The sequence below is a fragment of the Bradyrhizobium sp. CW1 genome, assembly GCF_023100665.1.
GTDB lineage: Bacteria > Pseudomonadota > Alphaproteobacteria > Rhizobiales > Xanthobacteraceae > Bradyrhizobium > Bradyrhizobium canariense_D.
Genome location: NZ_CP064684.1, coordinates 996,765 through 1,053,260 on the forward strand (window position 1 = coordinate 996,765; position 56,496 = coordinate 1,053,260).

At 63.8% G+C, this 56,496-nt stretch carries 50 protein-coding genes and 1 pseudogene (2 of these 51 running past the window's edge); 24 read left to right on the forward strand and 27 right to left on the reverse strand.

Features of this window, described 5'->3' with window-relative positions:
- Nucleotides 1–535 carry the 5' portion of an SDR family NAD(P)-dependent oxidoreductase gene (locus IVB54_RS04720; RefSeq protein WP_018453373.1) on the reverse strand. The gene continues 311 nt to the left of window position 1, outside the view, so only the first 535 of its 846 coding nucleotides appear in the window; it begins with the start codon at nucleotides 533–535; its stop codon lies beyond the left edge, outside the window.
- Nucleotides 536–729: 194 nt separating this feature from the next.
- Between IVB54_RS04720 and IVB54_RS04725 the strand changes: the two genes are divergently transcribed.
- The 4 genes from IVB54_RS04725 (at nucleotide 730) to IVB54_RS04740 (ending at nucleotide 5,961) form a co-directional block, all read left to right on the forward strand.
- On the forward strand, nucleotides 730–2,226 hold the full coding sequence (locus IVB54_RS04725) for an aldehyde dehydrogenase family protein (protein ID WP_247777086.1): 1,497 nt from the start codon (nucleotides 730–732) through the stop codon (nucleotides 2,224–2,226).
- A gap of 119 nt (nucleotides 2,227–2,345) precedes the next feature.
- Nucleotides 2,346–3,473 carry an alkene reductase gene (locus tag IVB54_RS04730; protein WP_026232520.1) on the forward strand — a complete coding sequence of 376 codons (1,128 nt, stop codon included), beginning with the start codon at nucleotides 2,346–2,348 and terminating at the stop codon, nucleotides 3,471–3,473.
- A 217-nt stretch (nucleotides 3,474–3,690) separates the two neighbouring features.
- Complete coding sequence (locus IVB54_RS04735) at nucleotides 3,691–4,194, forward strand: GFA family protein (protein ID WP_018453376.1); 504 nt, start codon at nucleotides 3,691–3,693, stop codon at nucleotides 4,192–4,194.
- Nucleotides 4,195–4,299: 105 nt separating this feature from the next.
- Nucleotides 4,300–5,961 carry a thiamine pyrophosphate-binding protein gene (locus tag IVB54_RS04740; RefSeq protein WP_018453377.1) on the forward strand — a complete coding sequence of 554 codons (1,662 nt, stop codon included), beginning with the start codon at nucleotides 4,300–4,302 and terminating at the stop codon, nucleotides 5,959–5,961.
- A 160-nt stretch (nucleotides 5,962–6,121) separates the two neighbouring features.
- Here the strand turns inward: IVB54_RS04740 and IVB54_RS04745 are convergent, their stop codons facing one another.
- Complete coding sequence (locus IVB54_RS04745) at nucleotides 6,122–7,501, reverse strand: LLM class flavin-dependent oxidoreductase (RefSeq protein WP_018453378.1); 1,380 nt, start codon at nucleotides 7,499–7,501, stop codon at nucleotides 6,122–6,124.
- Nucleotides 7,502–7,742: 241 nt separating this feature from the next.
- Between IVB54_RS04745 and IVB54_RS04750 the strand changes: the two genes are divergently transcribed.
- From IVB54_RS04750 to IVB54_RS04775, 6 genes are all read left to right on the forward strand, one after another.
- The gene (locus tag IVB54_RS04750) at nucleotides 7,743–9,152 is read left to right on the forward strand and encodes a M20 family metallopeptidase (protein WP_018453379.1); all 1,410 of its coding nucleotides are present in this window, start codon (nucleotides 7,743–7,745) and stop codon (nucleotides 9,150–9,152) included.
- Between the two features lie 99 nt (nucleotides 9,153–9,251).
- Nucleotides 9,252–10,163: an amino acid ABC transporter substrate-binding protein gene (locus IVB54_RS04755; protein ID WP_026232521.1), complete on the forward strand. Its 912-nt coding sequence runs from the start codon at nucleotides 9,252–9,254 to the stop codon at nucleotides 10,161–10,163.
- A 115-nt stretch (nucleotides 10,164–10,278) separates the two neighbouring features.
- A complete protein-coding gene (locus IVB54_RS04760) occupies nucleotides 10,279–11,010 on the forward strand; it encodes an amino acid ABC transporter permease (protein ID WP_026232522.1) in 732 nt (243 codons plus the stop codon).
- Nucleotides 11,011–11,014: 4 nt separating this feature from the next.
- Nucleotides 11,015–11,707 (forward strand): ABC transporter permease subunit, encoded by a 693-nt coding sequence (locus IVB54_RS04765; RefSeq protein ID WP_018453382.1) that lies wholly within the window; start codon nucleotides 11,015–11,017, stop codon nucleotides 11,705–11,707.
- A gap of 8 nt (nucleotides 11,708–11,715) precedes the next feature.
- On the forward strand, nucleotides 11,716–12,447 hold the full coding sequence (locus IVB54_RS04770; protein ID WP_018453383.1) for an amino acid ABC transporter ATP-binding protein: 732 nt from the start codon (nucleotides 11,716–11,718) through the stop codon (nucleotides 12,445–12,447).
- Between the two features lie 122 nt (nucleotides 12,448–12,569).
- Nucleotides 12,570–13,430, forward strand: a complete 861-nt coding sequence (locus tag IVB54_RS04775) for a D-amino-acid transaminase (RefSeq protein ID WP_018453384.1) — start codon at nucleotides 12,570–12,572, stop codon at nucleotides 13,428–13,430.
- A 158-nt stretch (nucleotides 13,431–13,588) separates the two neighbouring features.
- On the opposite strand, the gene IVB54_RS04780 is transcribed toward IVB54_RS04775, so the two are convergent.
- The 3 genes from IVB54_RS04780 to IVB54_RS04790 all read right to left on the reverse strand — a co-directional run bounded on the left by IVB54_RS04780 (nucleotide 13,589) and on the right by IVB54_RS04790 (nucleotide 16,992).
- Nucleotides 13,589–14,050 (reverse strand): carboxymuconolactone decarboxylase family protein, encoded by a 462-nt coding sequence (locus IVB54_RS04780; RefSeq protein WP_026232523.1) that lies wholly within the window; start codon nucleotides 14,048–14,050, stop codon nucleotides 13,589–13,591.
- A 29-nt stretch (nucleotides 14,051–14,079) separates the two neighbouring features.
- Nucleotides 14,080–15,693 (reverse strand): MDR family MFS transporter, encoded by a 1,614-nt coding sequence (locus tag IVB54_RS04785; protein ID WP_018453386.1) that lies wholly within the window; start codon nucleotides 15,691–15,693, stop codon nucleotides 14,080–14,082.
- Nucleotides 15,694–15,810: 117 nt separating this feature from the next.
- The gene (locus tag IVB54_RS04790) at nucleotides 15,811–16,992 is read right to left on the reverse strand and encodes an HlyD family secretion protein (protein WP_247299327.1); all 1,182 of its coding nucleotides are present in this window, start codon (nucleotides 16,990–16,992) and stop codon (nucleotides 15,811–15,813) included.
- A 275-nt stretch (nucleotides 16,993–17,267) separates the two neighbouring features.
- Here IVB54_RS04790 and IVB54_RS04795 point away from each other — a divergent pair, with 275 nt between their 5' ends.
- A complete protein-coding gene (locus IVB54_RS04795; RefSeq protein WP_018453388.1) occupies nucleotides 17,268–18,179 on the forward strand; it encodes a LysR family transcriptional regulator in 912 nt (303 codons plus the stop codon).
- On the opposite strand, the gene iaaH is transcribed toward IVB54_RS04795, so the two are convergent.
- Both iaaH and IVB54_RS04805 read right to left on the reverse strand, forming a co-directional pair.
- Complete coding sequence (iaaH, locus tag IVB54_RS04800; RefSeq protein ID WP_018453389.1) at nucleotides 18,174–19,598, reverse strand: indoleacetamide hydrolase; 1,425 nt, start codon at nucleotides 19,596–19,598, stop codon at nucleotides 18,174–18,176. The genes IVB54_RS04795 and iaaH overlap by 6 nt on opposite strands.
- 75 nt (nucleotides 19,599–19,673) lie before the next feature.
- The gene (locus tag IVB54_RS04805) at nucleotides 19,674–23,123 is read right to left on the reverse strand and encodes an indolepyruvate ferredoxin oxidoreductase family protein (protein ID WP_018453390.1); all 3,450 of its coding nucleotides are present in this window, start codon (nucleotides 23,121–23,123) and stop codon (nucleotides 19,674–19,676) included.
- A gap of 153 nt (nucleotides 23,124–23,276) precedes the next feature.
- Between IVB54_RS04805 and IVB54_RS04810 the strand changes: the two genes are divergently transcribed.
- Nucleotides 23,277–23,732: an Lrp/AsnC family transcriptional regulator gene (locus IVB54_RS04810; RefSeq protein WP_018453391.1), complete on the forward strand. Its 456-nt coding sequence runs from the start codon at nucleotides 23,277–23,279 to the stop codon at nucleotides 23,730–23,732.
- A 103-nt stretch (nucleotides 23,733–23,835) separates the two neighbouring features.
- Here IVB54_RS04810 and IVB54_RS04815 read toward each other — a convergent pair whose 3' ends face one another.
- The 4 genes from IVB54_RS04815 to IVB54_RS04830 form a co-directional block, all read right to left on the reverse strand.
- A complete protein-coding gene (locus tag IVB54_RS04815; protein ID WP_018453392.1) occupies nucleotides 23,836–24,621 on the reverse strand; it encodes a fumarylacetoacetate hydrolase family protein in 786 nt (261 codons plus the stop codon).
- A 15-nt stretch (nucleotides 24,622–24,636) separates the two neighbouring features.
- Complete coding sequence (locus IVB54_RS04820) at nucleotides 24,637–26,004, reverse strand: LLM class flavin-dependent oxidoreductase (protein ID WP_018453393.1); 1,368 nt, start codon at nucleotides 26,002–26,004, stop codon at nucleotides 24,637–24,639.
- 36 nt (nucleotides 26,005–26,040) lie between these two features.
- Nucleotides 26,041–27,093 carry an Ldh family oxidoreductase gene (locus tag IVB54_RS04825; RefSeq protein WP_018453394.1) on the reverse strand — a complete coding sequence of 351 codons (1,053 nt, stop codon included), beginning with the start codon at nucleotides 27,091–27,093 and terminating at the stop codon, nucleotides 26,041–26,043.
- Between the two features lie 72 nt (nucleotides 27,094–27,165).
- On the reverse strand, nucleotides 27,166–27,342 hold the full coding sequence (locus tag IVB54_RS04830; RefSeq protein WP_157642888.1) for a hypothetical protein: 177 nt from the start codon (nucleotides 27,340–27,342) through the stop codon (nucleotides 27,166–27,168).
- 46 nt (nucleotides 27,343–27,388) lie between these two features.
- On the opposite strand from IVB54_RS04830, the gene IVB54_RS04835 reads away from it, so the two are divergent.
- Nucleotides 27,389–31,504, forward strand: coding sequence for a GAF domain-containing protein (locus IVB54_RS04835; protein ID WP_018453395.1), 4,116 nt, complete (start codon nucleotides 27,389–27,391; stop codon nucleotides 31,502–31,504).
- On the opposite strand, the gene IVB54_RS04840 is transcribed toward IVB54_RS04835, so the two are convergent.
- From IVB54_RS04840 to IVB54_RS04855, 4 genes are all read right to left on the reverse strand, one after another.
- Nucleotides 31,478–31,819 carry a hypothetical protein gene (locus IVB54_RS04840; protein WP_018453396.1) on the reverse strand — a complete coding sequence of 114 codons (342 nt, stop codon included), beginning with the start codon at nucleotides 31,817–31,819 and terminating at the stop codon, nucleotides 31,478–31,480. The two genes, IVB54_RS04835 and IVB54_RS04840, sit on opposite strands and share 27 nt — an antisense overlap.
- 283 nt (nucleotides 31,820–32,102) lie before the next feature.
- A complete protein-coding gene (locus tag IVB54_RS04845; protein WP_018453397.1) occupies nucleotides 32,103–32,912 on the reverse strand; it encodes a WecB/TagA/CpsF family glycosyltransferase in 810 nt (269 codons plus the stop codon).
- Nucleotides 32,905–35,274, reverse strand: a complete 2,370-nt coding sequence (locus IVB54_RS04850; protein WP_018453398.1) for an exopolysaccharide transport family protein — start codon at nucleotides 35,272–35,274, stop codon at nucleotides 32,905–32,907. The genes IVB54_RS04845 and IVB54_RS04850 overlap by 8 nt, the downstream gene beginning before the upstream one ends.
- A 291-nt stretch (nucleotides 35,275–35,565) precedes the next feature.
- Nucleotides 35,566–36,366: a methyltransferase gene (locus IVB54_RS04855; RefSeq protein WP_018453399.1), complete on the reverse strand. Its 801-nt coding sequence runs from the start codon at nucleotides 36,364–36,366 to the stop codon at nucleotides 35,566–35,568.
- 394 nt (nucleotides 36,367–36,760) lie between these two features.
- Here IVB54_RS04855 and IVB54_RS04860 point away from each other — a divergent pair, with 394 nt between their 5' ends.
- Nucleotides 36,761–37,789, forward strand: a complete 1,029-nt coding sequence (locus IVB54_RS04860) for a glycosyltransferase (protein WP_018453400.1) — start codon at nucleotides 36,761–36,763, stop codon at nucleotides 37,787–37,789.
- Between the two features lie 15 nt (nucleotides 37,790–37,804).
- Here the strand turns inward: IVB54_RS04860 and IVB54_RS04865 are convergent, their stop codons facing one another.
- Nucleotides 37,805–38,791, reverse strand: a complete 987-nt coding sequence (locus IVB54_RS04865) for a glycosyltransferase (protein WP_018453401.1) — start codon at nucleotides 38,789–38,791, stop codon at nucleotides 37,805–37,807.
- A gap of 246 nt (nucleotides 38,792–39,037) precedes the next feature.
- Here IVB54_RS04865 and IVB54_RS04870 point away from each other — a divergent pair, with 246 nt between their 5' ends.
- The 4 genes from IVB54_RS04870 to IVB54_RS04885 all read left to right on the forward strand — a co-directional run bounded on the left by IVB54_RS04870 (nucleotide 39,038) and on the right by IVB54_RS04885 (nucleotide 43,718).
- Entirely contained in the window at nucleotides 39,038–40,105 is a 1,068-nt protein-coding gene (locus IVB54_RS04870) for a glycosyltransferase (RefSeq protein WP_018453402.1), read from the forward strand.
- 41 nt (nucleotides 40,106–40,146) lie between these two features.
- Nucleotides 40,147–41,547 carry an O-antigen ligase gene (locus tag IVB54_RS04875; RefSeq protein WP_247777087.1) on the forward strand — a complete coding sequence of 467 codons (1,401 nt, stop codon included), beginning with the start codon at nucleotides 40,147–40,149 and terminating at the stop codon, nucleotides 41,545–41,547.
- 65 nt (nucleotides 41,548–41,612) lie between these two features.
- Complete coding sequence (locus tag IVB54_RS04880) at nucleotides 41,613–42,758, forward strand: GNAT family N-acetyltransferase (RefSeq protein ID WP_247299339.1); 1,146 nt, start codon at nucleotides 41,613–41,615, stop codon at nucleotides 42,756–42,758.
- A gap of 75 nt (nucleotides 42,759–42,833) precedes the next feature.
- Complete coding sequence (locus IVB54_RS04885) at nucleotides 42,834–43,718, forward strand: class I SAM-dependent methyltransferase (RefSeq protein ID WP_085350128.1); 885 nt, start codon at nucleotides 42,834–42,836, stop codon at nucleotides 43,716–43,718.
- Nucleotides 43,719–43,887: 169 nt separating this feature from the next.
- Here the strand turns inward: IVB54_RS04885 and IVB54_RS04890 are convergent.
- The 5 genes and pseudogenes from IVB54_RS04890 to IVB54_RS04910 form a co-directional block, all read right to left on the reverse strand.
- Nucleotides 43,888–45,107: pseudogene (locus tag IVB54_RS04890) on the reverse strand (IS701 family transposase).
- A gap of 52 nt (nucleotides 45,108–45,159) precedes the next feature.
- A complete protein-coding gene (locus IVB54_RS04895; protein WP_157642889.1) occupies nucleotides 45,160–45,387 on the reverse strand; it encodes a hypothetical protein in 228 nt (75 codons plus the stop codon).
- A gap of 31 nt (nucleotides 45,388–45,418) precedes the next feature.
- A complete protein-coding gene (gene wrbA, locus IVB54_RS04900) occupies nucleotides 45,419–46,018 on the reverse strand; it encodes an NAD(P)H:quinone oxidoreductase (protein ID WP_247360946.1) in 600 nt (199 codons plus the stop codon).
- 135 nt (nucleotides 46,019–46,153) lie between these two features.
- On the reverse strand, nucleotides 46,154–46,852 hold the full coding sequence (locus tag IVB54_RS04905) for a pirin family protein (protein ID WP_018453407.1): 699 nt from the start codon (nucleotides 46,850–46,852) through the stop codon (nucleotides 46,154–46,156).
- 36 nt (nucleotides 46,853–46,888) lie between these two features.
- Entirely contained in the window at nucleotides 46,889–47,641 is a 753-nt protein-coding gene (locus IVB54_RS04910; RefSeq protein WP_018453408.1) for an SDR family oxidoreductase, read from the reverse strand.
- Nucleotides 47,642–47,758: 117 nt separating this feature from the next.
- Here IVB54_RS04910 and IVB54_RS04915 point away from each other — a divergent pair, with 117 nt between their 5' ends.
- On the forward strand, nucleotides 47,759–48,694 hold the full coding sequence (locus IVB54_RS04915) for a LysR family transcriptional regulator (RefSeq protein WP_085350126.1): 936 nt from the start codon (nucleotides 47,759–47,761) through the stop codon (nucleotides 48,692–48,694).
- Nucleotides 48,695–48,823: 129 nt separating this feature from the next.
- Here IVB54_RS04915 and IVB54_RS04920 read toward each other — a convergent pair whose 3' ends face one another.
- Nucleotides 48,824–49,081 carry a hypothetical protein gene (locus IVB54_RS04920; protein WP_026232525.1) on the reverse strand — a complete coding sequence of 86 codons (258 nt, stop codon included), beginning with the start codon at nucleotides 49,079–49,081 and terminating at the stop codon, nucleotides 48,824–48,826.
- A gap of 154 nt (nucleotides 49,082–49,235) precedes the next feature.
- On the opposite strand from IVB54_RS04920, the gene IVB54_RS04925 reads away from it, so the two are divergent.
- Together IVB54_RS04925 and IVB54_RS04930 are read left to right on the forward strand one after the other, a co-directional pair.
- Nucleotides 49,236–50,219, forward strand: coding sequence for a tripartite tricarboxylate transporter substrate binding protein (locus tag IVB54_RS04925; protein WP_018453411.1), 984 nt, complete (start codon nucleotides 49,236–49,238; stop codon nucleotides 50,217–50,219).
- A gap of 95 nt (nucleotides 50,220–50,314) precedes the next feature.
- Nucleotides 50,315–50,671, forward strand: coding sequence for a hypothetical protein (locus IVB54_RS04930; RefSeq protein WP_018453412.1), 357 nt, complete (start codon nucleotides 50,315–50,317; stop codon nucleotides 50,669–50,671).
- Between the two features lie 68 nt (nucleotides 50,672–50,739).
- Here the strand turns inward: IVB54_RS04930 and IVB54_RS04935 are convergent, their stop codons facing one another.
- From IVB54_RS04935 to IVB54_RS04950, 4 genes are all read right to left on the reverse strand, one after another.
- Nucleotides 50,740–51,579, reverse strand: a complete 840-nt coding sequence (locus IVB54_RS04935; protein WP_018453413.1) for an adenylate/guanylate cyclase domain-containing protein — start codon at nucleotides 51,577–51,579, stop codon at nucleotides 50,740–50,742.
- Between the two features lie 55 nt (nucleotides 51,580–51,634).
- Nucleotides 51,635–52,102: a YbaK/EbsC family protein gene (locus tag IVB54_RS04940; protein ID WP_247777088.1), complete on the reverse strand. Its 468-nt coding sequence runs from the start codon at nucleotides 52,100–52,102 to the stop codon at nucleotides 51,635–51,637.
- Between the two features lie 21 nt (nucleotides 52,103–52,123).
- Nucleotides 52,124–52,873: a haloacid dehalogenase type II gene (locus tag IVB54_RS04945; RefSeq protein ID WP_018453415.1), complete on the reverse strand. Its 750-nt coding sequence runs from the start codon at nucleotides 52,871–52,873 to the stop codon at nucleotides 52,124–52,126.
- 92 nt (nucleotides 52,874–52,965) lie between these two features.
- Complete coding sequence (locus tag IVB54_RS04950) at nucleotides 52,966–53,976, reverse strand: NAD(P)-dependent alcohol dehydrogenase (protein WP_026232526.1); 1,011 nt, start codon at nucleotides 53,974–53,976, stop codon at nucleotides 52,966–52,968.
- 84 nt (nucleotides 53,977–54,060) lie between these two features.
- On the opposite strand from IVB54_RS04950, the gene IVB54_RS04955 reads away from it, so the two are divergent.
- The gene (locus tag IVB54_RS04955; protein WP_018453417.1) at nucleotides 54,061–54,408 is read left to right on the forward strand and encodes a MerR family transcriptional regulator; all 348 of its coding nucleotides are present in this window, start codon (nucleotides 54,061–54,063) and stop codon (nucleotides 54,406–54,408) included.
- Between the two features lie 112 nt (nucleotides 54,409–54,520).
- Here IVB54_RS04955 and IVB54_RS04960 read toward each other — a convergent pair whose 3' ends face one another.
- On the reverse strand, nucleotides 54,521–55,405 hold the full coding sequence (locus tag IVB54_RS04960) for an amidohydrolase family protein (RefSeq protein WP_247299343.1): 885 nt from the start codon (nucleotides 55,403–55,405) through the stop codon (nucleotides 54,521–54,523).
- A 322-nt stretch (nucleotides 55,406–55,727) separates the two neighbouring features.
- On the opposite strand from IVB54_RS04960, the gene ykgO reads away from it, so the two are divergent.
- A complete protein-coding gene (gene ykgO / locus IVB54_RS04965) occupies nucleotides 55,728–55,853 on the forward strand; it encodes a type B 50S ribosomal protein L36 (protein WP_006611362.1) in 126 nt (41 codons plus the stop codon).
- A gap of 117 nt (nucleotides 55,854–55,970) precedes the next feature.
- Nucleotides 55,971–56,496: the 5' portion of a tetratricopeptide repeat protein gene (locus IVB54_RS04970; protein ID WP_026232527.1), read on the forward strand. 113 nt of this gene lie beyond the right edge of the window; only the first 526 of its 639 coding nucleotides appear in the window; its start codon is at nucleotides 55,971–55,973; the stop codon falls past the right edge of the window.

Sequence of the window (56,496 nt, forward strand, 5' to 3'; positions counted from 1 at the left end):
GCAGCTCGTGCTGGAGCGCTTCCGTAAAAGCTTTCACGCCTGCCTTGGAGACGTTGTAGGCGGGATCGCCGGGCGGGGTGGTGATGCCCTGCTTCGACCCGGTGTTGATGATGAGCCCCGCGCTGCCGCGCGCGATCATGTTGGGCGCGAAGGTGCGCGAGCCGTTGATGATGCCCCACATGTTGACGCCGATGATGCGCTGCCAGTTGTTGGGTTCGCCGAACAGCGTGCTGCCGGGCTGGATGCCCGCATTGTTCATGAGGATGTCGGTGCCGCCGAAGCGCTCGTGGACGGCGCGCTCCAGTTCCATCACGCTCTCGGCCTTGCTGACGTCAATCGCGAAGGTCATCACATGTGCGGCGGACGTGAGGGATGAGAGTCTTGTCGCGGCGTCCGCCAGCCGCGCCTGATCCACATCGGCGATACACACCTTCACGCCGTTTCGCGCGAAGGCTGCGGCGGCGGCGAATCCGATGCCGGACGCGCCACCGGTGATCACGGCAACATTGTCTTTGATGATCGCGGGATGTGGCATGGATCGGTCTCCGGGGAGGGGCTCGGTCGTGCTATAACATGGCACTCGCGCGACCCCGCACAAGTCGGCATGGGAGGTGTTCGTTCCGCGCCGACTCTACGCCTCTACTTTACGCCTGTCCGGCATCGCAGTATTCTATCGATCAACGATCCCACCCAGATCGAACCAATCAATCATTGACAGGGAGTTCAGCCATGGCTGTGTCGCAGGCTATTCCGATCACGCGCCATCCATTCGCCAACGGATCCTACAAGCAGATGCTGATCGACGGGAAGTGGGTCGATGCTGCCTCAGGCAAGCGCTTCGAGACCCACAACCCCGCGACCGGCGAACTGCTCGCAACAGTGGCCGAGGGCGACAAGGAAGATATCGATCGCGCAGTTGCTGCCGCTCGCCGCGCCTTCGAAGGGCCCTGGAGCAAGGTCAAGCCGTTCGAGCGGCAGAATCTGCTCCTGAAGCTTGCCGACTTCGTCGAGAAGAATTTCGACGAATTGTCGCAGCTCGACACGCTCGACATGGGCGCGCCGCTCAGCCGTACCCGTGCCTATCGCCTGCGCGCCGTCGGCATGCTGCGCTATTATGCCGGCCAGACCACCGCGATCCATGGCGAGACCATCGAGAACTCGCTGCCCGGCGAAATCTTCTCCTACACGCTGAAGGAGCCGATCGGCGTCGTCGGCGCCATCATTCCCTGGAATGGTCCGCTGACTGCGACGATCTGGAAGATCGGTCCGGCGATCGCGACCGGCTGCACCGTCGTGCTCAAACCGGCCGAAGAAGCGCCGCTGACCTCGCTGCGCATCGCCGAGCTGGCGATGGAAGCGGGCGTTCCGCCCGGCGTCATCAACGTCGTGCCTGGCTATGGCGAGACTGCGGGCGCGGCGCTTGCCGCACACCACGACGTCGACAAGGTTGCCTTCACCGGCTCGCATGTCACGGGCCAGTCGATCATCCGCGCCTCGGCCGGCAACCTCAAGCGCGTCTCGCTCGAGCTCGGCGGCAAGTCGCCGGACATCGTGTTCGCGGATGCCGATCTCGATGCGGCCGTGCCGGGCGCTGCGATGGCGGTGTTCGCCAATTCGGGACAGATCTGCAGCGCCGGCACCCGGCTTTTCGTCGAGCAGTCGATCTATGAGGAGTTCGTCGGCCGCGTGGCCGAGTTCGGCAAGAAACTGCAGGTCGGCAACGGCCTCGATCCCAACACCCAGATCGGACCGCTGGTGTCCGAGCAACAGCTCGAGCGCGTCACCAGCTATCTCGACATCGGCCAAAAGGAAGGCGCGCGGGCGCTTGCCGGCGGTGGCCGCGTCACCGAAGGCGCGCTTGCAAAAGGCTTCTTCGTCTCGCCGACAGTGTTCGCGGGCGTCCAGGACAATATGCGCATCGCGCAGGAGGAGATCTTTGGTCCCGTCATTTCGGCGATCGCGTTCAAGGACATGGACGAGCTGGTCAAGCGCGCCAACGCCACCACGTTCGGTCTCGGCTCGGGCCTGTGGACGCGGGACGTCAGCAAGGCGCATGCGGTCGCGAAGAGGCTCCGTGCCGGTTCGGTGTGGGTGAACTGCTACCAGGCGATGGACCCGGCCGTGCCCTTCGGCGGCTACAAGATGAGCGGCTACGGCCGCGAATCCGGCAAGCAGCACGTCGAGGAATATCTCAACGTGAAGGCGGTGTGGATCAAGACGGCGTAACACTGGTCTTTCCCGCGTTCCGCGGGAGGGAATATCTGCTTTTGCAGGGGCGGCGCCTTCTCTCGGTAGCCGCCCCTCGCTATATGATGCGCATCCTTCCTTCGCCATTCGAGGCCAGCATGAAATTCGAGGCGTTGTTTCAACCGTTGCAGGTCGGTCCGTACACGCTCGCGCATCGCGTCGCGATGGCGCCGTTGACGCGCATGAGGGCCGAGCGCGAGAGCTTTTCGCCGCGGCCGCTCAACGCCGAATATTACGGCCAGCGCGCCACCCAAGGCGGCCTGCTCATCGCCGAGGCCTCGCCCGTGCTCTCGCACGGCCGCGGTAATCCAGCGACGCCCGGCATCTATTCGGAGACGCAGATCGCGGGCTGGCGCAAGGTGGTCGACGCCGTGCACGCCAAGGGCGGCATCATCTTTCTCCAGCTCTGGCACGTCGGCCGCGTCTCGCATTCCTCCTTCCACGGCGGGGAGCTGCCGGTCTCGGCCTCCGCGATCCCGATCAAGGCCGAAGGCATGAAGGCGATGACTGCCGACGGCAAGATCTCCAACTATGAGACGCCGCGCGCGCTGGACACGGATGAAGTCAAGGGCATCGTCGAGGCCTTCAGGCAGGGTGCGAAGAACGCGCTGGCCGCCGGCTTCGACGGGGTCGAGATCCACGGCGCCAACGGCTATCTGCTCGAGCAATTCCTGCAATCACGCAGCAACCAGCGCACCGATCAATATGGCGGTTCGATCGAGAACCGCGCGCGGCTTCTGCTCGAAGTGACCGAGGCCGCGATCGACGTCTGGGGCGCGGGCCGCGTCGGCGTGCGGCTGTCGCCCCACGGCATCGCCAATGATTCCGGCGAGCCCGATCCGATGCCGCTCTACACGCACGTGGTCAACGCGCTCGACAAGCTCGGTCTTGCCTATCTGCATTTCATCGAACCGCGCTCCAGCGGCTCGGGGCGCGCCGAAGTCAACTGGCAGAACGTGCCGTCGGCGATGCTGCTGTTCCGCCCGCTCTACAGCGGCGTGCTGATGACCGCCGGCGGATTTACCGGCGAGACCGCGAACGCCGCCATTGCGGAGGGGCATGCTGACATCATCGCCTTCGGCCGCATCTTCATCTCCAACCCCGATCTGCCGCTCCGCCTGCAGCACGATTACCCTCTCACGCCGTATAACCGTGCGACGTTTTACGGTGGCGAGGAGAAGGGTTATACGGATTATCCCGCGTACGACGAACTGACGCCGGTCTGACACTGCTGTAGCCCGGATGAGCAAAGCGATATCCGGGGTTCACTCAAGCTCTGGTCTTCCCGGATGTCGCTTCGCTCATCCGGGCTACAGAGTTATTGTGTTGCCCCGACTGACACCACGAACTCCGTCATTGCGAGCGCAGCGAAGCAATCCAGACTGCCTCGGCGGCAAGACTCTGAATTGCTTCGCTGCGCTCGCAATGACGAGAGGAGAGACAATGGCCAAAGCCGCAGCCGCCGCAGGTATAGCCACCGGCCAGTGCCTCTGCGGCAGGGTTACCTTCGAGATCGACGTTCCCGCACGCTGGGCCTGGCACGATCACTCCGCCGCCAGCCGTCGCGCCCACGGCGCCGCCTATGCAACCTATGTCGGAAGCTGGAAGAAGCGGTTTCGCATCACCGCAGGTAAGACGGCGCTGACGCGCTACGAGGACAAGGCAACGAAGACCGCGCGCAGCTTCTGCGCGCATTGCGGCACGCCGATCGCATATGAGCGCCCGCGCGGGCCGCATATGGTCAACATCCCCCGTGCGCTGTTTAGGGAACGCACCGGCCGCCAGCCGCTCTATCACATCGCGATCGAAGAGCTGCAGGAATGGACCTATACCGGCGAGCCGCTGGTGCCGCTGAAAGGCTTTCCCGGTGTGGTCTGGCAGCGCTCGAAAAAAAAGAAGCGGGCGAGCGGCGAGGATCCGTTCGAGTTGGGGCGCGAGGAGATGTAGCGCTGTCCCACGCAACGCAGCCATGACCGCGCTTCCTTGCGCGCCTCCCGCGATTTCGGCCATCATGCTTTTTGCCTTGCGGCAACGTCCGCCTCTGGAGGAAACATGAAGAACAAGATCACCGGCCGCTCCGCCTTTCTCGCGTTGCTCAAGGACGAGGGCATCACGCATCTGTTCGGCAATCCCGGCACCACCGAGCTGCCGATCATGCATGCGCTGAAGGATCACCCTGACCTCGCCTATGTGATGGCGATGCAGGAGAGCCTGGTGGTGGCGATCGCGGATGGCTATAGCCGCGCCTCCGGAAAGCTGGTCGCCTGCAACGTCCATGTCGCGCCCGGCCTCGGCAACGCGATGGGCTCGCTCTACAACGCCCAGTTCACGGGCACGCCGATGATCCTGACCGCGGGCCAGCAGGAGCAGGGCCACGGACTGATGGAGCCGGTGCTGTATGGGCCGCTGGTGCGCATGGCCGAGCCGCTGGTGAAATGGGCGGTCGAGGTGACGCGGCTCGAGGATCTGCCGCGCATCGTGCGCCGCGCCGCAAAAGTCGCAACCACCCCGCCGACCGGGCCGGTGTTCATTTCATTGCCCGGCGATATCCTCAACAGCGAGGCAGGGATCGATCTCGGTCGCTCCACCCGCATTGACGCTCGCACAAGACCATCGGATGAGGCACTGAAGGCGTTCGCCGCCCGACTGCTCAGGGCCGAGCGTCCCGTGATCGTCACCATGGACGAAGTGGTCAAGAGCGATGCGCTGATGGAGGCCGCCGAACTCGCAGAACTACTCGGCGCGGCTGCCTACCAATCCTCGACGCCCTATGGCTCGCACTTCCTCTCGGAGAGCCCGAGCTTCGTCGGCACGCTGGCACGTGTCCAGAAAGTCGCGCGCGACACGCTTGCGCCCTTCGACCTCTTGATCGCGCTCGGCGGCGATCCCTTGCGGATGTCGGTCTACAGCGAGGTCGACGCGCTGCCGGAGGGCCTTGGCATCGTGCAGATCGGCCTCGGCGATTGGGAGATCGCCAAGAACTACGGGGCTGAGATCGCGCTGAAGGCGGATTTGAAGGAAACGCTGCGCGCGCTGATCCCGGTGTTGAAGGAGATGGGCGGCGCTGCCCTGGCGAGCCGCGCGAAGCAACGGCTGACCGAACTCGCGCCGAGGAACTGGACCGCGCGGCGCACCGCGCTGGTCGAGCAGATCGGCAAGGCCGCGGACCGCAGCCCCATCGATCCGGACTGGCTGGTGCTGCAAATGGTCGAGGCCATGCCCGCTAATGCCATCCTCGTGGACGAAGGCCTCACCTCGAGCCGCCAGATCACGGCCTTGCGTGCGCACCGCGATCGCTTCGGCTATCACGGCCTTGCCTCCGGCGGCATCGGCTGGGGCCTGCCGGCCTCCGTCGGCGCCAGCATCGCCAATCCCGATCGCCCGGTGGTCTGCTTCTCCGGCGACGGCAGCGCGATGTATTCGATCCAGTCGCTGTGGACAGCGGCGCATCACAAGCTGCCGCTCAATGTGGTCATTGCCAACAATGGCGGCTACCGCATCATCAAGCAGCGCCTGCTCGCCTTCCACGGCGACGACAATTACGTCGGCATGGATTTTGTCGATCCGCCGGTGGATTTCGCGGGCGTGGCTAAGGCGCTGGGATGTGAGGCAATCAAAGTCAGCGATCCCCGAGAGTTGAAGGCGACGCTGGCGTCGGCGTTTGGCCGGCCGGGGACGAAACTGATCGAGGTGATGGTGGACGGGAAGCTGTAGGGCAGCGTCACCTGCGGCATTGGTGCCGCCACATTATCAGTCGTGATCACCCGCGAAGGCGGCTGATCCAGTATTCCAGAGCCGGCGGTGATTGAGTCGAGACGCTGCGGCGTACTGGATGTCCCGGTCAAGCCGGGGCATGACAGCGTACCTAGCGGCGCTACCCCTTTCTCCCCACTCTGAACCCTGCCGCCGGATGCGGCGCACCTAGCCGCGCCCGCCCCTCGCCGAACAGCTTCTCGCGTAGCGTGCCCTGCGCGTACTCCGCCTTGTACCGCCCGCGTCGCGTCAGCTCCGGCACCAGCATGTCGGCGATGTCCTCGAAATCGCCGGGTGAGATCGCGAAGGCGACGTTGAGGCCGTCGACATCGGTCGCCTCGAACCACGCCTCGATCTTGTCCGCGACCATTTCCGGCGTGCCGACCACGACGGGACCTGCGCCGCCGACGCCGACATGCTCGATGACGTCGCGCACGGTCCAGACGCGATCGGGATCGGCGCGGGTGACGTTATCGAGTGCGCTGCGGCCGGCATCGTTCTGAACATGGCGCACCTGCTGATCGAGCTCGTAGCCGGAGAAGTCGATTCCGGTCCATCCCGACATCAGCGCCAGCGCGCCTTCCGGGCTGATGTGGCGGCGATAGTCGGCATATTTTTCGTTCGCTTCGGCTTCCGTCCGCCCGAGGATGATCGTCATCATCGAGAACATCAGGATTTCCGCCGGATTGCGGCCGAACGCGGCGGCCTCCTGACGGATCGCCGATACGCGCGGCGCGATCACCTTGGCTGACGGCCCCGACATGAACACGCATTCGGCGTGCCGTGCCGCGAACTGCCGTCCGCGCGGCGAGGTGCCGGCCTGATACAGCACGGGCGTCCGCTGCGGCGACGGTTCGCTCAGGTGGATGGTGTTGTTGATGCGGTAGTTCGCGCCCTCGTGGTTGACGCGATGGACCTTTGTGGGATCGGTGAAGATGCCGCGCGTGCGGTCGCGCAGCACGGCGTCGTCCTCCCAACTCCCTTCCCAGAGCTTGTAGACGACCTCCATATATTCGTCCGCGATCTCGTAGCGGTCGTCGTGCCCGATCTGCTTGTCCTTGCCGGCGCCGCGCGCGGCGCTGTCGAGATAGCCGGTGACGACGTTCCAGCCGATACGCCCCTCGGTGAGATGATCGAGCGTCGACATCCGCCGCGCGAACGGATAGGGCGGCTCGAAGGAGAGATTGCTGGTGACGCCGAAGCCGAGATTCTGCGTCACGGCGGCCATTGCCGACAGCAGCAGCAGCGGATCGTTCGAGGGCGACTGGGCTGCGTTGCGCAAGGCTGCGTCAGGACTGTTGCCGTAGACGTCATAGACGCCGAGCACGTCGGCCAGGAACAGTCCGTCGAAACGGCCGCGCTCCAGCGTTCTGGCAAGATCGATCCAATAGGGCAGGCGGTTATATTCGGCAGTGCGGTCGCGCGGATGGGTCCACAAGCCCGGTGATTGGTGCGCGACGCAATTCATCGCAAATGCATTGAGCCTGATCTGCTTGGCCATGATGGTCCCCCGGCGCCCTGTACCGGGCGCTCTTCGAATGATAGAGCTGCGCCCGAACTTGGCGAAGTTCTTGCATATAGCGCGACGTTGGCAAGGCCAAAATCAGCGGCGCTGCCGCGCTTGGCAAGCCAATCTCAAGAGAGCAAGAACGAAATCCCAAGACTATCGAAGTCCCCGCCACTTTCGGAGGCCTGCCCGTATCGGGTATGCTCCTTCGCCTCGCAACCTAAAAAAGAAAATAATGACCAGAGCCGATGCCATCGCCCGCGCCCGTGACGATTTTGAATCGGGCGCGTTCCTCGCCGAACTCGACCGCCGCGTCGCCTACCAGACCGAGAGCCAGAATCCGAACCGGAGCGTCGAGCTGCGCGCCTATCTGGAACAGGAGATGGTGCCCGCTTTTGCCGCGCTCGATTTCGAAAGCCGGATGATCGAATCTCCCAGCGGCAAGGCGCCGTTCCTGTTCGCCGAACGCCGCGAAAGTGAGACGGCGCCGACCGTGCTGATCTACGGCCATGGCGACGTCGTTGACGGGATGGAAGGCGAGTGGCGCGACGGCCGCGATCCCTGGCGCACCACGGTTTCGGGCACGCGTCTCTACGGTCGCGGCACCGCCGACAACAAGGGCCAGCACAGCATCAACATGGCGGCACTCCGCGCGGTGCGCGAGGCCCGCGGCGGCAAGCTCGGCTTCAACGCCAAGTTCATCCTCGAGATGGGCGAGGAGATCGGCTCGCCGGATCTCGGCAAGGTCTGCGATCTCAATCGCGATGCGCTCAAGGCCGATCTGTTCGTGGCCTCCGACGGGCCGCGCCTGTCCGCCGACCGTCCGACCCTATTCCTCGGCTGCCGTGGCGGCATCCGCATTCATCTCGATGTGAACCTTCGCGACGGCGGCCATCACTCCGGCAATTGGGGCGGTGTGCTCGCCAACCCAGCGACCATTCTGGTCAACGCGATCTCGACGCTGGTCGACGGCCACGGCCGCCTTCAGCTGGACGCGCTGAAGCCGCCGCGCCTCACCAACCAGATCCGCAGCTATCTTGCGGACGTGCAGGTGGTGCCGACCGAGGACGAGCCGGCGTTGGCCGAGAACTGGGGCGAGGAGGGTCTTTCGGCGGCCGAGCGGCTCTATGCCTGGAACACGCTCGAAGTGCTGGCGATGTCGTCGGGAAACATCGAGAAGCCGGCCAACGCCATTCCCGGCCACGCCAATGCCGTGCTGCAACTGCGCTTCGTGGTCGGCACCAAGGTCGACGGCCTGATCGAAGCCGTCCGTGCGCATCTTGTCGAAAGGGGTTTTCCGATGGTCGAAGTGCGGGCCGCACAGAGCTTCGCGGCATCGCGCACCGATTTCGACAGCCCCTGGATCGCATGGGCGGCGAATTCGGTGAAGGAGACCACCGGCAAAGTGCCGGCGGTGCTGCCGAATTTCGGCGGCTCGCTGCCCAATGACGTGTTTTCCGAGATATTGGGCCTGCCGACGATCTGGGTGCCGCACTCCTATCCCGGCTGCTCCCAGCATGCGCCCAATGAGCACATCCTGCTGCCATTGACCGAAGAGGCCTTGACGGTGATGGCCGGCCTGTTCTGGGATCTCGGGGAATTGCCAAGCCCGCTAACAAGCCCGCTAACGCGCCCGCCGGCCTGAGCCGTTAACCGGAGCCGCGATCCAGCCAAAAGTCACATTCTATTCCAACCCAATTTGTGCTTGCATCCCGCCGGCATCATCCTGAAAGGGGACCAAAACGTGAAACATTTCCGTAGCATCGGCCTCGCGCTCGCCGCGACCTTCGCCGTCGGCCAGGCCGGGGCCGAGGAGCTGACCGGCACGCTCAAGAACATCAAGGACACCGGCGCCATTACGCTCGGCTTCCGCGACTCCTCGATCCCGTTCTCTTATCTCGACGACAACCAGAAGCCCATCGGCTACGCGATGGACATCTGCTACAAGATCGTCGACGCCGTGAAGAAGGAGCTCAAGCTCGACAAGCTCGAGGTCAAGCTCAATCCGGTGACCTCGGCGACCCGGATCCCGCTGATGGCGAACGGCACCATCGATCTCGAATGCGGCTCGACCACCAACAATGCCGAGCGCCAGAAGCAGGTTGCCTTCACCAACACCCATTATTTGACCGCCAGCCGCTACGTCTTCAAGAAGTCGAGTGGCCTGAAGGCGATTGACGACCTCAAGGGAAAATCGGTGGTTTCCACTGCCGGCACCACCAACATCAAACAGCTCACCGAGGCCAATGTTGCAAAAAGCCTCGGCGCAAACATCATTCCGGCCAAGGACCACGCCGAGGCCTTCCTGATGGTCGAGACCGACCGTGCGGTCGCCTTCGTGATGGATGATATCCTGCTCGCGAGCCTCGTTGCCGGCTCGAAGTCGCCCGATGACTACGTCATCTCCAAGGACGCGTTCTCCAAGCCTGAGCCCTACGGCATCATGCTGCGCAAGGACGACGCGGCCTTCAAGAAGGTCGTCGACGCGGCGACCGCTGCGCTCTACACCTCCGGCGAGGGCCAGAAGATCTACGACAAGTGGTTCACGCAGAAGATCCCGCCGAAGGGCCTCAATCTCAACACGCCGATCTCGGCCGAGCTGAAGAACGAGTTTGCCAAGCCGACGGACTCGCCAAACCCGGACGATTATAAGTAAGCTATAACCTCGATCTTTCGATCGGGATCGTGTCCGGCCATCTTGACTCCAGGATGGCCGGACATTTGCATAGGCGCCAGGACATCGATGACTGGCGCGTTCGCGCGGGGGACACGTGAACTACAACTGGAACTGGGGAATCTTTTTCCAGCCGAACCCGATGGGGACCGGCACCTATCTCGACATGCTGTTGTCGGGCCTGGTGCTGACCCTCAAGACGGGTGCGCTCGCCTGGATCATCGCGCTGATCACCGGATCGATCGTCGGCGTGATGCGCACACTGCCGTCGAAGGGAGCGTACTGGTTCGGCTTTGCCTATGTTGAATTCTTCCGCAATATGCCGCTGCTGGTGCAGCTCTTCCTGTGGTTTTTCGTGCTGCCGGAAGTGTTGCCAAGGTCCGCGGGATTGTGGCTGAAACAACTGCCGAACGCGCCGTTCTGGACGGCCGCGATTGGCATCGGGTTCTTCATGTCGGCGCGCGTCGCCGTGCAGTTGCAGGCCGGCATCGGATCGCTGCCGCGCGGGCAGAAGATGGCGGCGACCGCACTCGGCCTGACGACCCTGCAGGCTTATCGCTACATCCTGCTGCCGATGGCTTTTCGCATCATCCTGCCGCCGCTGACGTCCGAGTTCCTCAACACCATCAAGAACACGGCTGTGGCCATCACCATTGGTTTGCTCGAACTGACCGGCCAGGCGCGCTCGATGCAGGAATTCTCGTTCCAGGTGTTCGAGGCCTTCACCGCTGCGACCATCCTCTATCTCCTCGTCAACGCCGTCGTCGTGACCGCGATGCGCTTCCTCGAGCGCTGGGTCGCGATCCCCGGCTACATCACGGGGAAGTAGCGCCATGTTCAGCAATTTTGATTTCGGGGTCATCATCCGCACGCTGCCCTATCTATTCTATGAGGGCATGACGTTCACGCTGATGCTGACCGGGCTTGCTGCACTCGGCGGCCTCGTCTTCGGCACGGCGATCGCGCTGATGCGGCTGTCCGGCTACAAGGTGCTGGGCCGCATCGCGGGCGTCTATGTCGACTTCATGCGCTCGCTGCCGCTGGTGCTGGTGATCTTCTGGTTCTACTTCCTGGTGCCCTATATCGGGCAATGGGTAACTGGCGCGTCGCGTCCGATCAGTGTCGGCGCGTTCGCGTCCTCGCTCATCACCTTCATCATGTTCGAGGCCGCGTACTTCTCCGAGATCATGCGTGCCGGCATCCAGTCGATCTCGCGCGGCCAGCCGGCCGCAGCCAACGCGCTCGGCCTGACCTACGCCCAGACCATGCGCTACGTCGTTCTGCCGCAGGCCTTCCGCAACATGCTGCCGGTCCTGATCACGCAGACCATCGTGCTGTTCCAGGACACCTCACTGGTCTATGTGCTGTCGATCACCGATTTCCTCGGTGCGGCTAGCAAGGTCGCGCAGCGCGACGGCCGTCTGGTCGAAATGTATCTATTCGCAGCGATCGTCTACTTCACCATCTCCTGTATCGCGTCCTTCGGCGTTCGCCGCCTGCAGGCGCGCATCGCCATCATTCGATAGAGTTTGCCATGATCGAGATCAGCCACGTCGACAAATGGTACAGCCCGGCCTTCCAGGTGCTGACCGACTGCACCACCAGCGTCGCCAAGGGCGAGGTGGTCGTGGTCTGCGGTCCGTCGGGATCAGGCAAGTCGACGCTGATAAAATGCGTCAACGCGCTGGAGCCATTCCAGAAAGGCGACATCAGCGTCGATGGCACTAAGGTCAACGACCCCAGGACCAATCTGCCCAAGCTGCGCGCGCGTGTCGGCATGGTTTTTCAGCACTTCGAGCTGTTTCCGCATCTGAAGATCATTGATAATCTCTGCCTCGCGCAGCAGAAGGTGCTCGACCGGTCGCGCGACAAGGCGGTGGCGAAAGGCATGCAGCTGCTGGAGCGGGTCGGCCTGAAGGAACAGGCGCAAAAATTTCCCGCGAACCTGTCCGGCGGCCAGCAGCAGCGCGTGGCGATCGCCCGCGCGCTCGCGATGGATCCCATCGTCATGCTGTTCGACGAGCCGACCTCGGCGCTCGACCCCGAAATGGTGAGCGAGGTGCTCGACGTCATGGTAGACCTCGCCCATGAGGGCATGACCATGATGGTCGTGACGCACGAGATGGGCTTTGCCCGCAAGGTCGCCAACCGCGTGATCTTCATGGACCGCGGCGAGATCGTCGAGGACGCCCCGAAGGACGATTTCTTCGGCAAGCCCCGCAGCGACCGCGCGCAGAAGTTCTTGTCGAAGATTCTGTCGCATTGATCCCACTGTCATTCCGCGACGTGCCTCCTGGCGCCGGTCGGGAATGACGGGTTGAGGGTTTCGTGGCACCGACAAATCCCTTATACCAGCGGGTAATCCCTATTCCCGCCAGGAGACCTGCCTTGGATCCGATCGCCTATGTCAACGGCTCATTCGTCCCGCTTTCGGACGCCAAAATTTCGGTCCTCGATCGCGGCTTCCTGTTCGCCGACGGCATCTATGAGGTCTCGGCCGTGCTCGACGGCAAGTTGGTCGACAATGCCTCGCATCTGGCGCGGCTGGAGCGCTCGGTCGGCGAGATCAAGCTGAGGCTCCCGGAGACGGTCGAGCGCATCACCGAGATCCAGCAGGAGCTGATTGCACGCAACAAGGTCGAGAACGGCCTCGTCTATCTCCAGGTCACCCGCGGCGCCGACAAGGGCCGCGACTTCGCCTTCCCCAAGGGCGACGTCAAGTCGAGCCTGGTGATGTTCACGTCGGAGAAGGACATCATCAACGCCGCCTCGGCCAAGACCGGCATCAATGTGATCACCGTGCCCGACATCCGCTGGGAGCGGCGTGACATCAAGAGCGTAGCATTGCTGGCGCAAGTGCTGGCAAAGCAGGCCGCGGCCGAAGCCGGTGCGGGCGAAGCCTGGATGCTGGAAGACGGTTACGTCACCGAAGGCGGTTCGTCTTCAGCGTTCATCCTGACCCAGGACGACGTCATCGTGACCCGCAAGAACTCCAACGCGATCCTGCCGGGCTGCACCCGCAAGGCGGTGGTGGCGCTGGCGGAAGAGCGTCAGCTCCGCGTCGAAGAGCGTTCCTTCACGGTCGCCGAGGCGCTCGCCGCCAAGGAAGCCTTCGCCACCTCGGCGTCGCTGTTCGTCCAGCCGGTGGTTGCGATCGACGGCAAGAAGGTCGGCGACGGCAAGCCCGGCCCGATCGCCATGCGGCTGCGCGAGATCTACGTGGAGTTCGCGAAGGCGACGGCGGTTTAAGCTACCTACCGCCGTCATCGCCCGGCTTGACCGGGCGATCCAGTACTCCGTGACGGGAGTGCTGGACTCGAGAAGCCGCGGCGTACTGGATGCCCCGGTTAAGCCGGGGCATGACAGGCGAATGTATTGAGGCAGTTTGGCCTCCACACATCAGCACCTCACGCCACCGATGCCTTCACCTTCACCGGATGAACCGCACGGAACGCGATCGCGATTCGGTTCCAGGCATTGATGGCGCCGATCAGCATGGTCAGGTTCACCGTCTCCGCGTCGGAGAATTGCGGGCGGACCTGCTCGTAGACGTCATCAGGCGCGTGCGTCTCGGAGATCAGCGTCACTGATTCCGTCCAGGCCAGCGCCGCGCGCTCGCGGTCGGTGTAGAGCGGTGATTCGCGCCAGGCGTTGAGCAGATAGATGCGCTGCTCGGTCTCGCCGCGCTTGCGGGCGTCCTCGGTGTGCATGTTGATGCAGAAGGCGCAGCCGTTGATCTGTGACGCCCGGATCTTGACGAGCTCGATCAACGATTTCTCAAGGCCCGTCGACTGGATCTGCTCTTCCAGTGCCATCAGCGCCTTCATCGTGTCGGGTGCGGCCTGGTAGAAATTCATGCGGGGTTTCATGGTCGTTCTCCTTGCTGGCTGGGTTGACGTCAGTGGGCGCCGCCGGCCGAGGCGTGGCCGGCCTTCTTCAGGAAGAGGGTGGCGATCAGCGCGACGATCAGGGCCACGCCGAGCAGATAAAAGGTGTCGCTGAAGGCGAGGATATAGGCCTGCTTCTGCACGATATGGCCGATCGCAACATAGGCGCGATGCAACGCGTCCGCCCGATCGAGAATGCCGTGATTGACGAAGTATTGGGTGAGCTGTTCCAGCCGCGTCCGCGTCGCCTGCTCGAACAGCGAGACTGACTGCATCAGCACGTTGGAGTGATACTGCTCGCGCTTGGTCAGCAGGGTCTGCAACAGCGCGATGCCGACGGCGCCGCCGAGGTTGCGCATCATGTTGAACAGGCCGGAGGCCGAGCCCGCGTTCTCCGGTTCGATGCCTGAGGTCGCCACCGCAGACAGCGGCGCCATTACCAGCGCCTGGCCGATCGCACGAACCACATTGGGCCAGAGCAATTGATCGGCGGCATAGTTGCCGGTCATGTAGATGTTCATAAAGTTGGAGGCCGCGAACAGGACGAAGCCGACGCCGATGATGAGCCGCGCATCGAGCTTCTGCATCAACCGCGGGACCAGCGGGATCAGCACCAGCTGCGGCAGGCCGGTCCAAGCCAGCACCATGCCGATCTGCTCGGCATTGTAGCCCTGGATGCGGGCCAGATATTGCGGCAGGATGAACACCGAGCCGTAGAGCGCGATTCCCAGCAGGAAATTCGCGAGCATGCCGAAGCCGAAATTGCGGCGGACCAGCAGACGCAGGTTCAGGAGCGGCTTCTTCACGGTGAGCTCGATGATCAGGAAGGCGCTCAGCGCCACGGCCGCGATGACGGACAGCTTGACGATGAAGGGCGAGCCGAACCAGTCGTCTTTGTTGCCTTCCTCGAGCACGGTCTGCAGCGCCGACAATCCGATCGCCATGGTGATGATGCCGGCCCAGTCGCCGTCGCGCAGCAACGACAGCTTCATGGGCTTTGCATCGAGCGCGTACCAGAGCATGCCGACCATGATCGTGCCGGGGACAACGTTGACATAGAAGATGTACTGCCAGCCAAAATTCTCGGTGAGATAGCCGCCGATGGTCGGGCCGATCGCGGGCGCGAACGTCGCCGACAGCGCGAACAGCGCAAGGCCCACGGGTTGCTTGGCGCGCGGCAGCAATGTGATGATGAGTGTGAACGCCATCGGAATCAGCACGCCGCCGGTAAACCCTTGCACCGCCCGCAGCACGATCATCTGCGGCAGGTCTTGCGCCAACGCACAGGCGGCTGACAGGACCAGGAACAGGACCGCATTGGTGAGGAGATAGATGCGGATCGAGAACACCTGCGCCAGCCAGCCGGACAGCGGGATCACCACGATCTCCGCGATCAGATAGGAGGTCGAGATCCAGCCGCCGTCATCAATGCCGGCGCCGATCGCGCCCTGGATATCGGCGAGTGAGGCATTGACGATCTGGATGTTCAGCACCGCCATGAAGGCGCCGAGCGTCGCGCCGATCACGGCGATCCAGGTCTTGGTCGAGACGGCGGGCGTTGCGGGGGCCGCGACGGGAGCGGGGATATCGGCCGTGGTATTAACGGTCGGTTGGAGCGTGCTCATGGAAGCCTCGTCTCGGTTACGGAGACAGGATGGATCAGGCAGTTCGTTTCGATAATCGACCAAGTTTGGGAAGGATCATCCGGTAGGAGTTGATAGTCCCGCCGGACCTTTCCGGCTTCAACCGCCGTTCGGACGGGCCGCGTTGTCGGCGAGATGCTTCGCCGTCTCACGCTCGGCCAGCACGGTCTGCTTGGTGTCGACGGTCGGCACCGCGGACATGCCGGGGCGCAGCAGGCCGGTCAGGCTGTGGTCGTCGAGCACGATCTTCACCGGCACCCGTTGCACGATCTTGGTGAAATTGCCGGTGGCGTTGTCGGGCGGCAGCAATGCGAATTCAAGGCCGCTCGCCGGCGACAGGCTGTCGACATGGCCGCGCAGGGTCTGGTTGCGGAAACTGTCGACGTGCAGCTCGACCGGCTGGCCGGCGCGGACATGTGTGAGCTGCGTCTCCTTGAAATTCGCCACGACATAGACCGCATCGAGCGGCACCACCGCCATCAATTGCGTGCCGGCCTGCACGAACTGTCCCACGCGCAGTGAGCGGGCGCCGACCGTTCCGTCGACCGGCGCGGTAATCTCGGTGTAGGAGAGATTGAGCGTCGCCTGCTCCGCGACCGCACGCGCATGTTCGAGCTGGGCAGTAGCCTGCGCGCGCTGGGTCGTGAGCACGTCGACCTTGCGTTGCGCGGCCACGAGGCCCGACCTGGCATGTTGCAGTTGCGCGTTGCTGGCGCGCAACGCGGCGTCAGTCTGTTGCGCGCGCTGAATCGTGCCGGAGCCCGACTTCATCAGGTCGTCGTAGCGGGCGCGCTCCTCCTGCGCAAATTTCAGATTCGCGTCCGCAGCAGCGACATCGGCTGTGCTCTGCTCGATGATCGGCTGCTGGAGTTCGAGCTGGGCGTCGAGGTTCCGCACTGCCGCTTCCGCCGCAGCGACATCGGCGCGGGCCTGATTGAGCGCCGCCTTGAAGTCGCGGTCGTCGATCTTCGCCAGCAGCTGGCCCGCTTTGACCTTTTCGTTGTCGCTGACCAGCACCTTGGCGATGTAGCCCGAGACCTTTGGCGCGATGATCGTGGAGTCGGCCTTCACATAGGCGTCGTCGGTTGTCTCGAGATAACGGCCGTTGACCCAGTAGTCGTGTCCGTAATGGACAACCGCAGCCGTGCCCGCAAGGAACGCGAGCGCCAGCGCCGCCCGCCGGACCGTATTCCGGGCGGGACCACGCACCGGCGCCGTCGGGGTAGCTTGCGGTATTTCAGTCGCTTGCTGAAAGTTTTTGGTGCGGGGCATCTCGGACATGGCAGTCTCCTTCGGCTGACCCAGACTATCGGTCTTCCTCGTCCGATCGATAATCAGCGAAATGCCGAAAGGATTATCCGCTGACAGTGGATAGTCCCGGGATCTCGCCTTGGCCCGTATGATCTATCGAGCCGGAGGTACGACTGCCCCAGAGCGATTGCCGCGCCTGTCGAGGGATTGCGGCTAACGCATCCGCGCTGCCCGCAGGAGCGGTTTGATGGATAATCGGACGGAATTCCTTGCGATTATCTCTCAAGAGCGGATAATCAGTCGGCATGGACCGATTGACCAGTCTCGAAGTCTTCAGCCGGGTGGTCGAGACCGGCGGCTTCTCTGCAGCAGCCCGCAAGCTCAACATGTCGACCACCATGGTGAGCAATCACGTCCAGGCGCTGGAAGACCGGCTCGGCGTGAGGCTGCTTCAGCGCACCACGCGCAAGGTCAGCCTCACCGACATCGGCAAGGCCTATTACGACCGCTGCATCCAGATACTCGCCGAAATCAAACAGGCCGACGATATCGCGAGCGAATTGCAGTCGGTGCCCCGCGGCACGCTACGGATCCACGTCGCCACGCACATGGTGCCGTTCGTTGCGCCCGTGGTGGCGAAGCTCCTGTCGACCTATCCGGAGCTCAAGATCGATCTGCGGATGGGCGAGGCCGAAATCGACCTCATCGAAGAAGGCTATGACGTTGCTCTGCGCATGACCGCGCCGCCGGATTCGAGCCTGATCGTTCGCAGCCTCGCAACCTGGCGGCACGTGCTGTGCTGCTCGCACGACTACCTCGAAAGGCACGGTCGCGTGCAGAAGCTCGATGAGCTCACCGCGCACAATTGCGCCCGTCACTTGAATTATCCGTTCGGCGAAGATTGGCGCTTCTTCGATCGCAAGGGCACGCCGGCATCGGTGCGCATCTCCGGCAGCTTTATCACCAACAGCGGTGAGGCCTTGCGAAAGGTGGCGCTGGAAGGCGCTGCCGTCTGCCTGATGGCCGGTTTTCTCGTCCAGGGCGATCTCGAAGCCGGTCATCTCGTTCGCCTTCTGCCCGAATATCGTCCCGTCGAGATGTCGATGAACGCGGTCTATCCGCACCGGCATCATCTGTCGGCGAAGGTCAGGACCTTTATCGACATGCTCGTGCATCACAGCGCCGAGCAGCAGAAGCTGATCAATCCCTATTCATGAGCGGGGTGGCGCCGGCAGCCGTCCGAACACTTTTTCAAGCGCCATGCCGAGCGCAAGCAGGCGGCGGTCGCTGCCTGCAGGGCCATCCAGCTCGAGTCCGATCGGAAGTTTGCTGACCGCGCCGAGCGCAATCGGGATCTGGATGCCGGGAATGCCGGCATTGCTGCCGGGATCGGTGTTCTGGATGAACAACCCGAAATTCTCGAGGCTGCTGGAATCCGGATTGGAGGCAATGGCGACGCGCGGCGTGGTCGGGAAGGCGATGGCATCGAGCCGGTTGTCGGCGAAAGTCCTGCTGTAAAGCACCTGGAGCGCGGGGCGTGCACTATTGATCGCGGCGTCATAGATCGGCTTGGCGTCAACCAGCGTGCCATCGGGGGCAGGCAGTTTGCGCGGGATCACCAGGCCATCATAGGTGCCCTTGACGTCGGCGCTGGAGATGTCCCTTGCCATCGCCTCGATGCTGAGGCCCGTGCCGGTGTGGTCCAGATAGGCGACCAGATCGTCATAGGCTTCGTACAGCGCGACCGGAAAGCTGACTTGGCCATTGAACTCGGCCAGTTGCGGCATTTCGATCTCGACCATCGTGACACCCTGCGCTTTCATCTTCGCCACTGCTGCCTGGAAAGCGGCGTTGGTGTCAGCGTCGAGATTTGTCAGCATCGACCTCACGATGCCGATTCGCATCTGCTTCAGATCGGCCGCCTGAACGGCTTCGCCACCTGCTATGACGCGGTCGAGGAGTTCGACATCCGCCGCGGTCGCCGCCATCGGGCCCGCGGTGTCGCGGGTGTGCGAGATCGGCGCGATGCCAGCTTGCGGATAGCGTCCGACCGTCGGACGCAGCGAGGCACATCCATTCAGTGCGGCGGGGACCCTGACCGATCCGCCAGTGTCGGTGCCGAGCCCGCCCGCGACGATCCGCGCGCCGATCGCGACGCCCGTTCCTGAGGAGGAGCCGCCCGCGATCAGGGTGCGGTCATAGGCGTTGCGCACGCCGAACTCCGCGCCGGTCTTGAATGCGGTGTTGTAGCCGGAGATGCCGAAAGCGAGCTCGTGCATGCTGGTCTTGCCGATGATGACCGCGCCCGCCGCGCGCAATTTTGCGACCACCGGCGCGTCGGCCCTCGGAACGTAATGCTTCAGCGCCGGCGTTCCTGCGCTGCAGGGGAGCCCCGTGACCTCGATATTGTCCTTGATCACGATGGGAACACCGCCGAGCGGCTTGTCCTTGTTGTCGTTCGCGTCGAATGCGGCCGCAGCCTTCAGAGCGCCGGCCTCGTCCAGGGTGACGAAGGCATTCAGATCGGCATTGGCCTTGGCGCGGGCGAGAGCTTCCGTCGTGAGCGCGGTGCTCGTGACTTTTCCGGCGCGGAGGTCGGCCACAGCCTGGGTCAGGGTCAACTGGTCGAAATCCATGAGGCGTCACCCGGTTGCAGGAGCGCCATCAGGGCGCCCCTCGGCTCCAGAGGCTGAAGTCTCGTCGGCGCTCCGTCAACCGTAGGCGCGCATCCTTGCAGGTGATGGCGCATTGAGCTCGGCGAACAGCCGTTCGACCTCGGCCTTCACCTTCCCGATCGCGGCGTCCTTAACCGGCCCGTAGCCCCGGATATCCATCGGCGCTTTTGCAATGGCGACCAGGCTTGGCAGTTGCGCCGCGTCGAGTCCGCCGAGCAGCCGTTTGATGACGCCATCGTACCAGGTGATGAGTTCCCGCTCGGCGCGCCGCTCCGCCGTGTAGCCGAACGGATCGAACGGCGTCCCGCGCAATCCCTTCACCCGCGCCAGCATGGCGAGCGGCATCTGGATCCACTGTCCGAAGGCGTGCTTGCGCGGACGTCCGCGGGCATCGCGCTTCGACGGCAGGAACGGCGGGGCAAGGTGATATTGGATGCTGAAGTCGCCTTCGAATTCGCCTTTCAACTCGTCGAGGAAGCCGGTCTGCATGTGCAGGCGCGCCACCTCGTACTCATCCTTGTAGGCCATCAGCTTGAACAGGGCGTGCGCGACCGCCTGGGTCAATGCCTCGCTATTCAGGCTGGCTTCGGCATGGCGAACACTTGCAACGCGCTCTCGATAGCGCGCTGCGTAGGCATCGTTCTGATAAGCCGTGAGGAAGTCGGCGCGGCGGTCGATCAGCTGGTCGAGCGTCTCGGCCTTCGGCGCTTCGTCCACCTTCGGCAAGAAGTCGGGATCGGCGGCTGCAATCCGGCCCCAGGCGAAAGCCTGCTTGTTGCTTTCGACCCCGACGCCGTTGAGCTCGATCGCGCGCAACAGCGCCGACAGCGAGACCGGCAGCAGCCCGCGCTGCCAGGCAAAGCCCAGCATGACGATATTGGCATAGACGGCATCGCCGAGCAGGCGCTCGGCCAGCGCATTGGCGTTGATGGTGTCGAGATTGCCGTCGCCGATCACCTGGCCGATCGCACGCAGGCGGGCGGGTGAGGCGAGATCGGCGTCACGGAAGCGGACGACGTCGCCGGTCGGCATCTCCGCGGTGTTGACCGCGGCGCGCGTACCTTTTCGATAGGTGCCGGACGCCTTCGGCGAGGAGCTGACGACGAGGTCGCAGCCGATCAGCGCATCGGCCGCGCCCTGGTCGATACGGACCTGGTGCAATGCGTCGGGGGATGCGGCCAACCGGATGTAGCTCAGCACCGGCCCGAATTTCTGCGCAAAGCCGGTAAAATCCAGCACCGAGACACCGTTTCCTTCGAGGTGGGCCGCCATGCCGATCAGCGCGCCGACCGTGATCACGCCGGTGCCGCCGACGCCGGTGACGAGCAGATCATAGGGACGGTCGAGCGTTGCGGGCGCGGGCAGGGGAAGCGTGGCCGCGTGGCCGACCGCGTCGATCCGACTCGCGCCCTTCTTCCGGCGCCTCGCGCCCTCGACGGTGACGAAGCTCGGGCAGAACCCGTTGAGACAGGAAAAGTCCTTGTTGCAGGATGAGAGGTTGATCCGGCGCTTCCGGCCGAACGGCGTCTCCTTGGGCTCGACGCTGAGGCAGTTGGATTCGACCGAGCAGTCGCCGCAGCCTTCGCAGACGAGATCGTTGATATAGGCGAAGCGTTTGGGATCGATCATCTGTCCACGCTTGCGGCGACGCCGTTTCTCTGTCGCGCAGGTCTGCTGATAGATCAGCACCGAGACGCCGGGAATATCGCGCAGCTCGCGCTGCACGCTGTCCATCTTCTCGCGCGGATGGAGGGACACGCCGACCGGAAGATCGCCTGGCGGAAATTGCGCCGGATCGTCCGACACCAGCGCGATGCGCGCAACGCCCTCGGCGCGGACGCTGTGCGCGATAGCGTGGACGCTGATTGGGCCGTCGACGGGTTGGCCGCCGGTCATCGCCACGGCATCGTTGAACAGGATCTTGTAGGTGATGTTGGCCTTGGCGGCGATCGCCTGCCGGATCGCCATCGAACCCGAATGATAATAGGTGCCTTCGCCCAGATTCTGGAACACGTGCTTGTTGCCGGTGAAGCGTGACGAGGCGGCCCAATTCACGCCTTCGCCTCCCATCTGGATCAGGGACGATGTCTCGCGGTCCATCCAGCTGGCCATGAAATGACAGCCGATGCCGGCCAGCGCCTTCGAACCCTCGGGCACTTTCGTCGATGTATTGTGCGGGCAGCCCGAGCAGAAATAGGGCGTACGCGTCGCACCGCTGACGTTGATCGTGCGCGAGGCCTCAGGCATCAAGCCGGCTGCGCGTGCGGCGAGATTGAGGCCTGGGAACATCGGATCGAGACGGCGTGCGAGCACCCCAGCGAGCGCACGCGGTGACAATTCGCCGATCCAGGAGATCAGCCGCGCCCCTTGCTCGTCATGCTTACCGACCATGCGCTCGGGTTTTTCGCCCGGATAATCGTAAAAATATTCCTTGAACTGGCTTTCGATGATGCCGCGCTTCTCCTCGACGACAAGGATCTCGCGCTTGCCCCTCACGAACGCCATCGCGTCATGCAGCGCCAGCGGCCAGACCATGCCGACCTTGTAGATGTCGATGCCGATGCTGCGGCAGTCCGCTTCGTCGAGACCCATCAGCCGCAGCGCTTCCATCAGATCGAGATGGGCCTTGCCCGTGGTGACGATGCCGTAGGTGGCGTCCGGGATGTCGTAGATGTGACGATCGATCGGATTAGCCTTTGCGAAGGCGTAGACCGCGTGCTTCTTCGCCTCCAGCCGCTCCTCGATCTGCGGGCCGGGCAGATCGGGCCAGCGATAGTGCAGGCCGCCGGGTGGCGGCGTGAAGTCTGGCGCGTGGAAGGCCCGCGGTGGGCGCAGCGCGACGGACGCGCCGGATTCCACGATCTCAGAGATCGCCTTGAAGCCGACCCACATGCCGGTGAAGCGGCTCAGCGCGTAGCCATATTCACCGAATTCGAGATATTCGCTGACGCTTGCGGGGTGGAGCGTCGGCATGAACCAGCTCATGAAGGCGACGTCGGACTGGTGCGGCATCGAGGACGAGACGCAGCCATGGTCGTCGCCGGCGACCACCAGAACGCCGCCATGCGGTGAGGAGCCGTAGGCGTTGCCGTGTTTCAGCGCATCGCCGGAGCGATCGACGCCGGGGCCCTTGCCGTACCAGAGAGCGAACACGCCATCGACCTCGCGGTCGGCTTGCGTCTCGACCTGTTGTGAGCCGAGCACGGCGGTCGCGGCAAGATCTTCGTTCACTGCGGGGAGGAATTCGATGCGGTCCCGCTTCAGTCGCTCGTGGATGCGCCACAGCTCGAGGTCGATCCCGCCGAGTGGCGAGCCGCGATAGCCTGAGATGAAGCCCGCCGTGTTCAGCCCCGCGGCACGGTCGCGCCGCACCTGGTCGAGCGCGATGCGGACGATGGCCTGCGTGCCGGTGAGGAAGACGCGGCCCCGTTCGCGATCGTAGCGGTCGGAAAGCTCGTAAGGATCGAGAGACGAAATGGCGGCCATGCGGACCTCCCCACGGCATCCTTGCCGGATGGGAGAAGGGTAAGCCTGGGCAACTGGTAGGTCTTACCTTTCTTTCCGAATGGCGTACCTATTATGGTAGAGTTATCCAAAACGATCTACGGGAAGGTAGATTAATCCATTTTGGTGGTTTCCATGATCGAAGACCAGGACGCGCGGATTCTCGCCTATCTTCAGAAGGACGGCCGCGCCACCAACCAGCAGCTCGCCGACGCAGTCGGCATGTCGACTTCGGCATGCTGGCGCCGGGTGCGCGCGCTGGAGGAGAGCGGTGCCATCCGGGGCTATGCGGCCCTGGTCGCGCGCGAGCAGGCCGGCTTTGCGATGTCCGCGATCCTCCACGTCTCGCTGGAACGGCACGACGCAAAATTCGTCGACGAGTTCGTCGCGCGGGTGACCACGCGGCGTGAGGTGCTGGAGTGCTTTGCGACCACGGGCGATGCCGATTACCATTTGCGTGTCGTCGTGCAGGATATGGCGGCGTACAACAGATTCCTCGACGACTTCATGTTCCGCATTCCCGGCATCCGCTATGTCAGAAGCAACGTGGTGCTGAAGGAGATCAAGACGGGCGTCGCGCTGCCGTTTTGAGCTTGTGCTGAGGAGGCCGCGTAGCGGCCGTCTCGAAGCGCGACGCCACAACCGGGCCTTCATCCTTCGAGACGCTTGCTTCGCAAGCTCCTCAGGATGAGGATCACCGCTCCTCCCGCACGAACCTGTTCCGCAGCGTGCCGATGCCGGTGATGTCGATCTCCACGACGTCGCCGTGCTTGATATCAGGCGAGGCACCATCCGTGCCCATCCAGATCACATCGCCCGGCCATAGCGTAAAATACTTGGTCAGCTCGACTAGGAACGGCACCACGCCAAAGATCATGTCGTTGGTGTGGAAGCGGTTGGTCTCCTTGCCGTTGACCCGGACGATCGTTTCCATCTTGTCGAGGTCGGCCTCGGTCTCGATCCACGGGCCCATCGGCTTGAACGTGTCGGCGTTCTTCGAGCGCCACAGGCTGCGGTCGGCCTTCTGCCAGCTGCGCTCGCTGACGTCGTTGCCGATGGTGTAGCCGAAGACGCAATCCATCGCATTCTGATTGGTGAGATGCTTCACCTTCTTGCCGATGACGACAACGAGTTCGCCTTCGTAGTGGATCTTGTCCGTCGCAAAGGACGGGATCGCGACGTCCTCGTCATGCGCAATCAGCGCGTTTTGCGCGCGATAGCCGATCTCGGGGCGGTCGGGGACAGCAGGCACTTCGCCGCGCTTGTCGGCGGCTTCCTTCAGATGCTTGAGGTAATTCAAGCCGACGCAGTAGAAGGTGCGCGGAATCAGCGGCAGTTCGATCTTGACCTGCGAGAGCTGATACGTGCGCGAGGTGCGTTGCCATTCTCCGAAGGGATCGCCCTCGATCGCGATGACCTGGTCACCCTCGACGATCCCCCAGGACGTCTTGTCCGCAGCGGTGAATTTCAGCCAGCGCATGCCGTGTCTCCGTTGTTATTCCGCGGCATCGCGCGGCTGCACTTTCCAGTCGCCGGCAGCCGGCCGCTTGAGCCCGAGATTTTCCCGCAGCGTCTTGCCGCGATATTCCTTCTGGAACAATCCGCGCCGCTGCAATTCCGGGACGATATGTTGCACGAAATCGGCATAGGAGCCGGGCACATAGGTCGCGGCGATGACAAAACCGTCGCAGCCGCGCTCAACGAACATTTCTTCGAGCTTGTCCGCGATCTCCTTGGGACCGCCGACCATCGCATCCTGGACCTGGCCGCGGCCGGAGAAGGTGACGAAGTCGCGCGCGCTCGGATTGCTTTTGCCGGAGTTCTTGAGCACGCCGTCGCGGATGCCCAGAATGCCCTGCATGCTCTTCAGCTCTGCAGTCGTCAGCGGCTCGTCGAGATCCTTGGAGGCGAAATCGTAGTTGAGCGCTTCGGCCAGCAGCGACAGCGCGTCGATCTGCAGCGGCAGCTTGTTGATCAGCGCCATCTTGTCTTCGGCCTCGGCTTTGGTCGCGGCGCAAACCGGTGTCGTCAGGTTGCAGAGGAACATCGCCTCCGGATCGCGGCCGGCTTTCGCGGCCTCGTTACGCACCGACGCATAGCCTTCCTTGGCGGCGGCGAGATTGCGTGCAGCGGTGAAGATCACCTCACCCCATCGTCCTGCAAAGCGCTGGCCGCGGCCGGACGCGCCGGCCTGGATGATCACGGGATGGCCCTGGTCGGAGCGGGGCACCGTGAAGGGACCGCGGGACTTGTAGAATGGGCCCTTGTGATCGAGCCGCTTCACCTTGGCCGGATCGGCAAAGCGGCCGCTCGTCTTGTCCATGATGAGCGCGCCGTCTTCCCAGGTGTCCCAATGGCCGAGAACGATCTCCATGAATTCGTCGGCGCGGTCATAGCGGGCGTCGTGCTCGGGATGAGAATCCCGGCCCATGTTGAAGGCCTCGCCGTCATTGAGCGAGGTCACGACGTTCCATCCGGCGCGTCCGCCCGACATCAGGTCGAGCGTTGCGAAGCGGCGGGCGATGTCGAAGGGCTCGAAATAAGTCGTCGAGCCGGTCGCACCCAACCCGAGCTTCTCCGTCACCATGCCCATCGTCGTCAGCACGATCAGCGGATCCATCTTCACGCAGCGGATGCCGTATTCGACGGTGTGGGCGTGATCGTTGCCGTAGCGGTCCGGCATCGCCAGCCGGTCGTCGAAGAAGGCCATGTGGAACTTGCCGGCTTCGAGGATTTTGGCGATCTCCTGATAATAGTCCGCCGACATCGAATCGTCGCGCGAGTCCGGATGTCGCCACGAGCTCGGCAAATTCGTGCAGTTCTGGGCCTGAAGGAAGCCGACCAGTACCATCTGCCGCGTCATGCTGCTGTTCTCCGAATTGCGTCAGGCCGAAATCCGTCAGGCCAGGTCGAGGACCGTGTCGAGCCTGTACTCGCGCGCCAGCGCGCGCAGTTTTTCCCAGGTCGCATCCTCGATCTCGATGCCGTCGCGCAGGCGCTGCTGCTCACGCAAGCCCTCGATCTCACCGGGATAGAACACGCCCTTGCTGCCCTCGGAGGGCGGGGTCGATTTGAGATAGTGTGCGAACTCGGCGACCTCGCGCTTGAAATCCTGCAGCGGGCGAAACGCGGCGACGTTGAACACGGCCATGAAGCAGCCGTCATTGTGCCGGCCCGTGGGCTCGACGCCGAAACCGAGGCCGGTGAGCAGGCCGCACAGGACCTCGACCATTGCGGCGAGGCCGCTGCCCTTGTAGCCCTCGGTGCCGCCGAGCGGCAGCAGCGCGCCGCCCTTGCGATACTGGGTTGGATCGGTAGTGTGCCGTCCCTCGGCATCGATGATCCACCCCGGCGGGATTTCCTCGCCGCGGGCGACCGCGAGCTGGATCTTGCCGGCCGCGACCGCAGAGGTCGCCATGTCCAGGTAGAACGGCGCATCGAGGTCGGACGGCACCGCGATCGAGATCGGATTGGTGCCGAGCCGTGCCTCCTTGCCGCCGAATGGCGCCACATGCTTCGGCGAACGGCCGGAATCCGCCGTTGCGATCCCGATCATGCCTTCGCGCATTGCCATCAGCGGATAGGCGGCGAGGCGGCCGACATGGCTTTGCCGGAACACGGTGCAGGCGGCGACATTCGCCGTCTTCGCTTTCTCGATCGTCAGCGCCATCGCCTTGGCGTTGACGTGGAAGCCAAAACCCCACTGGCCGTCGATCACGGTCGTCGTCGGCGATTCCTGCACGATGGTCCATCTGGCGCCGGGCACGATGTGGCCGGCCTTGATCCGGTCAACATAGGTGGGAATGGCGATCACGCCGTGGGAATCGTGGCCGGCGAGATTGGCGTTGACGCAGCCGTTTGCGACCGCGTCGGCCTCTTCCTCGGAAGCCCCGGCAACCCGAAGCAGCGCTGCGCTGATGCGCGTGAGGCGGTCGGCATGGACGATCGGCATGGCGCTTCCCCGGCATGGTGCCCTTAACAGGCTGCTTGTTGGGCGCCATGGTCTCAAAGCGCGGCTGCGATATCAATCTCCTGTAAACCAATACAGGGCTGCAAATTCGCAGCGAGCAGGGCCGTCGGGCGAAGATTCGTCCCGCGCGGTGGCATTTTCGACAGATTGGCGCAGGTCGTTCGCAGCTCGTTCACTTTGATCGATGGTTTGCAGCGCGCAATAACGACCACTTAGGCGATCGCCGGTCATAACGTCATCCGGGAAAAAAAGGCAGAAATGCCCGGGAGCTGAGATCGTGCCGACGACACTCGCGCGCACCTTTGCGGCGTTGAGCGCCATCAACGAAGCGATCCTCTACGCGAAATCGCCGGATGAGCTGTACCAGAAGGTCTGCGACGCCGGGTTTGCGAGTGGAGACTTCATGGCCGTGGCCGTGTTCCTTGTGGAGCCGGATGGCCATAAGCTTCGCTTTGCCGCTGGTCGCGGCGATGACGTGGCGCGGCTGAGCGCGATCGAGATCACCACGCAGGCTGGCACGCCGGAAGGCTTGGGCGTGGGCGGCGAGGCGTTCCGCAGCCAGAAGCTCTGCATCAGCAACGATTTCCTGAACGATCCGCGTTCGCTGGCATGGCGCAACGGCGCGGTGGCGGCGGGTGTCGGCGCGGCCGCGGCGCTACCCCTGGTCTGCATGGGACGCAGTATTGGGGTGTTGTATGTTACGCGGTCGGGCGCCGGCTCGCTCGACGAGGCGATGGTCTCGTTGTTCGAGCGGATGTCGGCCAATATCTCTCACGCGCTGGAGAGCTTCGCGACCGAGGGAGCCCGCCTGGATGGCGAGCGGGCAGTGCGGCGGCTCAACCGCATGTTCGGCGCGCTCAGTGCGACGAACGAAGCAATTCTGCAAGCCAGCACTGAGCTGGACTTGTACCAGCGGGTCTGCGACGCCGCTGTTTATAGCGGCAAATCGCTTGCCACTTTCGTTCTGCTGCACGAGCCGGATTCCGAATGGCTGACGCCGGTGGCAGCGACCGGACATAATCTGGATCTGATCAGACAGTCGCGCTACTCGATTGATCCGGAGAGTCCCTACGGCAAGGGCATCTCCGGCGAGGTGTTCCGGACCCAGCAAGCGATCGTCGAGGACGACCTCGTCAATCGCACCAAGGGGACCACCTGGGAGCAGGCCAACGTCAATGCCGGCGCCGTCGCCTGCGTGGCTGCTCCCTTGATCAAGCGTGGCACCAGCATCGGCGTGCTGTTTTTCTTCGTGAGCAAAGCCTGGGCGAAAGACGAAGGCATCGTCGCATTGTTGCTGCGCATGACCGAAAACGTGTGCTTTGCGCTCGAGAACTTCGACCGCGACAAGGAGAAGGCCCAGATCGCCTTGGAGGAGGATCGGCTGGCGCGTATGTACGCAGCGCTAAGCGCGACGAACGAAGCCATTCTGCGGGCAAGGTCGCGCAGCGAACTGTTGGATCTGGTTTGCGAAGCCACGGTGCACGGCGCCAAGTTCGCCTCGACCTCCATTGCATTGCTTGACCGCGATGCGGGACTGCTTCGTGTTGTTGCGTCCTTCGGACCGAACGCCGAGGAAGTGCGATCCTTCAGGCTGTCGGTCAGCGACAAGGAGCCGGAAGGACGAGGGCTGACCGGCACCGCGTTCCGGACGCGGCGGCCCTGTATCAGCAACGACGTCCTGGCAGACGCCCGCCTCAAGCCTTGGCACGCCAGCGCGCGTCGCAATGGCATTAGGTCCTCAACCGCGATGCCGCTATTCAACGGCGACAGCGTCGAAGGCGTATTCCTGTTCAATTCGCCCGAGTGCGGCACTTTCACGGACGAATTCGTCGAGCTATTGCGCAAGCTCCAGGCCAATGTCGCCTTCGCGTTGGAGAACTTCGACCGTGCCGACGAGAAGGCGAAGGCCGACAGGCAGCGTGACAGGTTGAGCGGCATGTTCGAGGCGCTGAGCGCGACGAACGAGGCAATCATGCGCGCCAAGACGCGCGAGGAGCTGTTCGAAGGGGCGTGCCAGGCAGCCGTGCTCGGCGGCGTATTCGCCTCGGCGACAATCGGCATTATGGACGACCAGCGTGAACTCGTTCGCGTGGTCGCCGTGAAGGGGCGCCTCCAGGAGCGGATGGTGGGACGCACCTGCTTTGTTTCCGCCGACCATCCTGAGGGTCGCGGAATCATAGGGATGTCGCTGCGGACCCGCGGGCCCAGCGTCATCAACGACTATCTCCACGACCTCCGAGCGGCGCATTGGCACTCTAAGGCGATCGAAGATGGAACGCGAGCGGCTGCCAGCTTCCCGCTGCTGCGCGCCGGCCAGGAGCCGATCGGCATTCTGCTTTTCCTCGCGCCGGAAGAGAATACGTTCACACCCGATATGGTCGAGTTGCTCGGGCGCCTCGCCGAGAACGTGTCATTTGCACTCGATAATTTCGATCGCGCCGAGGAAAAGGCCCGCAACGAGGCGCGGACGGAGCGTTTGGCTCGCATGTTCGCGGCGCTGAGCGCGACCAACGAGGCGATCATGCGGGCGAAGTCGCGCGCCGAACTGTTCGACCTCGTCTGTCTCGCCGCATCGAACGGCGCCAAGTTCACCTCGACCACCATTGCGCTGGCGAGGGTCGATAGCGATCAGCTGGAGATCGTGTCGAGCGCCGGACCGTCGTCTGACACCACGCGCAATGTCCGCCTATCAATCGACCCCGAGCGCCCCGAGGGGCGCGGAATGAGCGGCACGGCGTTCCGCACCCGCCAGCCCTGCATCAGCAACGACTATCTCAATGACGATCGCGTTCGCGCCTTTCATTCCATTGTCCGCAACGACGGCGCGCGGTCGGGCGCGGCTTTTCCCCTCGTCGCACACGATCGGGCCGTCGGCGTCATGATCTACATGTCGACCGAGCCCGGCACCTTCACGGCCGAGTTCGTCGAGCTGTTGCAGCGCCTCGCCGACAACGTCTCCTTCGCGATGGAGAATTTCGACCGGGCCGACGAGAAAAACCAGGCCGACGAGCGAATCGAATACCTCGCTTCGCACGACAGCCTGACCGACCTGCCGAACCGCGAGACCTTCAACGGGTTGCTGCATGAGGCGATCGACGAGGCGCAGCGCCACGATCAGCGCTTTGCGGTGCTGTTCATCGACCTCGATCGTTTCAAGGTCATCAATGATTCGCTGGGCCACGAGGCCGGCGACCTGCTCCTGCTCGAAGTGGCCAACCGGCTGCGTGGTGCCCTGCGCGCAAGCGACGTGGTGGCGCGGCTCGGCGGCGACGAGTTCGTAGTGATCCTCGATCAATGCGGCGAGGTCGACGACGTCCAGCGCATCGCGACCGGGCTGCTGACGGCGCTTGCCGAGCCCATGGAGCTAGCGGGGCACGAGTGCCACACCACGGCCTCGATCGGCATCGCGATGTATCCGACCAACGGCTCCGACGTTCAGATGCTAACAAAGAACGCCGACATGGCGATGTATCTCGCCAAGGAAGATGGCAAGAACGGCTATCGCTTCTTCTCCAAGGAAGTGAAGACGCAGTCGATCGAGCGGCTGTCGTTGGAGAGTGCGCTGCGCCGGGCGCTGGAGCGGAATCAGTTCACTTTGAACTACCAGCCCAAGGTGGACATGGAGACCGGCCAGATCACCGGCGTGGAAGCCCTGCTGCGCTGGAGGCATCCCGATCTCGGCAGCATCTCGCCGGCGCAGTTCATTCCGCTTGCGGAGGAGACCGGATTGATCGTGCCGATCGGCCGCTGGGTGGTGAAGGAGGCCTGCGCGCAAGCCATGGCCTGGCAGCGCCGCGGCCTTTTGCCGGTATCGATGGCGGTCAACCTGTCGCCGCGCCAGTTTGTCGACGAGCATCTCTTGCAGGACGTCGACGAGGCGCTCGCCGCAAGTGGAATGTCGCCGGTGCTGCTCCAGCTCGAAGTCACCGAGAGCATGATGATGCGCAACGTCGGGCGCGCGCTCAAGGTGCTCGACGCCATCCAGAGTCGCGGCATCCGTCTCGCCATCGACGATTTCGGCACCGGCTATTCGTCGATGTCTCTGATGAAGCATTTCCCGATCGACACCATCAAGATCGACCGCTCCTTCGTGCGCGACCTGCCGCAGGATTTGGAAGACCAGGCGATCGCGCAGGCGATCATCAGCATGGGCAAGGCGCTCGGCATGACCGTGGTGGCGGAAGGCGTCGAGAATGCCGAACAGGAGGCATTCCTGCGCGCCCATGGCTGCGACGAGATGCAGGGCTTCCTGATCTCCAAGCCGCTGCCGGCGCGGCAGATGGCCGAGCTGCTGCAGCCCATGGAGCTGCCCTACGCGCCGCCGCTCCAGCCGGAGCCGGACCATGCCGCCACCGCGGCCGCGGCGCTACGGTTGAAAAGCGCTGTCGTCTGACGGCTGCGGGTGCAGCTCGCGGGCGTCGTCTTCCTTGATTTCCGCCTTGCGCGGAAAATCATCCGGCCAGGTCGGCGAGGTTTGCTTGGCGAACAGGGCGAGCAGGGCGTGCGCGCCTTCGGCAAAGCTCGAGTCGTGGCTCAGACCGAGTTCAGAACACCACGCGTGTGGCATCGGCTCGTGCGCGTCGAGCACCGCCATTGCCGGACCCCACCACCAGGCCGGCGCTGGCGATCGTTCGCCCTCCGGTACGGCCTGCCAGAGGACGAGCTCGTCCATCATGCGCTCGAATTGCAGGTTTGCGGCCTGATGCATTCGTTCCGTGCTCCCTTGGGTCGCGCCTGAAAGCAGGCCGATGCGCGGACTCGATCGTGGCCTTCGCTGTGAAAAGCTGGCTCGCGCAATTGGCTGAGCCGATTGTGCCGCTTGTGTCGGCGGCCATACAAAACACGCGGCGGCCGGGAAAGTTGCCGACACCGACTGTGACAGTCTCTTTAGCCGCTTATGAGCCCGGCCCGCAAGGCGCAATACCGGCGCCGCTGGCGTTGAAATAGCGCAGGCGGGGCTGGCAACCGGCGGCGATCATGTCGTCGTCTACTCAGCGATTATTAAAGGGCCGATGGCGGCTGAACAGCAGATAGATTGCGCGTGGGTTGGTGGTTAAATAGCGCCAGAACAGGCGGCGGGGCTCGAGCAAGGTGCGCCAAGCCCATTCCAGCCCGATCTTCTGCATCCATCGCGGCGCGCGGGCGCGGCTTCCCGACAAGAAGTTGAACAGGCCGCCGGATGTCTTGATGACGCCGACATTGGTGAGATGCGGGGTGAATTCCTCGACGAACGCCTGCTCGTTTGGCACGCCCAGCGCAACCCAGAGATAATCCGGCGCAAGCGCGTTGATCTCGTCGACCTTCGCGCGCAGCGCGTCGCCACGGAGATAACCGTGGCTGTAGCCAACGATCTTGAGGTTTGGATACATCTTTCGGACGTTCTCGACCGCAAGGGCGTTCTCGTCCTCGCTGGCGCCGAACATGTAGAAGGTGCGGCCGACCGCTTCAGCCTTGCGCGCGACGACGTGAAACAGGTCCGTCGTGGCGACCCGCTCGGGCAACGGAAACCAGGATTGTAGCCTGGACGCCGCCACCAGCGGCTGGCCATCGGCGTTGATCAGGTCAGCGCTGCGGAACAGGCGCTCGGTCTCGGGTTCGGTCGAGCACCGCGCCAGCACCTCGCCATTGGCCGAGGTCAGGTGCAGCGGACGGCCGATGCGATGGCGCGGATCGGTCGCCTCGATCATGAAATTTGCGGTCGCTTCCAGATCGAGTGCGGCCATGCGAAGGCCGCCGATGGTGATCCGCGGCACGTCGGCGGTTGCGGCCCGGCCATCGAGATTGATGCGGCGCTCAAGCATATTGTCTGCCTCGTTGGCGAGCTTGGGCCATAGGGGTGAGTTCGTCGAGCACGACGCCGACGAGCTTGCGCTCCGCGCGGCCGAGTGTGCTCAAGATCTCCTCCAGGCCGTCGTTGATGTCGAGGCTGGTCGGCAGCACCGCCACCAGCGCGTCGGCATCATCGAGCAGCTTACGGCTGCCGGCCGTGAGTGGCGCCGCGGGGCCGTCAAGGATCACAAGGTCATAGCCGCCGGCGGAGCGCGCCTGCTCGATGGCCTTGCGGATGGCGTCAGTGGCCTTGCCGGCGTCGCGTTCGGCGGCCGGCAATATCGAGATGCCGTTGAGTGTCTTGATCTCGCGCGCGGCCTTGCTGCCGATCGAAAGCCATCCGACCTTGCTGGGCTCGCTCTTGACGGGACGGCTGACCTTGTTCGAGAGCGGGTGCGCCTGATGGTCGGCATCGATCATCAGGACCCGGGCGCCGTCGCGCGCGGCCGCGAGCGCGAAATTCAGCGCGGTCACGCTGCGCCCGGTGGTCTCACCGGCACCGACGAGCGCGATGACCGGCATTGTCTTTCCGCCGGCGCGCCGGGCCGCCGTAGCGCGCATGTCGCGCCAGGCGTTGAGCAGCGTCGTCAGTGGAAAGCAGGGGCGCAGCGTTGGCCAGCCGAGCCGGGTGAGGTCGATGCCGCCGCCGGTGGCGAGAATGGCACCGAGCGTGTGGATGACGTCGGCCTCCTGGAGGCGCGCGATCAGCGGCTTTTCGATCAGGGGCTTCTCGACCATCGAAGGTTGCAGCGGCGGGGCGGCGAGTTCCGGCAGTGCCTCCGCGACTTCCGGGGCTCGCGAGACCGGCTGGGACCGGGCAGTCTCCGGCGCCCGCGAAGGCTCTGGAGCTCGCGGAGCTTGCGGCAACGGAGTGCGATTGGGACGGGCCGGCGCCGGTGCGAACGCACCGGCCACCAGCAGCTCTGCCGCGACGAACCAGCTCGATGCAGCGATTGCGCCGAAGATGAAGCCGATCATGGCGAACAGGCTCATCGCCGGCGGGAACGAGCGCCGCTGCGGCACCGTCGCTTCGCCGATGATTCGGGCCGCCGAGGTGTTCAGCGTCTCCTGCTCCTCGGTCTCGCGCGAGCGCTTGAGGAAGGATTGATAGACGTCACGGCTGGCATCGGCTTCGCGCTCGAGTTCGCGCAGGCGCACGGCGGCCTGGCTGAGCTGGACGCTCTGCCGCTTCTGCGCCTCCAGCGCCCGGCTGAGCGAGGCTTCAAAGTCGCGGGCGCGCGTCAAATCGTTCTTGGCGGACTGGGCGAAGCGGTCGATCTCTTCGTTGATGGTGCGCTTGAGATCCTCGACCTGCTTTTCGGTCTGGCGCAGCGCTGGATGACGCGGGCCGAGTTCGCCGGCCTGCTCCGCATATTTCTTGCGCGCGTCGGCATATTGCGCGCGCAGGTTGGCGATGGTTGGCGATTGCAGCGCCTCGGAGTTCGCGCCTGCATCTGCCGTCGTGCGCCGGCTCGCCTCGATCTGGTCGAGGCGCGCCTGCGCGTCCATCGTCGCGGCGCGGGCGGCGGAAAGCCGCTGGTTGCTGGCGGAAAGCTGCTGGTCGCTGATCAGCGCGTCCTGGGTGCCGACGAAATTGTTCTGGGCCTTGTAGGTCGCGAGCACGGTCTCGGCGTTGCGCAGCCGCTCGCGCAGTTCCTTCAGGCGGCCGGAGAGATCGTTGGTGGCGCGCCGCGCGGCTGACGCCTGCGAGTTGCGGGACTCCGCGAGGTAGGCGCTGGTCAGCGTGTTGGCGAGCATTGCCGCTTTCGCCGGATCGGTCGACCAGACTTCGATATCGACGATGAAGCTCTTCTCGGTCTTGCGGATCGTGATGTGCCGGTTCAGCGCCTCGAGGGCGGCGAGCTGCACTTCCTTTTTCTCCGCGGCGGAGGGCGCGTGGGGCTGAAGGCCGATCAGGCCGAGCAGCGACGACATCACGCCTTTGCCGTCGGCGCCGCCGCCGAATTCGGGATCCTTGTCCAGATCAGCCTGCTGGATCACCTGGAGCAGCACGCTGTTGGAGGTGATCAGGCGCGCCTGGCTCTCGACCACCATCGACATGCCGGAGACGTCCTGCGCGCGGGGCGTTAGCTCGCGGTCGACGAGCTGAAGCTCGCGCGGGTCGACATAGAGCTGGGCGGTGGCGGTGTAGCGGGGCGTCAGGCTCTTGCCCACGGTGACGGCAAGCGTCGCACCGAGCAGCGCGGCAACGGCAATCGCGATCTTCCGCCGCCAGAGCAGATTGACCAGCTCCAGCACGTTGAAGCCGGCCTGAGGCCGGTGCTGCGGGGCCTCCGGTCTGGCCCGATCTATCGGCTGGTTATAGTCAAGCATGATCCCCAGCTTTCATTCCAAGTGCCGCGAGCTGAGGGGGTACTCTTCGCTCTACGCCACGCACCTCAGATATAGGTGCCCACTCAACGCAACAGGGAAAATTAACCATACTCATTGAGGGACTATTCACCGAAATGGCAAACAAAGCGTTTAAGCGCGTGCCTCTCTTCGACGCGTCGTCGTGACGCGTGCGATGGCGCGGTCCTTCAGAGATTAACGGTTCGTTACCCCGTGCGGCGTGGCCGCGAGGCTTCGCTGGTCTTGCGATCGGCCGCGCGCGCACCATGGCCGTCAGCTTTTCCGCAGGATGACGTGATAATCGCCGCGGCGGACGTCGGTCCCGCGCGGGAGCACGGCGTTGAGAACGGCGGCGCCGGCGTCGACCAGGGCTGCGAACAGCGGCTTGCGCCGGCGCATCTCGGGATAGCGCGGGCTCTCGACCTCACGGCGGTAGATCATCTCGAGGCCACTGGCGGCGGCGAACGCTTCGAGCCTCGGCAGCGACACCAGGGGATGGAAGAAGGTCGGGAACGGCGGCTCGCCCGGCAGGCCGGCATCCTTGATGCCTCGAATGTGCCGGTAGAACCAGACGTGGAACCAGTGCGGCGAGTATTTGGTGACGACCCCGGACAATGAGCGCGGATTGGGCGCGCCGATCAGAATCATCCCGCCGCGCTTGAGCGCATCGCGGAAATTCAAGAGTGCGGCGTCGACCTTGGGAAGATGTTCGATCACGTTGTAGCAGATCACCAGATCGAAGGTCTCGCGCCCGAAGCGGTAGGTCTGGACGTCGCCGAGGATCGCTTCGTCCGCGTAGCTGTTGTTGCGAACCTGGTCCTCGTCGATGTCGACGACGGTGACCTTGCTGCGGTTCAGCAATTCCGGTGGCAGGACGCTGCACGAGCCGCCTCCAGCTTCGTAGGTGGCGAGCTGGCCCCTTGGCAGTTCGCGGCGCAGTACGTCGTGAACGGCGAGCAGGCTGTCGCGGGCTTCACCGGGGACGAGATCGTGCAGCGCCTGAGTGTGTGCAATGGCCGCGGGAATTTGGACCGCCGTGGTTGTCGCGAAATCGATCGTGGCTGGCTTGTTCATTTTTTTCGGACCGCGCTTGTTCGACTTAAATTTACAGGAAAAATCTCGTGTGCCCGTAGAGCAAATCCGATGCCGCGACGCTTCACCCGCCGCGGTGCTTACGATGGGGTTAATGAGCATGTGCGTTAACTACGGCATCCTCCGCGCCAGCCGCCGTCGGCACGGTGGACCGCGAATTGCAGTATCACGCGTGCAAGGTTTCGCGGCAGAAACACCCGAAAGCGGTTAAGTGCATGGATGGCGGAACATCGGCGGCCTTGGCGCCGTCGTCAGGCTCAAACCGGCCGTTCATTTTGGGACGCATCCGTCCCGGGGCGATGTGCCGTCGCGGGACGGCGCTGATCCCGGGATCGAAGCAGGGCTTTTTCAATCTATCTCGGACATCTAGAACGTCATGACATTGATCCCGACAGACCTGTCCGCCACGCGTATCTCGCATGCCGTGCGCGATCCCAACCGGGAGATCGCGGCCAGCTCCCGGATCATCGACCTGTCGGTTGGTATCGTCGTCTGCATCCCCTGCTTCCGCCGCCCGCAGCATCTGCGGTTGACACTGGACTCGCTCGCCAGCCAGCGCACCCCGCGCTCTTTCGCCGTCGTCATGGCCGAGAACGATGCGGTCCGGCGCGAAAGCGCGCCGGTGGCCGCGGAGTATCTCGCCGATGGCAGACTTCAGGGTGTCTGCCTGGTCGAGAAACGGCAAGGCAACGTCCAGGCGATCAACGCCGCCTTCGAGACGGCGCTGGCGCTGTTTCCCGCCGCGACCCGGTTCCTGATGATCGACGACGACGAGATTGCCTCGCCCGATTGGCTCGAGCTGATGGTCCGCACCGCGGAGGCGACCGGCGCCGATGTGGTCGGCGGGCCGGTGCTGCCGGTCTTCGAGGACCACCGCATGCCCTGGCTTTCGCGCCACCCCGTTTTCTGTCCCGCCTATGATTACAGCGGCGCTGTGCCCTTGATCTACGGCTGCGGCAATTGCCTGATCACGCGTGCGGCGTTCGAGAGCTTTGCCCGTCCCGCCTTCGACCCGCGCTTCAACTTCCTCGGGGGCGGCGACTGCGATTTCTTCGTGCGCTGCCGCGACGCCGGCATGACCTTCCACTGGACGGCGGAAGCAGTCATCACCGAGACCGTGCCGCAAAGCCGCACCAGTTTCGGCTGGATCGTGAAGCGAGGCCTGCGCATCGGCGCGATCAATTATCGTGTGCAGTCCAAGGCCGCGCAGGGCGCTGCGGCGCGAGTGTGGGTGTTTGCGCAGATGCTCGGGAGGTTGCCGCTGTCGCTGTTGCGCGCGGCCGCTCTGCTGAAATCGTCGAAAGCCGTCGTCGCGATGCATCCCGTGATGGTCGCGCTCGGCTCGGCGCTCGCCGCGTTCGGCATCGAGCCGAAGCCCTATGAGGCCTCGAAGATCGTGTCCTGACGCCGAGGCGGCGGGCTAAATACCGAAGCAGGCGAGGGCGACCCTGACCGCGGAACGCGGCAGCGATTTGAGCGAGCGGCGCCCGACTATCCCGAGATAGGCGAAGGCCTGGCGATATCTACCGAAGCGGACCGCTTGCATTGCCGAATACGTGACGAGATGAACCTCGGCGGCCTGGCGCAGCCCGGCCGCCATGCCCGCGGGCAATCGCGCCATGATCAGCCCGTCGTCGAACACCCGCGCGATCGCCGGAAAGAAATCCTGTGGCGTCCGCACCGCCGCGTTCATGGTGTTGGCCGTGTGAAGGCGGTAGTCGAGCAGAAGGTTCGGCGCAAATTCGAATTCGCCGATCGCGGCAAGGCGGCACCAGCAGTGCCAGTCCTCGCAATATCTGAGCGAGACGTCGAACCCGCCGATGGCGCGGAAGGCCTCTGCACGTGCGAGCGCAATGCCGCCATTGACGATGAAGTTGCCGGCGGCGAGCCGCGCCAGCACGTCGCCGGACGGTTTGCGGCGGCCCTTGAGCAGATCCCGACGGCCGATCTGCCGTCCCTCGCTGTCGATCGTATTGTAGTCGCCGTAGACCAGAACCGCTCGCGGCGCGCCACGCGCAGCCGCCAGCAGCGCCGCGACCGCGCCGGGCCGCAGGCGATCGTCGGCATCGAGGAAGAGCAGCCATTGGCCGTTCGCATGCTGCGCGCCGAGATTGCGCGCTGCCGATACGCCGGCGGCGCCGTTGGTCATCAGGCGCAGTCGAGGGTCACGAATGGCGCGGACGATGGCGGGGGTATCGTCGGTCGAGCCGTCGTCCACGACGATCACTTCGGTGACCTCGGTTTGTGCCAGTGCGCTGGCGAGGGTTTCGCCGACATAAGCCGCAACATTCTTGGCCGGAATGACGACGGACACCGACGTGGTTGAGCCGACCTGCAGCGGGACGCGCGCCGCTGGAACGACGCGCGATGTGGCAGGCAATTCGAGAATGTCTTCCGCGGTGATCAAGATACGGCTCGCCTTTAACGGTCTGTTAACCAGGGCGCATCTGCGCTTGGCAATGCGATCGATCGCAACCCTGGCCGCCCTCGATGATACTCGCATCGGGAAAAAAGCGTCGCCACGAAGGCTGCCGCAGCGTTGGTTTCGTCAATTAGCGTTAAGCCGCCGGCATTAAGCCTGTGGCAAATTAGGAAGAGTGCGACAGCCGGTCCCATGCGAGAATGCGCATCAGGCCGCCGCGGATGGACACCAGTGCCCGCAAAGACATTCGACTACGATCCCGACGATATGGTCCTCAACCTGTTCTACGAGGACAAGGATGATCGCTGGTTTCCCGGCGACCGGCATCTGCGGCGCATGGCGCGTCGCATGCTGCTTGGCGAGCCGCGCATGAGCGGGCAGCTGCGCGTGTTCCTCAATCTCTGTGCGGGGCTCGATCGGCTCGGTATCCGCTATCGCGTCAACGACTATGGCTACATCGCGCGGCATCCGGGCGAACTCGCCTGCATCATCGGCCGCACCTTCTTGCTCGACAAGTTCGCCTGGAAAAATCCGATCCTGCTCGGCGTCGCCGCCCACAATCATCCGCTCGACGATCCCGACCTGTTCAAGCGCCTGCCGGTGAAGAAGGTCGTGGTGCCCGGCCCGTGGTACGCCGACATGTATCGGCCGCATTGGCCCGACACGGAGGCCTGGCCGATCGGCATCGACACGGATCTCTGGGCACCGCCGGCGACGTCGCAGAAGAGCGTCGACGTCCTGATCTACGACAAGGTGCACTGGGACCGCGATCGCTACGCGGCGGAGCTGATCGAACCCGTCCGCGCCCGGCTCACGAGGGAAGGCCGCTCGTTCGCCGAGCTGCGTTACGGCAGCTACAAGGAAGAAGACTATCGGGCCGCGCTCGCGCAATCGCGTGCGATGATCTTCCTCTGCCAGAACGAGAGCCAGGGCATCGCCTATCAGCAGGCATTGTCTTGCGGCGTGCCGGTGCTGGCCTGGGATCCAGGCGGGCCGTGGCGAGACCCCGACTACTATCCGCATCGGGTCCAATTCGCGCCGGTGTCGTCGGTGCCGTACTGGGACGATCGTTGCGGCGCCAAGTTCGTCGACATCGCCGGGTTTGAGGCGGGCTGGGATGATTTCTGGGCCGGGTGCGCCGCCGATACGTTCGATCCCCGCGGTTTCGTGCTGGACAACCTGACGCTGGAACAGCGCGCGCTTCAATATTACGAGATCGCGCGGAGCATCGTGCGGCAGCAGGCGGTGCCGCAGCGCCCCGCTGGACTGGTTGACGGATGCTTAACAGGGATCGGCTAAGACTTCGAGCTTCCCCCGGGCTTCACCACCAGCCTTGAGCCATGGATCGCAGCGCCATTGACATGACCGACGTCGAGGCCCGATCGTTCGGCGGCGTCCTGCGCGATGGGCTTGCAGGGGTCGACGCCGTGCGGGCGGCGCGCTGCCTCGTCGCAGTCGCAGCGCTGCTCCTCGTGCTGGTGACGCTCGATCCGTTTCCCGACCTGCGCAGCGAGGATGTCACCACCGTCGTCGGCGGACGAATGGCGCTCACTTATGTCGCCTGGGGCCTGCTGGCCGCGCTCGCAGTCCTGTTGGTCGCCGCAACGGATGCGCCCGCGCTTAAGACGCTGGTGACGCCGCTGCATCTCTGCCTGGTCGGCTGGCTGTTGATCAGCATCGTCTTCTCCGAGAATCGCGGAGTCTCGATGCAGCGCTTCATGCTCGCAGCCAGCGTGATGTCGCTCGCGGTGCTGTTGCCGTTGCTGCCGCCGACGCAGCGCAGCTTCAACCTGTGCCTCGGCGGCGCCGCCCTCGTACTGCTTGCGCTCTGCTATCTCGGCGTCTTCGTGGCGCCGCAATACTCGATCCACACCGCACTCGACGTCACCGAGCCGCAGTTGGCCGGCGACTGGCGCGGCAGCTTTGGTCACAAGAACATCGCTTCGCCGGTGATGACCATCCTGATTTATGTCGGCATTTACCTGTCTGCCATTGGTTCGTTCTTGATGGGGCCGGCCATCGCCGCGCTGGCTGGAATCTTCCTGATCTTCACCGGCGGCAAGACGTCGTCGGTACTGTGCCTTGCGATTTATGCGCTCGCCTCGCTGGTCTGCGTGACGCCGGGCCTGTGGCTGAAGCGGATCATCTGCTTCGTGCCGCTGATCGCGATGAACCTGCTGACGGTCGGCAGCGTCATGAGCCCGGCGCTCGGAGCGATGACGCGGCTGCTTCCGCTCGATCCCACCTTCACCGGCCGTTCCGCCATCTGGGAGTTCGCGCTCGCAGCTGTCGCGGAGAAGCCGATCATCGGTCACGGCTACGCCGCGTTCTGGGACGACGTGACCGCGCGGCAGACCGCCCAGGGCGCCGAATGGGCGACGAGCGCGGCGCACAGCCACAACAGCTATCTCGACCTCGCGGTCACCATCGGCCTGCCGGGGCTGTTGCTGGTGATCCTCGTCTTCGTGCTCGCGCCGCTCGGCAATTTCCAGACGGCCCGAACTCACAACCGCAGCGGTGCGTTGCCAAAGCTGTTCCTGACCGTATGGCTGTTCGGCCTGTATTACGGGGCCACTGAGACCTTCTTGCTCGAACGGCAAAATCCGATCTGGTTCATGTTCACTGTTGCCGTGGCCGGCCTGCACTTCCTGGCCAGGTTCCAATGCGTCGCGGAAATGGAACCGGACGACTTGTCGCAGCCGGTGCCGCCGCAATGGCATCGGCTTAACGATAAGCTGTGAGCTCACTTGTGGCCGCGACAAAACATAATCTATCTGGAAACGCCCAGTAATCGTATGTCCCGCGGATGACGATCCTCAGCGTCGAGCAACCAGATGGTCTTGTGTCCAGCGCGTCGGCAATCGCGGTCGATTTCGTGCGTGATTGGCCGCGGGCCGCATCGCGCCTGAACGCAGGCCATCGCACTGCATTCCAGCATGGCTACTGGCTCGGCGCCTGGTACGAGGCGTTCCACGATCTCTCGCCGCTGATTGCATTGATCTCCGATGCCACGACCGGCAGGGACATCGCAATCGTGCCGATGATCAGCCACCTCAGGCGCGGCATCCGCATCGTCGAATTCGCCGATCTCGGCGTTTCCGACAACAACGCGCCGATCCTGGCGCTCGATGCCGCGTTGGACGCGGCGGCGGCGGATGCGATCGGCACGGCGCTGATCGACGCATTGCGCGCATTGCCGGACCGCTTCGATTTGCTGCGCCTGAAGAAGATGCCGGCCCAGATCGGCGGCAACCCGAACCCGCTGGTGTCGCTCGGCCGGATCGGGTCCTGCTCGCTCAACGGCAACCTCGTGCTGACCGGCGACGACTATGAAGATTACCAGGCCTCGATCAAGCGCATGCAGATGCCACGCTGCTGGCGCGTCTTCAACCGTCACGCCGGCGCGCGATTCGAGATCGCCACCGATGTCGCGCGTGCGCGCGAGCTGCTGGACGTGATGGATGCCCAGCAGCAGGCGCGCATGCGAAAGCTCGGCTCGCGCTTCGTCCTCAACGACGAAACCCATGCGCAGTTCTATCGCGAGGTCGCGCGTCGGGGCGTCGCGAACGGTTATGCCGTCATCTCGGCGCTGGTTTGCGACGAGGCCATTGTCGCCACCGCGCTCGGCGTCAGGTTCGGTGAGACCTATTTCCTGCTGCGCATCAGCCACACCGGCGATTCCTGGTCGAACTGCTCGCCGGGGCTGCTCGTGACCGAGCGCACTATGGCGGCGCTGCATGCGGAAGGCGTGCGCCGTTTCGACCTCAGCATCGGCAACCAGGACTACAAGCGCCGCTTCGGCGCCGAGCCGGTGCCGCTGACGGATGTCAGCGTCGCGCTGTCCTGGCGCGGCATGCCCTTCGCGTGGCGCGACCACGCCGCGCAGGGCCTGCGTCGTCACCCCAGGCTTGCCGCCTTTGCGGCGCAGGCGATGGGCAAGAGGACGCGCTGACGCGCCGCCCTGGATTGTAGGGTCACTCGATTATCGCAATCGTTGTGTTATCGTCGCCTGTTTCCCGGAGGCGACATGGAAGATCGTTCGGCAAAATATCGCGCATTCTATGCACAGTTGATCAGCGCCGCGGCGAGGGCCGCGGACCCCCGTATCGAAGAAGCGTTTCGCACCGTCAGGCGCGAGACGTTCGCCGGACCCGGGCCGTGGTCGATCTCGGTTGGCGGCCACCCCTATGTTGTCACACCCGATGATGATCCCGCTTTCCTCTATCAGAACACGCTGCTCGCGCTCGACAGCGCGCGGGGTCTCAATATCGGGATGCCCGGCGCGCACGCCTATTGGCTCAGCGGTTGCGCGGTGAAGGAAGGCGAGACTGTGATCCAGATCGGCGCGGGGAGCGGCTATTACACCGCAATCCTCGCGCATCTCGTCGGCCCCGGCGGCCGCGTCCATGCCTACGAGATCGACGAACGTCTGGCAGGCCTCGCGCGCGAGAATCTGAAGGACATCGCCCATACGGACGTGCGGGATCGATCGGGCATCGCGTCCGATCTTCCCAAAGCCGACGTGATCTATGTCTGCGCGGGTGCGGCGCAGCCGGCCACCGAATGGCTCGATGCCTTGCTGCCCGGTGGGCGGCTGGTGTTTCCACTCGCGCCCGAAGGCATGATCGGCGGCATGTTGATGATCACGCGCCCCGACGAGGGGGCGGTCTGGCCCGCCAAATTCCTCGGGCGTGCCCAATTCATCGGCTGCGCGGGATTGCAGAACGCGGATGCCGCCCGGCGACTGGCCGAGGCGTTCGCAAGGGGGTGGGAGGGCGTGCAGTCGTTGCGGAGAGAGGGCGCTCCCGACGAGACCTGCTGGTTCGCCGGTGAGGGCTGGTGGCTGTCGACAGCGCCGGCGCCTGTCGCGACTGCGCCCATTAAGCCCAACGCGGACATCACGCAGGCCTAGCATTACAGTTGCTTTTTTGATTTGAAGTGGGCGCGTTGAGCGGCAGCCTGGTGAGCTCTGCGCCAGAAGGACCATGCGATGATGTGTGCGGGTTGAATCCGCTTCCGCGCAAGTCTGATAGCAATGCGGCGGATTTCCTGGATTGACCAACGGATCAGTGGTGGGGTGGTTATGTTTTGGCTTTTGCCGGGGGGCGCCGTTTCGTTTTTTTGGGCGGTGGCGGATTAGCGCGATGTCGGATCGCGGCCATCATGGCGAAGGCGAGCATCACCAAGGACACATGACGGTGCCAGCCATGCCAGGATCTGCTCTCGTTGTGATCGAGCCCGAACTCGTTTTTCGCCGTTTCAAAGCTGTCCTCGATCGCCCATCGATGGCCTTCGACCGCGACCAGCGTTTCAATGGCTGTTCCCGCTGGGCACCAGGTGGTGAAGAAGGCGAGGTCATCATCGGCAATGCGACGACGGATCAGTAGACCGCGTGTCCACAAACCGTCATTTGCACTGTTGGACTGCTCGGCCTCGAGATCCGCCAATTCGAGATAACACCAATCGTGCAGCCGCGGTCCTTTGGTTCCGGCTCCCGCCGACAGGCGCTTCCAGTCGGATGAGCGCCGCGTCCGGGCGAGGTCTGCAGCCGTACCGGCGACCGGCGGTCGCTTGCCCCAGGATCGAAACACATGAGCGCTGCTGACCCCAAGCACGTAGCCTTTGCCTGCCCGACGTAGTTGCTGTTCGATGTTGCCAACACCGTAGACGGTATCACCGGCAACCCACTTGAATGGTACAGACCCGGCTATCGCGCGTGCGATCATTCTCGTCGCAAGCTTTGGTTTGGTCGCAAAGCCGACATCGGCAGGCACATATGTGGCTTCCAGACGATCTGGATCGTCGGTCCATTCCTTCGGAAGATACAACGCGCGATCGATGAACGCATGGCCATGACGCGAAACGTAGGCAGCGAAGACGCCGATCTGGCAGTTCGTGATCTTTCCTGCCGAACCAGTGTATTGCCGCGCCACTCCGCATGACGCTTTGCCCTGTTTGAGAAAACCGGTCTCGTCGATCACGAGCACCGCATCGTCATCCGCCAAATGCTCGATGACATAGTCGTGCACGATATCGCGCAGGGCATCAGCGTCCCAGTCTCCACGACCCAGAATCGCCTGCTGCCGCCATGGGCCGGGATCGCCAGCCGCCTCCGCGCGCATCCAACCGGTCTTGCGCTGCTCATCTCCGAGCAGACCTTCCAGGAACAGACCTGCATTCGTCGCAACACGCTCTTGCGTGAACAACGGACGTATCCGTTGCTTGATCTTCGAAGCGACGCCGCCCACAACGCAAGCGTCGCCTCAACCGACGCGGCCCGCGCCCACGACATTCGAATCATGGTTGCCCATGGATTCAGAAGCCCGCAACAAAAGCAACTGTAATGCTAGTGGCTAGAGCATCATGACTTCGCGCAGCCGGCACAGTGAAAGCGGCCGCGTGAGGCCTTGAACAGGCTCCGGCAATACCAGCGCCGCGCCAGCGCCTGAGCGGGCCTGCGGATCATCTGCGCGATCAACAAGAGTTCGAAAGCCATTCGTATCGCTTTTGGTGAAATATCCTGGCCACAGAGATGGGGCGGCATCTCCAGAAGAGAATGCCGCCCAGATCGCACCTGCCATGCAGTGGTTCGGACGTAAAGCTTAACCGCGCTCAGCCGTGCAGCTTCCTGGCTGTCTCCGCGATCTGGCGGCCCTGATAGCGTGCGCCGGCGAGCTCGTTGGCGCTGGGCTGCCGGCTGCCGTCGCCTCCGGTGATCGTGGTGGCGCCGTAAGGCGCGCCGCCGGTGACCTCGTCGAGCTTCATCTGGCCGGCAAAGCCGTAATTCAGGCCGACCACGACCATGCCGAAATGCAACAGGTTGGTGATGATCGAGAACAGCGTCGTCTCCTGACCACCATGCTGGGTCGCGGTCGCCGTGAAGGCGCCGCCGACTTTGCCGTGCAGCGCGCCCTTGGCCCAGAGACCGCCGGCCTGGTCGAGGAAGTTCGCCATCTGCGAGGCCATGCGGCCGAAGCGGGTGCCGGTGCCGACAATGATCGCGTCGTAATTGGCGAGGGCGTCGATCGTGGCGACGGGGGCGGCCTGGTCGAGCTTGTAATAGGACGCCTTGGCGACCTCGGCCGGCACCAGCTCGGGTACGCGCTTGATGTCGACGGTGGCACCGGCTTCGCGCGCGCCTTCGGCAACGGCATTGGCCATCGTTTCGATGTGGCCATAGGCGGAATAATACAGGACGAGAACTTTGGTCATGATGTCTCCGATGGGATTGAGTGAGTGCTTTTTTTGGGTCGTCATGCCCGGGCTCGTCCCGGGCATCCACGTTCTTGTTCGCTCGTCGCGGGGCGTGGATGGCCGGGACAAGCCCGGCCATGACAGAGAGAGCCGTTACGCCGCGTCGACGAGCACGATCTCGGAATCTTCGAGTGCCGTGATTTTCAGCCTGTCCTCGTCGCGGATCGCGGCGCCGTCGCGGGCGTTGACGCGCACGCCGTTAATTTGGACTGACCCCGCCGCGGGCACCAGATAAAGGTGCCGCGACTTGTGCGGCACGTACTCGGCGCTCTCACCGGCCTTCAGCGTGGTGGCGAGCACCCGCGCATCGGCGCGGATCGGCAGCGCGTCCGTGTCATGCTCGAAGCCGCTCGCGATGGTGACGAGCTTGCCCGAGCGGTCTCCTTTCGGAAACGGCTTCGAGCCCCAGGTCGGCTGCCCGCCGCGCGCGGTCGGCTCGATCCAGATCTGGAAGATGCGTGTCTTGGTCGACTCGAGATTGTACTCGGAGTGGCGGATGCCGCTGCCGGCGCTCATCACCTGCACGTCGCCCGCTTCGGTGCGGCCTTCGTTGCCGAGGCTGTCCTGATGGGTGATCGCGCCCTCGCGCACATAGGTGATGATTTCCATGTTGGCGTGGGGATGGGCGGGAAAGCCGGTGTTCGGCGCGATCTCGTCGTCGTTCCAAACCCGCAAGGCGCCGTGACCCATGTTGTCGGGGTCGTAATGGCTTGCGAAGGAGAAATGATGCTTGGCATTGAGCCAGCCGTGATCGGCGCCGCCGAGCTTTGCGAAGGGTCTGAGTTCGATCATCTGCGTAATTCCTTGTTTTGGCGGATGGCGCCTTGATCAGGCGCCAAAACCGCCGTCGACGTTGAGCACCGTGCCGGTGACGAAGGAGGCTTCCGGACTTGCGAGGAACACGACGCCAGCCGCGACTTCCTCGGGGCGGCCGAAGCGCTGCAACGCGTGCTGCTTGCGCTGGGTCTCGGCGAACTCGCCGCCGTCCTTCGGGTTCATGTCAGTGTCGATCGAGCCGGGCTGCACCACATTCACGGTGATGCCGCGTGGGCCGAGGTCGCGCGCTGCGCCCTTGGTGTAACCGACCACGGCGGCCTTGGTGGCGACGTAGTCCGCAAGACCCGGGAACGAGGCGCGATCGGCGAGCATCGAGCCGACGGTGACGATGCGGCCGCCTTCGCCCATCAATTGCGAAGCGGCGCGGATCGCAGCGATCACGCCATGCACGTTGATGGCATCCTGGCGGGCGAGCGCTTCGGTGTCGGCATTGGCGTCATCGATCGCACCGCCGCTCGCGACGCCGGCATTGTTGACGAGGATGTCGAGATGGCCGAACTCCTTCGCGACGTCGTTGACGAGCTGCGTCACGTCCTTGGCCGAGGCCTGGTCCGCCTTGAAGGCGCGGGCATTGACGCCTCGGGCCTTCAACTCGGTGACGACGGCTTCCGCCTTTTCGGGAGAGGCAACGTAGCTGATCGCGACATCCGCGCCTTCATCGGCGAGGGCGCGAGCAGAGGCCGCGCCGATACCGCGCGAGCCACCAGTGACGAGGGCAACCTTGCCTGAGAGCTTCTTGGTCATTGGATTTCTCCATTCCTGAATTTCTGATGACCCTTGGATAAGCCTCTGTTTGTGGTATAGAAATAGAAACTGTCGAAACACATTGTTTCCTTAAACATCCCAATTGGATCCGCTTTCATGGCCAAACTCCCCGATTTCGAGGCGCTCGCGATTTTCGCAAAAGTCGTGGAATTACGGTCGTTTGCGGGGGCCGCTGGTGAGCTCGCGATGTCCAAGGCAACGGTGTCCAAGGCGGTCACGCGCCTCGAAGAGCGGCTCGGCGCCCGGCTGTTCAACCGCACCTCACGCCGGCTCGCGCTGACCGATGCCGGGCATAAGCTCGCCGAGCGTGCGACGCGCCTGCTGTCCGACGGCGAGGCGGCGGAGAACGAGGCGCTGGCGCAATCGGTCGCACCGCGCGGCCTCGTGCGGCTCGCCGTGCCCATGACATTCGGGATCAAGGCGGTGGCGCCGCTGCTGCCGGAGTTCTTCGAGGCGTATCCGGAGGTCTCGGTCGATCTGCACTTGAGCGATGCGACCATCGATTTGATTGGCGAGGGCTTCGACATGGCGGTGCGGATCGCGCGGCTGCCGGATTCCTCGCTGATCGCCCGCCGGCTCTTCACCATGCCGCGTTTCACGGTGGCCGCGCCGTCATATCTCGAGCAACACGGGCGGCCGACGCATCCGATGCATCTGGCCGAGCACAAATGCTTCAGCTACGCCTATCTCTCCACGCCCAACGTCTGGCACTACACCAACTCGGCCGGCGAGCAGGCCAGCGTACGTCCGGGCGGACAGCTCCGCGTCAACAACGGCGAAGCGGTGATGCCGGCGCTGATCGCCGGCCTCGGCATCGCCGACCTTCCGGAATTCATCGTCGGTGACGCCATCTCCTCCGGCGAGGTCGAAGTGATCCTGAAGGACTGGAAGCAGGTCGAAGGCGCCGTGCATCTGGTGACGCCACCTGGCGGCCCGCGCCCCGCGCGCGTCGAGGCGCTCGGTGATTTTCTCGCGGCGAAGCTGCCGGGGACGTGCAAGCGGCGAGTGCGCGGAAAGGCAAAGCCGTCTTAGAAAAGCCGTCGTAGAGCGAGCGGCTTCATCGACCTCCATCATTGCGAGGAGTGAAGCGACGAAGCAATCCAGAATGTCTCCGCGGAGGTATTCTGGATTGTTTCGCTGCGCTCGCAATGACGGGTTGGACTAAGACACCTTCTCACCATTACGCACCACAATTCGCAAGCTCGGCTTCAACGTCTCCTCCAGTTGCGACTTCAAATCATGAACACGCGGATCGCGCGAACGCTTCGCGCAGACCGCGTATTGGTGCACGGATTGCGCCAAGGCGCGTCGCGCTTCCGGCGTTCGCGTCACGTCCGGCTTTGAAAGCCGCAAGACGATGGCGGCGAGATTCACCAGCATCTCGTCCAGCGCCACGTCAATGGTCTGAAGTCTATTCATCGCTCCACTCCCTGGGAGGCAACGGTGAGCCCAGGGGGGCGTTCCTGACCGGGCGGAACATGGATAATGCTTCGTTAATCCCGCCGCGCGGCTTGTTCTTGCGGACGGTCACGCTAGGCTGGCAGCGAAATAAGAAAACAGGGGGAAATCTGCCATGGATCGACGCGATGTCCTGCGCGCGGCTGCCGCATTGCCGTTGTTGCCTGTGTTGTCGAGCGCGGCTTTCGCGCAAGCCTATCCCTCTCGCAACGTCACCATGATCGTGCCGTTTCCGGCCGGCGGCCAGGCGGATCTTGCGGCGCGCCCCGTCGCACAGGCGCTGGAGCGAATCCTCGGCAAGGCGGTCATCGTCGACAACCGCGCCGGCGGTGGCGGTGGATCCGTCGGCAATGCCGCGGCGGCGCGCGCCGAGCCCGACGGCTACACGCTGCTGATGACGCTGTCCTCGCTCGCGGTGCTGCCCGAGGCCGACCGGCTGTTCGACCGTCCGGTCGCCTACGAGCTCTCGCAGTTCATGCCGATCGCGCGGGTGCTGGCCGATCCCACGCTGCTCGCGGTGCCCGCCTCGGCGCCATGGAAGACCGCGCAGGATTTCGTCGAGGATGCCAGGAAGCGTCCCGGCCAGATCACCTACGGCTCATCGGGGCCTTACGGCACGCTGCACGTGGCGATGGAGATGTTTGCGAGCAGCGCCGACATCAAGCTGCTGCATGTGCCGTTTCGCGGCGCCGGACCGGCGCTCACCGCGCTGCTCAGCGGCACCGTGCAGGCGATCGCCGCCGCACCGGGAACGCTGAAGCCGCAAGTGGAGGACGGCAAGCTGCGCGTGCTCGGCAATTGCGGCGCCAAGCGCGTCGCAAGCTTCCCCGATGTGCCGACCTTCCAGGAGCTCGGTTACAAGGACGTCGAGATGTACATCTGGGCCGGACTCTTTGCACAGAGTGCTCTTCCCGCGCCGATCGCGACTCGCCTGCGCGAGGCGATGGCGCAGGTGATGACGAGCCCCGACGTGCTCAAGGCCTTCGAAACGTCGGGCAGTCTCGTTGCCTATCAGGACGCGCCGGCGTTTGCCGAGTTCGTGGCGGTCGACAGCGCGCGGCTGATTGCTGCGGTGAAGAAGATCGGCAAGGTCGAATAGGTTCCTGGCCCATTTTCACAATTTTTTGTTGGTCCAGAACCTCTCCGCGTCTCATTGATTGAACAGAATTCGAGAGACTCGCGAAGGAATCGGACATGCGAACAGAGCGGATCGCGCTGGGTGTGGCGCTTGCAATCGGCGGCATCGTCGCGCAAGGCGCTGCATCCGCTGAAGAGTATCGCGGAACCATGGAGCAGCAGATGGCCTGCACGCCGGATGTGTGGCGGCTGTGCAGCGATCAGATCCCTGATGTGAGCCGCATTACGGCCTGCTTGCGGCAGAATACGCCCCAGCTCTCCAGCGGCTGTCGCGCGGTGTTCCAGTCCAACAACCAGATGCCGCCGCAGCAGCAGGTTCCGGGCAATCGCGCCGCGCCGGCGCCGCGATACAACAATGTGCCGCCACCACCTCCGCAGGCGCAGCCGCGGCCTTATGACGATAGCGACGAGTAGTGCTGCCCAAGCATGATCGGGGCGCGCGCGCGCAGCAGTGGGCGCGAAGCGCGGTTGTGCCGCCTCGTTCAGCGCTCGCCCTTGCCGTCCGACTCAGGTCGATCCCGGAGCGCCGTCCGCATGATGGCGCCGAAGAGCAAAGCTGCCACCGGCCAATGGAACCAGATCTTGTGCATGCCGGTGAAAATATTGATCAGAATCAGAAAGGCCGACACCGTGAGGGCCGCCGCAACCGGGCGGGGCAGCTTCGCCAGTCCGTCTGAAACGAAGCCCATCCAATTGGATGACTCGGATCTGTCGCGGTGCGCGGCGTCAGTTTGCGAGCCCGCACTTGCGGTCTGAGATGTCAGGCGTTCGCCAGGCGGAAAGCTCCGTGCTTGAGCGGCTTGGCCGCTCATGGTCACACGATAGCTGGTCACGGGAGCAATGTTTTTCATTGGACGCTGGCCGAGGCAGTCGAAGCCAACAGATAATTTGTTGTGCACCTGATCATAGGCGGAGCTGGAGATCACGATACCACCGGGTTCGGCAAGTTCTTGCAGACGCGCCGCGATATTGACCCCGTCTCCATAGAGGTCGGAACCATCCACCATCACATCGCCGAGATTGATGCCGATGCGAAACCGCATCGGGGGAGGTGGGCCCGAATCCTGGTTGGAAATTTCCTGCTGAATCTCGACCGCACACTGCACGGCTTCCACGACGCTGGCGAATTCGGCGATGACGGCATCGCCCCAGGTATTCACGATCCGGCCGTCATGGCGCTCCACCAATCGCGCGATGGCCGTGCGATAGCGGCGGAGTGTCTCCAGCGTTCCCGCCTCGTCTGCTTCCATGAGACGAGAATAGCCGTGCACATCAGCGCATAGCACGGTGGTCAGCCGCCGTTTGACCTTATCATCGGGCATGGTCCGTACATTAGCGTCCCTGACCGGCAAATGCATCAGGCATCCCCCAGCTGCCTTACGGCCTGACTTCGCAGACATCGACCCATTCAGCCCGGGTCAGCTCCGCCATCCGCTCCGGCGTGATGCGCACGGCGCTGTGGGTCGAGCCGGCGGCCGGCACCACCACGTCGAACGCTTTCAGCGAGACGTCGCAATAGACCGGCAGCGGCGCCTTTAATCCGAACGGGCAGACGCCGCCGACCTCGTGGCCGGTGATCTCGGCGACCTCTTCCAGTCCCAGCATTTTCGGCTTGCCGCCGAACGCCGCCTTCACCTTCTTGTTGTCCATGCGCGAAGTGCCGGCCGCGACGATCAGGATCACGCGCTCGCCGATCCGCAACGACAGCGTCTTGGCAATCCGTCCGGGCTCGACGCCATAAGCATCGGCGGCCAGCGGCACTGTCGCGGAGCTGATCGGGGATTCGATAACTGATATGTCGGGGGCTTTCTCGGCGAAGAAGGCGCGAACGGATTCCAGGCTCATTCAGGTCGGCTCATTCCAGACTTACCGTTGGGCGGCGATGCCTAAGCAACTTGGCAGTTCCGAGAGCGCCCGGACGCGATGATCCGGCGCAAAGCCGAGCTCGTCCATCTGGGTGCGGATCGCCTTAAACATCGTCAGCGGTGCCACGAGTTCGTTCTCGACGCAAGCCAGCGCCATCGCTTCCGGCGTCACCCGTTCGATCCAGGCAACGTTCAGTCCGAATGCTTTCGCGCCCGCGACATCCCAGGGATTGGAGGAGACGAACAGCACCTCGTCAGGCGCGGTGCCGAGCACCTCGCCGATCAGCTCATAGGCCTCCGGGCTCGGCTTGAAGATCTTCTTCTCGTCGACGCTGATCGTGGCGTCGAGCAGGGCGTCGAGGCCGGAGTTGCGCACGAGCGCATTCAGCATGTCCGGACTGCCGTTGGAGAGGATGGCGAGCTTTCGCGGTTTCAGAGCCGTGAGCGCCGCCGTCGCATCCGGATAGAGATCGAGATGAAGGTACTTCTCGACGACGCGCTCGAATGCCTCATTCTCGTAAGCGAGCCCGAGCACGCGCAGCGTATAGGCAAGCGAGTCGCGCGTGATGGCTGCAAAGTCCTGGTAGCGCCGCATCAGCGAGCGCAACCAGGTGTATTCGAGCTGCTTGATTCGCCAGATCTGCGTGATGATCTCACCGTAGCCCGGAAACGCATCCTCGGTGGTCTCGGCGACCGACTGGATATCGTAAAGCGTTCCGTAGGCATCGAAGACAACGGCTTTGAGACTCATTTGACCTGTCCTCCGGGATCGTTGCGGTCCACGGACTATACAAGGCGCCGCGGTATCGATCCAACACGGAAACGCGAACTGAGCCCTCGCTTTTAAAGCCTGATCACGATCTTGCCGAAGTGTGAGCCGGTCCGCAGGTGCGCATACGCTTCGGGAACGTCGTCGAAGTCGTAGACCCGATCCACGATCGGGTGGATCGCGTGTTCGGTCAGGAAGCGATTCATCGCGGCAAAGTGTTCGACCGATCCGACGGTGACACCAATGATGTCGGCATTCTCCCACTGCAGGCGCGCGAGGTCGGGCTTGGGACCGAACCCCGTCAAGACACCGATCTGGACGATCTTGCCACCCGAAGCGACCGATCGCAGCGATCGGTCATAAGTGCCGGGACCGCCGAGTTCGAGGATGTGACTGGCACCTGCGCCATTCGTCGCCTTCATGAGGACGACATCCCAGTCAGGGGTGTCGCGGTAGTTGATGAGGATCGAGCCGCCCAGCGCCTTGGCGCGGGCGAGTTTTTCATCCGAGGAGGATATCACGATCGCACGCGCCCCCAGCGCCGCTGCGAATTGAAGCCCGAACAGCGCGACGCCGCCTGTTCCCTGGACCAATAGCGTGTCGCCTTTGTGCATCCCGCCGCGTGCGATGAGGCCATGGAAAGCCGTGACGCCGGCACAGGGCAGGGTCGCTGCCTCCACCGCGGACAGATGGGCCGGCACTGAGACCAGCGCGGTCGCCGGCAGCACGACATACTCAGCCAGCATTCCGTCCATCGTGTTGCCACCGAGGGATGACGGAATATAGCTGGACTTGAACGGCCCCGAGATCCAATCGCGGAAGAACGACGCAGCGACGCGGTCTCCGAGTCGCCATTGCGCGACGCCGGCGCCGATGGCGTCAACGACACCCGCACCGTCGGAGAGTGGCACGCGGCCGTTGATCTCGCCTTGGCCTGCACGGTCGAGGATCAGGAGGTCGCGGTAATTCAGACTTGCCGCTTCGACCCGAATGCGGACCTCGCCATTGGCGGGTTCGGGTTTGCTGATTTCGGCGCGCGCAAGGCGGCCAGCACCAGCATGGCCATTCAAATGGTAGGCTTTCATCGTTGCTCCCTTCACAAGTGGCATTCACTTGGACGAGCAAAGTCTTTAGGGTCTGACAGTGCTGTCAGGGTCAAGGGGCTTCAGATGAAAATCGGCGAACTCTCCCGGCGGACGGGGGTCAGCGTCCGAATGCTGCGCTACTACGAAGGCGAAGGACTGCTCACGCCGCTGCGGACGAACTCCGGCTATCGCGACTATGGCTTGGCCGAAGAGGAAACCGTACGGCGCACCAAGATGCTCGGCGGCGCGGGAATGACGCTCGAAACCATCAAGCGGTTGCTCCCATGCGTGAGGAACAACGATCCAGCTTTCACGCCGTGCAACGAGCTGCGAAAAATACTCACTCAGCAGGTCGGCCTGATCGACGAACGTATCGAGACGCTCAGCCAAAGCCGGACAATCCTGGCCGGCTTCCTCGCAGGCGTGAACTGATCGCATAACATAGCCATCAGATTCACCGCGCCAAAGTCTTAGGCCCTCAGGGCCGGAGCATGAGGGCTTCGATAGCAGCGTCGAAGCCCTCGATGCGCTGACGAGTACGCGCCTAGATCCCCAGCAGCTTGCGCGCGTTGGCCTTCAGCACCTTCGGCCGGATCTCGTCGCGGATCTCGATCTTGGCGAAATCCGACAGCCAGCGGTCGGGCGTGATCACCGGCCAGTCCGAACCGAACAGCATCTTGTCCTGCAGGATCGAGTTGATGTAGCGCACCAGGATCGGCGGGAAATATTTCGGCGACCAGCCCGAGAGGTCGATGTAGACGTTGGGCTTGTGGGTCGCGACCGACAGCGCCTCTTCCTGCCAGGGGAAGGAGGGATGGGCGAGAATGATCTTGAGCTCGGGGAAATCGGCCGCGACGTCGTCCATGTACATCGGGTTGGAATATTTCAGCCGCATGCCCATGCCACCGGGCATGCCCGAGCCGACGCCGGTCTGGCCGGTGTGGAACAGCGCGATCGCGCCGCCATTGTTGATCTCTTCATAGAGCGGATAGGCCATGCGGTCGTTGGCGTAGAAGCCCTGCATGGTTGGGTGGAATTTGAAGCCGCGCACCCCGTATTCCTCGATCAGCTTGCGCGCCTCGCGCACACCGAGCTTGCCCTTGTGCGGGTCGATCGAGACGAAGGGGATGAGAACGTCGAGATGGTCGGAGGCGATCTCCAGCATCTCCTCATTCTTGTAGCGGCGGAAGCCGGTCTCGCGCTCGGCGTCGACCGGGAAGATCACCGCGGCGATGTTCTTGGACCGATAGTAGGCGGCGGTCTCCGGCACGGTCGGCGGATGCTTGTGCGGCGACTTGAAATAGTCCGCCATCTGCGCCTGGAAGTCGTCATAGCCGTCGTCGGGATGGGTGCCGCAGGGCTCCTCGGCGTGGGTGTGGATGTCGATGGCAACGACGTCGTCGATGTTCGGCAGCTTCAGCTTCGGCATGGGTTTCCTCCCGACGGGTTGTCGAATTGATTATATGATATAACGAATTTGGCAAGGCATTGTGGGGACAAGGCGTTGTGGGATCGGCGTCGTCCGAGATGATTGAGCCCGATCCGGCCGCTTCTACTTTGCATCGGGTTGTTTTCCTGAATTTGCTGGGTGCGATCGGGCCAGTTAACATTGACATCCGGTCCTCCCATGCCTTAAGAACCGCCCCGTCCCGGGCGGTCGGTCCGCCAGCGGGAAAATCTCATTTTGCCTCATTCGCGCGTGCCGAAACGGTAGTGCCGAACACGGCCTTTCGAACGTTCAGGATTCTGCCATGAAGGTCCGTAACTCGCTGAAATCGCTGCGCGGTCGCCATCGCGCCAACCGCCTGGTCCGCCGCAAGGGCCGGGTCTATGTGATCAACAAGGTGCAGCGCCGCTTCAAGGCTCGCCAGGGCTGATCTGGGCGGCTGATTTCGCCCTGCCTGACGCTCGCGCGCCCGCAAGACCACGGTCTCACACGAGTTTGACGCCGCCCCTGCTTTGCAAGGGCGGCTTTGCGCGTTTAGACTTCGACCATGGCAGTGAGATTCCTCTTCGCGCGCACCCTGTGTCTGGCTCTTGTGCTGGGAGCCGCCGGCCTCGCTCCGGCGCTGGCGCAGGCTGATCCGCCGGCTCCGCCCGGCAAGCAGAAGAAACTTCCGGAAGCGCCGGCCAAGCTGCCCAAGGTCGACCGCACCAAGAATCTCGATTTCCTGTTCGGCGCGCTGAAAGCTGCGCCCGACGAAGCCAGCGCCAAGCATGTCGAGGCGCGGATCTGGGCGATCTGGATCCAGACCCCGAGCGACACCGCGGCGCTGCTGATGGCGCGGGCCAAGACCGCCGTCGACGCAAAGAAGATCGAGGTTGCGATCAAGCTGCTGGATTCGGTCGTCAAGCTCAGGCCCGACTACATCGAGGCCTGGAATCGTCGTGCGACGCTCTACTACATGCAGAACGATTATGGCCGCTCGCTCGCCGACATCCGCGAGGTGTTGATCCGCGAGCCTCGTCATTTCGGCGCGCTCGCAGGCCTCGGCATGATCATGCAGGAGGTCGGCGACG

Coding starts and splice junctions, on each gene's coding strand:
- IVB54_RS04810 (WP_018453391.1), top strand. CDS start 23,277: ATGATCGAAGACCAGGACGCGCGGATTCTCGCCTATCTTCAGAAGGAC.
- IVB54_RS04790 (WP_247299327.1), bottom strand. CDS start 16,992: ATGTCCGAGATGCCCCGCACCAAAAACTTTCAGCAAGCGACTGAAATA.
- IVB54_RS04935 (WP_018453413.1), bottom strand. CDS start 51,579: ATGCCCGATGATAAGGTCAAACGGCGGCTGACCACCGTGCTATGCGCT.
- IVB54_RS04860 (WP_018453400.1), top strand. CDS start 36,761: ATGACATTGATCCCGACAGACCTGTCCGCCACGCGTATCTCGCATGCC.
- IVB54_RS04880 (WP_247299339.1), top strand. CDS start 41,613: ATGACGATCCTCAGCGTCGAGCAACCAGATGGTCTTGTGTCCAGCGCG.
- IVB54_RS04805 (WP_018453390.1), bottom strand. CDS start 23,123: ATGGCCGCCATTTCGTCTCTCGATCCTTACGAGCTTTCCGACCGCTAC.
- IVB54_RS04765 (WP_018453382.1), top strand. CDS start 11,015: ATGTTCAGCAATTTTGATTTCGGGGTCATCATCCGCACGCTGCCCTAT.
- IVB54_RS04770 (WP_018453383.1), top strand. CDS start 11,716: ATGATCGAGATCAGCCACGTCGACAAATGGTACAGCCCGGCCTTCCAG.
- IVB54_RS04795 (WP_018453388.1), top strand. CDS start 17,268: ATGGACCGATTGACCAGTCTCGAAGTCTTCAGCCGGGTGGTCGAGACC.
- IVB54_RS04940 (WP_247777088.1), bottom strand. CDS start 52,102: ATGAGCCTGGAATCCGTTCGCGCCTTCTTCGCCGAGAAAGCCCCCGAC.
- IVB54_RS04925 (WP_018453411.1), top strand. CDS start 49,236: ATGGATCGACGCGATGTCCTGCGCGCGGCTGCCGCATTGCCGTTGTTG.
- IVB54_RS04845 (WP_018453397.1), bottom strand. CDS start 32,912: ATGCTTGAGCGCCGCATCAATCTCGATGGCCGGGCCGCAACCGCCGAC.
- IVB54_RS04840 (WP_018453396.1), bottom strand. CDS start 31,819: ATGCATCAGGCCGCAAACCTGCAATTCGAGCGCATGATGGACGAGCTC.
- IVB54_RS04850 (WP_018453398.1), bottom strand. CDS start 35,274: ATGCTTGACTATAACCAGCCGATAGATCGGGCCAGACCGGAGGCCCCG.
- IVB54_RS04885 (WP_085350128.1), top strand. CDS start 42,834: ATGGAAGATCGTTCGGCAAAATATCGCGCATTCTATGCACAGTTGATC.
- IVB54_RS04855 (WP_018453399.1), bottom strand. CDS start 36,366: ATGAACAAGCCAGCCACGATCGATTTCGCGACAACCACGGCGGTCCAA.
- wrbA (WP_247360946.1), bottom strand. CDS start 46,018: ATGACCAAAGTTCTCGTCCTGTATTATTCCGCCTATGGCCACATCGAA.
- IVB54_RS04785 (WP_018453386.1), bottom strand. CDS start 15,693: ATGAGCACGCTCCAACCGACCGTTAATACCACGGCCGATATCCCCGCT.
- IVB54_RS04780 (WP_026232523.1), bottom strand. CDS start 14,050: ATGAAACCCCGCATGAATTTCTACCAGGCCGCACCCGACACGATGAAG.
- IVB54_RS04825 (WP_018453394.1), bottom strand. CDS start 27,093: ATGCCGATCGTCCATGCCGACCGCCTCACGCGCATCAGCGCAGCGCTG.
- IVB54_RS04830 (WP_157642888.1), bottom strand. CDS start 27,342: ATGACCGGCGATCGCCTAAGTGGTCGTTATTGCGCGCTGCAAACCATC.
- IVB54_RS04725 (WP_247777086.1), top strand. CDS start 730: ATGGCTGTGTCGCAGGCTATTCCGATCACGCGCCATCCATTCGCCAAC.
- IVB54_RS04750 (WP_018453379.1), top strand. CDS start 7,743: ATGACCAGAGCCGATGCCATCGCCCGCGCCCGTGACGATTTTGAATCG.
- IVB54_RS04945 (WP_018453415.1), bottom strand. CDS start 52,873: ATGAGTCTCAAAGCCGTTGTCTTCGATGCCTACGGAACGCTTTACGAT.
- IVB54_RS04930 (WP_018453412.1), top strand. CDS start 50,315: ATGCGAACAGAGCGGATCGCGCTGGGTGTGGCGCTTGCAATCGGCGGC.
- ykgO (WP_006611362.1), top strand. CDS start 55,728: ATGAAGGTCCGTAACTCGCTGAAATCGCTGCGCGGTCGCCATCGCGCC.
- IVB54_RS04735 (WP_018453376.1), top strand. CDS start 3,691: ATGGCCAAAGCCGCAGCCGCCGCAGGTATAGCCACCGGCCAGTGCCTC.
- IVB54_RS04875 (WP_247777087.1), top strand. CDS start 40,147: ATGGATCGCAGCGCCATTGACATGACCGACGTCGAGGCCCGATCGTTC.
- IVB54_RS04730 (WP_026232520.1), top strand. CDS start 2,346: ATGAAATTCGAGGCGTTGTTTCAACCGTTGCAGGTCGGTCCGTACACG.
- IVB54_RS04910 (WP_018453408.1), bottom strand. CDS start 47,641: ATGACCAAGAAGCTCTCAGGCAAGGTTGCCCTCGTCACTGGTGGCTCG.
- IVB54_RS04895 (WP_157642889.1), bottom strand. CDS start 45,387: ATGGCAGGTGCGATCTGGGCGGCATTCTCTTCTGGAGATGCCGCCCCA.
- IVB54_RS04915 (WP_085350126.1), top strand. CDS start 47,759: ATGGCCAAACTCCCCGATTTCGAGGCGCTCGCGATTTTCGCAAAAGTC.
- IVB54_RS04740 (WP_018453377.1), top strand. CDS start 4,300: ATGAAGAACAAGATCACCGGCCGCTCCGCCTTTCTCGCGTTGCTCAAG.
- iaaH (WP_018453389.1), bottom strand. CDS start 19,598: ATGGATTTCGACCAGTTGACCCTGACCCAGGCTGTGGCCGACCTCCGC.
- IVB54_RS04815 (WP_018453392.1), bottom strand. CDS start 24,621: ATGCGCTGGCTGAAATTCACCGCTGCGGACAAGACGTCCTGGGGGATC.
- IVB54_RS04950 (WP_026232526.1), bottom strand. CDS start 53,976: ATGAAAGCCTACCATTTGAATGGCCATGCTGGTGCTGGCCGCCTTGCG.
- IVB54_RS04820 (WP_018453393.1), bottom strand. CDS start 26,004: ATGACGCGGCAGATGGTACTGGTCGGCTTCCTTCAGGCCCAGAACTGC.
- IVB54_RS04960 (WP_247299343.1), bottom strand. CDS start 55,405: ATGCCGAAGCTGAAGCTGCCGAACATCGACGACGTCGTTGCCATCGAC.
- IVB54_RS04955 (WP_018453417.1), top strand. CDS start 54,061: ATGAAAATCGGCGAACTCTCCCGGCGGACGGGGGTCAGCGTCCGAATG.
- IVB54_RS04905 (WP_018453407.1), bottom strand. CDS start 46,852: ATGATCGAACTCAGACCCTTCGCAAAGCTCGGCGGCGCCGATCACGGC.
- IVB54_RS04745 (WP_018453378.1), bottom strand. CDS start 7,501: ATGGCCAAGCAGATCAGGCTCAATGCATTTGCGATGAATTGCGTCGCG.
- IVB54_RS04920 (WP_026232525.1), bottom strand. CDS start 49,081: ATGAATAGACTTCAGACCATTGACGTGGCGCTGGACGAGATGCTGGTG.